Below are 56,006 nucleotides of genomic sequence, written 5' to 3'. Positions count from 1 at the left end.
GATTTTAAACGGTTGACGAGCCAGGAGATCAGCGCCCACTTGGCCCGGGTAGTGGCGGCTGAAGGACTGACCGCCGAGGAGGAAGCCCTCCGTTTGATTGGTCAGGTGACGGACGGGGGAATGCGTGACGCTATTGGCCTTTTGGAACAGGGCCTGGCTTACGCCGAAGGGAAGCTAACCGCCGCCGATGTGCGGGCCGTCCTTGGTTTGGTGGAGAACGAGACTTTGCTGGCTTTGGGCGAAGCCGTCGCGGCTGCCAATCCGGCGGCCGGCTTTCGTTTGATCCAAAAGGCCAGTGCCGAAGGGAAGGATCTGCCTCTTTTTGCGCGGCAGATCGCCGGTTTCTTCCGGGATCTTCTCCTTTTGCTGTGGACAGAGACCGCGGACGCTGTGCCCTTCAGTCCGGCGGAAAAAGAAACCGCCCGGACCATCGCCGATAAACTGGGGCAGGCGAAATTAAAGCGGGGGGTTGGCCTCTTTCTCGAGGCCGGTTCGGCGGCCCGCCGGGGGACGGAGGGGAGCCTGCCGTTGGAGATGGCTTTTTTGCGCCTGTTAACGGAGGAGGAAACCGCACCGGACTCTGCCCTTGACCAGCTTGCACAGAAGGTGGCGGCGTTGGAGCGAAGGTTGGCGCAGCTGGAGGCGGCGCTCGGCAACCGGCCGCCCGCGGCGCGGGGACTGGCCGCCAAAGCGACACCCGCCCCGGCGGTGACCAGAACAGCCCCCGCTCCTGCGGCGGACAAAGCGGCCTTCACGCCTTCGGCGACGAAGGGGTTGGCGGCGACGCCTGCTTCGGCCCCGGCGGCGCCCACCCCGGCGTCCGTTGAATTACAACCCTTTGACCGCTGGGAAGAGGTTTTAGAAGGGGTCAAGCAGCGGAAAAGGACCGTTGAAGCCTTACTCCGGGAAGGAACCCCCATCGGGCGGCGCGGCAATCAACTCTTGATCCGCTTTACCCTCGAATTTCATTGGGAGAAAATAAGGGAGGTGGAGTACACCCGCCTCGTGACCGAAGTTTTACAGGAAGTCACCGGCGAAAAGCTGATCCCCCAATTTATTCTGGGAGAAGCAGGAAATAACCAGGCGGAGGAGAATTCTCCAGATTTACTCCGCAAAACTTTGGAACTTTTCGGTGGGGAAGTCACCGAAATCAAAGAGGAGGACCGATGATGGCAAACATGCAACAGGCTTTAAAGCAGATCCAGAAGATGCAGGCGGAAATGCAACGGGTACAGGAGGAATTGGCGACAAAAACCGTCACGAAAACGGTGGGCGGTGGGGTGGTTGCCGTAGAGATCAGCGGGGCCCTTGAGGTCAAAAAAGTGACGATTGAACCGGAAGCGCTGGAGGATAAGGAGATGCTCGAAGACCTCCTGGTCGCTGCGGTGAACGAGGCGATCAAAGAAGCGCAGGAATTATCCGCGGCGGAAATGGCCAAAGTGACCGGTAATTTGAAGATTCCCGGTTTACCCGGTGGACTTTTCTAGCGGTTAGCGCGCGATGACTCACTATCCAAAACCAATGAGCCGGCTCATCAAAGAGCTGGCCAAATTACCGGGCATTGGGCCCAAAACCGCCCAACGTTTGGCCTTTCACCTGTTTGCGATGCCCCGGGATGAGGTGGTCGGACTGGCGACAGCGATGGTGGAAGCGAAGGAAAGCCTGAAGTACTGTGACGTCTGCGGCCATCTGACCGACGAATCTCCTTGCCAGGTCTGCCAAGACTCCACCCGCGATCGCCACTTGCTTTGTGTGGTGGAGGAACCAAAGGATGTGATTGCCCTCGAAAAAACCCGGGAGTTCAAAGGAGTCTACCATGTTCTCCATGGTGCGCTTTCTCCCCTGGAGGGAATTGGCCCCGAAGAACTGACCATTGCCCAACTGATGCAGCGCCTGCAGACCAGAGAGATTAACGAAGTGATCCTGGCTTGCGACCCTGATATGGAAGGGGAGGCCACCGCTTTATACCTGGCCAAGATCATCAAACCGTTGGGGATCAAGGTTACCCGTTTGGCGCGCGGGTTGCCGATCGGAGGCGACCTGGAGTATATCGATGAAGTGACCTTGGGGAAAGCAATCGAGGGCCGGCAAGAACTTTAATGCGATGCGGTCGAAATAACTTCCTACTGGATGCGCAAGCTCCTGTAGGAGTTTTTCTTACTTTTAAACCTTCGCCTGCGGGGGCCAACGGAAGGAGGAGTTTAAATGGAGAGTAGGAAAGAAACGAGAGGTTTATGGGGGATCGCGCAGTTAACTGTCCGTAGCCTGATCCTGGGGGCGGTCGGTTCAGCGGTCATTACCGCCAGTTCGATGTATATTGCCCTGCGGATGGGTGCTTTACCGTGGCCGACCATTTTTGTGGCCGTGCTTTCCATGACCGTCTTAAAGTTACTGGGCAACACGACTTTAAAGGAGATCAGTATTGCCCAGACGGCCATGTCGGCCGGGGCGATGGTGGCCGGCGGAATGGCCTTTACCCTGCCGGGGCTTTGGATGGTCGGCGCCTGGTCGGGACCGCAGGTTCTGGCCGAACACTGGTGGGAAGTTCTGACGATTGCGTTGGCCGGAATGATCCTCGGGGCTTTGTTGACGTGGTGGTTACGGCCGAAGTATATCGAACAGAGCACTTCACCGTATCCCATTGGGAAGGCGGCGGCGCAGACGTTGATCACCGGCGACCAGGGCGGAAAGAAATCACAGCTGTTATTCGGGGCGATGGGGTTTTCCGCCGTCTTTACCTATCTCCGTGACCGTCTGGGACTGATCCCGGCGGCCCTGTCTTCCCGCTGGTTTACCGCCCGGCAGATGGAGGTGGGGGTCATGATCTCCCCGATGGCTTTAGGGATCGGGTACTTGATTGGCCCCTTGGCGACGGGCGTATGGTTTCTGGGAGCGGTCCTCGCTTATCTCCTGATTGTTCCGGTTGGCCCGGCGGTTGGGCTTTTGGCTTCGCCTGCGGCGGCGGCCGCCTTCAAGAACACCCTTGGTTTGGGCCTGATGGTCGGGACGGGGGTCGGGATTGTGGTTGCCTTTCTCCTCAATTTGGTACAGAATTTATCTAAAAAAGGGAACGCCGCCCAAAGCGGCGGGCAAACGGAAAAGACGGCAGCCCCGGCCAAAGGGGGGATCGGCATCCGGACCTTACAGATCGGTGGTGTTCTGATCGCCTATGGCTTCAGCCTGGTGGCGGGCGTACCACCATTGGCCGCCGTCTTACTGGTCGGAGGCGTTTTTGTGGCGACGGCGATGGCGGCGACGATCACCGGTGAAACCGGGATTAACCCCATGGAGATCTTCGGCATCATTATTCTTTTGGCGATTCGGGCCATGATGCCGGTGTCGACGACCGCCGCGTTTCTGATCGCCGCCTGTGTGGCGATTGCCTGCGGGTATGCCGGTGATATCCTCAATGACTACAAGTCCGGGTTTATTCTAAAGACGAACCCGAAAGCCCAATTCGTCTCGGAGTTGGTGGGCGGACTGGTGGGGACGGTCGTGGCCACTGTGGCAATGTTTGCTTTGATCACCCGTTTCGGCGGGGTTGGCACCGAGTATCTACCGGCGCCGCAGGCCAAAGCTGTCACTCAGATGGTGCACGGACTTGGCGACCCGGTGGTCTTTGGGAGTGCGGTGGCCGTTGGCGCCCTTTTGTACCTGGCGCGGGTCCCCGCGATGACGCTGGGGATCGGGATGTACTTGCCCTTTGCCATATCCTTCACTGTTTTTCTCGGGGGGCTAACGCGGCTGGTTTATGAACGGGTAAAACCGGGGGCGACGACCAACGGTGAGGTGGTGGCTTCCGGCCTTTTCGGCGGGGAAGGTATCGTTGGCGTGACCATCGCTATCGTCAGCATGTTGACCGGAGCGTAGAGGAGGGGGACGTCAAGATGGGTATGGTGATCGGGATCGATGTCGGGGGCAGCACGACGAAGATCGTCGGTCTGCATGACCATAAAGTGTACAGTCCTTTGTTGGTGAAAGCCAACGATCCGGTGGCGTCGATTTACGGCGCTTTTGGCAAGTTTATCAACGCCAACGGACTGACGTTGAACGATATCGAACACGTCATGATTACAGGGGTAGGTTCTTCCTATATTCACCAACCGCTTTATGGGATCCCCACCACCAAGGTGGACGAGTTCCGGGCCATCGGGAAAGGCGGCTTGTTCCTGAGTAAGCTGCCGCGGGCGATTGTGGTGAGTATGGGGACGGGGACGGCCTACATCATGGCCGATGAACAGGGGGAGGTCCATATGGGGGGAACCGGGGTCGGCGGCGGGACCCTCCTGGGGCTCTCCAGTAAAATGTTGAACATCCGGCATTTTGACGATTTGATCGCCATGGCGGAGGGGGGGAATCTGGCGCATATCGATCTGAACATCGGCGATATCACCCAGGACCAGATCGTCGGTTTGCCGCCGGAGACCACTGCTTCCAACTTTGGAAAGATTAGTGACCTGGCCACGAAGGCCGATATCGCGCTGGGCATAATTAACCTGGTCTTCCAGACCATTGGGATGTTGGCGGTTTTTGCCACCCGGATTTACAATACGCGGGACGTGGTCTTAACCGGGAATCTGACCACCGTTCCCCAGTCCCAGGCAATCTTTGAAATGTTGCACCGCATGTATCAGGTGCAGTTCCATACACCGCCCTACGCCGAGTTTGCCACGGCGACGGGGGCGGCCTTATCCTTGCCGACGGCGGGCAATCGCCTCTAAGAGCGGGGGAAGATAGGCGTCGTCCATGACGGGGGTCCCCAGGCGGCGGCCGGCGAAGCTGCCGTGATAGTCGGAGCCACCGGTGACCAGGAGGCCGTGCTTTTGACAAAAACTAAGGTAAAAGGCGGTTTCTTCCGGGGAATGGCTGCCGGCAATGGCTTCCAGGCCTTCGATCCCCCAACTTAAGATGGTCTGTTGGAATGAGGGTCTGCTCATTAACTTGATGTCATCTTCCACATATAGACCGGGGTGGGCGAGGACCGGGACACCGCCCGCCGCCTTGATCGCTTGAATTACCTCTTGCGGCGGGGTGAAGGTAATGGTGATGTAGGCCGGTCTCCCTACCCCAAAATATTTATCAAAATATTCACTGACATCACGGACCAGGCCCATTTCCTTCATGGTGTTAAACATGGGCCAGGCTCCCGCTTCCGGGTGGGCTTTCCAGTAGTTGTAACGATCCCGGTCGATTTTAATCGCCAGTTTTTCCAGAGCGGCGATGGAGTCTTCTTCACTTTGGTCCCAGGCCTTCTGGTTGAAGGTCAGGACCTCGCGGAGTCCAGGATGGGCGGGATCGATGCCGTACCCTAAAATATGCAGGCTGATGTCCGGGGTGTAACTGGCCGACACTTCCACCCCGGGGATGAAGACCAAACCCAATTCGGCGGCCACGGCAGTACCCGCGGCGAGGGACGCGGTGGTGTCGTGATCGGTGATCGACACGGCGGAAAGCCCAAGCTTGACCGCTTCCGTAAGCAGCTGTCGGGGGGAGAGGGTTCCGTCGGAAGCATGGGTATGGAGGTGCAAATCGATAGCCATCCGATTACTCCTTTACTTTTATTGAGTTTAAAGGAACTGCTTTATTTATTGTTAACCCACGTAGAAGGCTTTTTGGTCCCGATAATCTCTGATTAAATATAAACTGCACCGCTTTATTTGTCAAGAAATAGCTTTTGCTTGACGGAAATGGAGGGGGGAGCCATCAAACAGCGACGAGCGGCAGGGACAGGTGACGAGAAGATAGGTAAGAAAGGAGCGATGCAAATGGGAGAGGAGATCAGACAACTGGCCGCCCGTATTAAAGAGATCCGGGAGATCGAAGGGTTATCCTCGGAGCAACTGGCGGCGGATCTTGAGATCACGCCCGAACTCTATTTAAGCTACGAAAGCGGGGAGGAGGATATCCCGGTCGGGATCCTGTACCGGATTGCGCGCCGGTTTAAACTGGAACTCAGCGCGCTGCTGACCGGGGAGGAGCCCCGGCTTCGCAGCTACGCCATTACCCGGAAAGGGCGGGGGGTTTCGGTCGAAAGAAGAAAGGCCTATAAGTACCAGAGTCTGGCCTACAATTACATCGATAAAAAAGCCGAGCCTTTTCTGGTGACGGTCGAGCCCAAACCCGACACGCAGCCGGTCGAACTGAACAGCCATCCGGGACAGGAGTTTAATTACGTCCTTTCCGGGACCCTTCAGGTTTTTATCGATGGTTATGAGGTGGTTTTGTATCCGGGCGATTCGATTTATTTCGATTCCGGGATCGAACACGGCATGAAGGCGCTCAATGGCGAACCGGCCCAGTTTTTGGCGGTGATTATCTAGCCGTTTGGTGCCGGAGCGGAATCTTTGCTTGAGGCCAGGATAGGATAGCGACAATAGAAATGAGGAGAGAAAAGTGCAGGTGACAGTGGATGAAGGAATACGTAACGGGTGAGTATCAATCTTACGAAGAGTTTTTGCACCAGTTTAAACTGGAAGCACCGGCGAATTTTAACTTTGCCTATGATGTGGTTGACCGGATCGCGGCGGAGACCCCGGACCGGGTGGCGCTGGTCTGGTGTAATGAAGAAGGAGAAAGCAAGATCATCAGCTTTGCGGAGATGAAAGAGTACAGTGACCGGGTTGCCTGTTTTTTGAAACGGGTTGGCATTAAAAAGGGCGACAAGGTGATGTTGATCTTAAAACGCCGTTACGAATTCTGGTATACCCTCCTGGGCCTCCATAAAGTGGGGGCGACGGCCGTTCCGGCGACCCACCTGCTGACCGCCCAGGATATTATTTACCGGAACCAAGCGGCGGAGGTGAAAATGATTATCGCCGTGGCCGACCCCCAGGTGCTGGCCCACGTCGAGGAGGCCGCGCCGGCTTCCCCCAGTCTCCAGTGGAAAGTGATGGTGAACGGGGAAGAATCGCGCCCGGGCTGGCTTAATTTTACCCGGGAAGTGGCCGCCTCCGAACCGGTCTTTCCGCGGACGGCGGCGGAGGAAGTGACGCCGGAGGATATTTCCCTGCTCTATTTTACCTCGGGTACGACCGGACACCCGAAGATGGTGGCCCATAACTTCCAATATCCTTTGGGGCATGTGGTGACCGCCAAATATTGGCAGCGGGTGAAAGAGGGCGGCTTGCATCTGACCGTGGCGGAGACCGGCTGGGCGAAGGCGGTCTGGGGGAAGATTTACGGACAATGGATGGCCGGAAGCGCCGTTTTTGTCTATGATTTTGACCGTTTTAACGCCCAGAATTTACTACGGATGCTCGAGAAATATAAGGTAACGACCTTTTGTGCCCCACCGACGGTCTACCGTTACCTGATCAAAGAGGACCTCGGCAGTTATGACTTGTCCGCTTTGGAATACTGTGTAGTGGCCGGGGAGCCGTTGAACCCCGAAGTTTATCACCAGTTTTACAAGATGACCGGCCTAGAACTTCGTGAAGGCTATGGACAGACCGAATTGACCGTGGCGATTGCCACTTTCCCCTGGCTGAAGCCGAAACCCGGTTCGATGGGCAAACCGGCGCCCGGTTACGAGGTGGAGCTTATCGACGACGAGGGGCATCTCTGTGAGGTTGGTGAGGTCGGGCAGATTACGATCCGGACTGACCGCCACAAACCGCTGGGTTTCTTTGCCGGCTACTACCGGGATCCCGAAAAAACCCAGGCTGTTTGGCATGACGGCCGTTATTATACCGGGGATACGGCCTGGCGTGATGAAGACGGTTATTATTGGTTTGTTGGCCGGGTGGATGATGTGATTAAGAGTTCCGGTTACCGGATTGGCCCCTTCGAGGTGGAGAGTGCCCTGATGGAACACCCGGCGGTTTTGGAATGTGCCGTGACCGGTATTCCCGATCCGGACCGGGGGCAAGTGGTCAAGGCGACGGTGGTCCTAGCTCCGGGTTATACCCCCAGCGACCAGTTGGCAAAGGAACTGCAAGAGCACGTCAAGCGCGTGACCGCACCCTACAAATACCCGCGGGTGATTGAGTTCCGTTCGGAGCTGCCCAAGACGATCAGCGGGAAGATCCGGCGGGTTCAAATTAGGGAAGAGCACCAGAACAGGTAGATTTATTAACAAATGTTAAAAATTCCTTTGTGTTTCCTTTAAATTGTTGCAGATTATAACGATCTTTTATACAATTAATGGAGGTAAAGGGATCCGGGACGGCTGTGTACACAGCCGTTCATTACCATTTAACTCTTATTTCATAAAGGAGGTACTTATTTAATGACGGTAAAAGTGGGCATCAACGGGTTTGGTCGTATTGGCCGGCTGGTCTTCCGTGCTGCGGTGAATAACCCACAGGTGGAGATCGTGGGGATTAATGATCCTTTTATCGACCTGGACTATATGGTTTATATGTTAAAGTATGATACCGTGCACGGCCGCTTCCAGGGCGAAGTCAAGACCGAAGGCGACAAGCTGGTGGTCAACGGGAAGAAGATTGCGGTTTATGGCTTTATGGATCCGACGGAGATCCCCTGGAGTGATTGTGGTGCCGAGTATATCGTTGAGTCCACCGGTGTTTTCACCGTGACGGAAAAGGCATCCGGCCACTTCAAAGGTGGAGCGAAAAAAGTGGTCATCAGCGCGCCGTCGAAAGATGCGCCCATGTTTGTGATGGGTGTCAACCACGACAAGTACACCAAGGATATGAATGTGGTCTCCAACGCATCCTGCACCACCAACTGCTTGGCTCCGCTGGCCAAAGTGATCCACGAAAACTTCGGGATCGTTGAAGGGTTAATGACCACCGTGCACGCGACCACCGCGACCCAGAAGACGGTGGACGGCCCCTCCAAGAAAGACTGGCGCGGAGGCCGGGCCGCCAGCGCGAATATTATTCCTTCCTCGACCGGTGCGGCCAAGGCTGTCGGCAAAGTCATTCCCGAACTCAACGGCAAATTGACCGGTATGGCCTTCCGGGTGCCGACCATCAATGTGTCGGTCGTTGATCTGACCTGCCGTTTGGCGAAAGGAGCCACCTACGACGAGATTAAAGCCGCCGTCAAGAAAGCTGCGGAGAACGAGCTCAAAGGGATTATGGCCTACACCGAGGACGATGTGGTCTCCTCCGACTTCATCGGCGATCCCCATACCTGTATCTTTGATGCCAAAGCCGGCATTTCCTTGAACGATAACTTTGTGAAGCTCGTGGCCTGGTACGACAACGAGTGGGGTTATTCCAACAAAGTTCTCGATCTCATCTGCCATATGGCCAAAGTTGACCAAAACTAAGGAGCTTCGACTATACATATCCAGAGAAGGGTGTCCAAAACGGGGACACCCTTTTTTCTTCCCTTATAACTGTTGTAACAGATGCGCGGGAACCGCTTTTCCTTGGGTATGTAAAGAAGAAAACCGGCCACCGCTTCATCCTCTTGGGGGAAGCGGCCAACGGTGATATCTTGCAAATGGGTTTTACGCCGGCGTATCAATGCCGTTTCCGGCCGGAAGGGGAATCTCCGGAGAACTGGTGTCTGTTGCTGGAGGCCCGGGCGAACGGGGGAGGCATTTACCCGGTGATCGTCCTGTGGGTAAATAAAGAAACCTATTTGCCGGTGGCCGGCGAGTTTTATGCCCGCAGCGGGAAACTGCTAAAGAGTATTGTCTATCAGGAATACCGGACCGTCCTGGGCAAGCCGGTGGCGATGAAGGTGACGATCCGTGACGGCACGCAACCGGACCGCTACACGGTGATGGAATATATCAAGCTGGTTGAAAAAAGTCTGCCGCCGCATTATCACTGGCAACTGGCCTTGCCTTTGCCGGAGTCGTTGTTGAACCCGGAAAAGATGATACCGGGGCCGGAATCGACCTGAACGGTCTCCTCTCTTATGGCGAACAATGGAAGACCGGTTTGAGTCTGGCCAAGGTTTGGGGTGACCGGTTGGAAACCCACGTAGAACTGGGTTGGGAAGAACGGGAAGAAAGCCAGGCCCAACAGGTAAATAAACTGTTCCGTGCCCTGCTGGCGGAGGAGACGGGGGCCGGTCCGCCTCCGCTTAAGGCGACGACGGCGCAGGGCAGCCTTAGCTTTTTGGTTTTTACCTCCACAGGCTGCTCGTTCAAGAGTAGCTTTTTCTTGTCCCCATAATTCTGGCGGACCGGTGGCGGGTGACGCGAAGATTTTTTAGTAGGAAATCGAAAAAAAAAAGTCGAATTAAAAAAGTATATAAGGCATATTCCATAATTGCAATAATTTTACCGCCATTAATTAAATTGTTTGGAGGTCGTTGCAGATGAAATCAAAAGTATTTTTCACCGATATGCACGTGTCGAAGGGCCAAAATCTACAACAGAAGCTTTCCCGTCTCATTAAAAGTGCCGGGATCGACCGGATTGAGTTTGACAAAAAGTTTGTGGCGATCAAGGTTCATTTCGGCGAGCCGGGGAATCTGGCCTACTTACGGCCAAATTACGCCAAGACCATTGTGGATCTGGTGAAGGAACGGGGCGGAAAGCCCTTCCTGACCGATTGCAATACTTTATACGTGGGGGGTCGGAAAAACGCCCTGGATCATCTGGATTCGGCCTACCTGAACGGATTTTCGCCCTTTTCCACCGGTTGCCACGTGTTGATCGCGGATGGTTTGAAAGGGACGGATGAAGTCCTGGTGCCGGTGGAGGGTGGCCAACATGTAAAGGAGGCGAAGATCGGCCGCGCGATTATGGATGCGGATATCGTGATCTCGCTGAACCACTTTAAAGGGCATGAACTGACCGGTTTTGGCGGTGCGTTGAAGAATATCGGGATGGGGAGCGGCTCGCGGGCCGGCAAGATGGAGATGCACAGTGCGGGAAAACCCTCGGTCGACCATGAAAAGTGTGTCGGTTGCGGCGTCTGTGCGGAAAACTGTGCCCACGACGCGATTACCATCGTGGACGACAAGGCGACGATTGACCTTGAAGTCTGTACGGGATGCGGGCGCTGTATCGGTGTTTGTGCGGTGGATGCGGTTGAGGCGGCCGGCGACGAGTCCATCGAGATCTTGAACAAGAAAATTGTCGAATACACCTGGGCGGTGTTGCACGGACGCCCCCATTTCCACATCAACCTGGTCATTGACGTGTCGCCCTACTGTGATTGCTATGGGGGAAATGATATCCCCATCGTGCCTGATGTTGGTATGTTTGCTTCTTTTGACCCGGTGGCTTTGGATGTGGCTTGTGCGGACGCGGTGAACAAGCAACCGGTGGTGGCCGGCAGCATGCTTGCCCAAAGCAGCCGCACCCATGGGGATTATTTCACCGATATCTACCCCGAAACCAACTGGCGGGCGGCGATTGACTACGCAGTAAAGATGGGGCTGGGCCAGAAAGAATACGAGTTGATTACGGTATAAAGGAAGAAGCCCTTGGCACACCTTCCGGTGCAGCCAAGGGTTTCTTCTTTTTGGACCAGGAGCGTAAAGCAGGACCGTTGTTCTTGTTCAGTGGGTAACCTGGGCTTCCTCGCCAACCCGCGCCGGCTGTTCCCCCATGGGAAACCGGGCGGCTTCTTTTCGCCGGTAGCCCAACTCCACCCCGGTGATCTCCGCCACCGTCGGGATGAGCGCGCAGAGGTCCCGCCGGTCCACCTCGGACAAGGCTTTTTTCCCCAGCGCAACCGTCCCCAAGACCATCTCGGCGACGCAGGAATTCAAGTAGTTGGTGAGGCTTTGGGCGGCGCGGTCGATATCCAGTTTGTCTTTGAGCCGCCCGCTGTACAAGACCAGTTGGGTCGGGGGCTCAAAGGGACTGGTCTCCACCATTTGGGTATGGATCATCGCCATCACCGCCGCGGTGCCGATGTAAACGGCATCAGCCCCCAGGGCCATGGCCTTGAGGAAATGATCGGGGGAGAGGAGCCCGCCGGCGGCGATGAGGGAAACCTGGTCGCGTACGCCTTTTTCCTCCAGATAATCGGCCGCCCGGACCAGGGCGTACATGGTGGGTAAACCGAAACTGTCGGCGATCAGGGGTTGACCGGCGTGGGTTCCCGCTTCCGCCCCGTCGATGACGATGACATCAACCCCGGCCGCCAGCGCCAACTCGATCTCTTCCTCCAGGTAGTGGGAGGCGGCAAACTTATAGGAGATGGGGACGCCACCGGTTTCTTCCTTTAACCTGGCCACCAAGCGTTTCAGGTCTTCCCCCGATTTCAGTCCGGGGAGGCGGGAGGCGATCACCGCATCCTCCCCTTCTTTCAGACCGAAGATCTGCCGGAACTCTTCATCAATCTTGTCGGCTTTCGTCGTTTGCGGGGCCGACGCCTGGGCCCCTTGGCCCAGCTGGATCTCGACCATGTCGGCCATAGTGTAGAATTCTTTTTTATTCCCGTGGGGCCATTGCCCGCGGTGGTATTGGTAGATATATTTGGCCGCCAACTCGCGCTCTTCCGGTATATAGGCTCCCTCGCCCGTATTGATGGCGGTCCCCGCCGCGGTGGCGGCCTTGGCCAAAGCAAAGCGGGCTTGTTTACTGATGGCACCGCCGTAGGACATCCCGGAGATGATGATCGGGATCGCCAGCTCCAACGGGCGTTTCGCTTTCGGCCCTAGTGTGACTTTCGTCTCGACGCTTTTTTCGTCAACGGTCGGTAAGCGGACCAGATGCACCGGGTTGAACAACAATTCCTGCCAGGGCGAGAAGTGATAGACGGTGCCGAAGGGGCGGCCCAAAGGCTTCCCTTTCTCGGCACGCAGGACAATCTCCATCAGATCGCGGGGGGTTACCTTCATTGTCGTCGAGATGAGCTCCCAAAGATTCTCGACATATGGGTCGCGCATTAAACGGAGAAGCAATTGGTCGGCGATCCTGTCGATCAGGGTACGACTGATTTCTTCGATTAGACCCATACTAATTCGCTCCTTTCCTGCTGCTGGTTTTCTCTGGTCAGTTGGGAGACAAGACCCGGGAAGATGGGAGCAGCCGTGTGGATCTGGACGATCGCCGGTTCCGGACTGTGCAGCGCCGAAGGTAAAACCGTGTCCAGTTCGGCCGAATCATGAACGGTATAACCCTTTCCGCCGCAGGCCCGGGCAAAGGCGGCAAAATCCGGGGTGTGCAGCCGGGTTACTCCATAGTCCAGCGCCATGAGTTCCATGCGGTCCCGCTCCATTGCCAACCAGTCATTTTTAAAGACGATTACCTTACCCATTGAGCGCCAGCCCCCGGAGACCAGGATTTTTTGGCGGGTTCCGTTAAAGAGGCGGTTAAACCAGACGGTATGGTCGCCCACGTCCAAGCAGATTACGGCATCAGCGTCGACGGCGGCTTCGATGGCTTTGATCGCCCGGCCCGGTGGGACCGGCGCGCCTTCGGCTTCGTATTCGGGCGCAATCGTGGCCTGCCAATCGGCTTTCAACTCCTGCAGCCGCCGCTGCCAGCAGGGTTTTTCTCTTTTTTGGAGACCTGCTTGTAAACGGGGGAGCAGGTGGACAAGGTCGCCAACGAGGCCGTAGGCGACCGGGATCCGCCCGCCAATGTTGGCGGGGACGGTGTCGATCTGGACGATGGCGAGCTGGTCGGGCAGGTAAAGTTCGGGCCACCAGGTCGCGCCGGCGATGAGGAGCAGGTCGGCTTCGGCCAGCATCCGGCTGGATGCCTCGCTGCCGCCCGGGCCGAGCCCCCCGAGGACGAGGGGGTGGGCGTCGGGGACGATCCCTTTGGCGGGCATGGTCAGCGTAATTCCGCTCTCCCAGTGGGCGGCGAAGTCCAAGAGCAGCGGGCCCAATCCGCAACACCCGCGTCCGGCCAAAATCGCGGGGCGTTCAGCCTGGTTCAAAAGGGGCAAGACCGCGTCGATCACCTCCGGACTGGATTGGGGCTTGGTGTTGAGATAAGGTTCGGGCGGACGGACCGGCTGGGTGGCGGGGCGGGACCACAGGTAAACCGTTCAGGAGATTGGCGATTCCCGGACCGCTGGTGGCAACACAAACCCCAAGTTCGCCAGTGTATTTGGCGTAAGCTGACGCCATGAAGGCCGCGGTCGCTTCGTGGTTTACACTGTAAAACTGCAGACCAGGATGGGCTTCGAAGGCGGCGAGGAGCGGGAGGATGGCATCCCCCGGCACCCCGTAAACGGCCTTGACACCCCAGGCGGCCAGTTGTGCCGCCACCCACTGGGCAATGGTTTGCGTGGACATATTTGCCTTGCCTCCTACAATGGAAAGTAAATTTTTCCTTCGAAGAAAATTTAGCAAGTTACGCCTCGATCCGGATCGCGTGGGCAACGCAAGGAATGTTGTCGCCCTGCTGAACCGAGGTGGTACTGTGGAGGGAACCGGTCCCGACCAGCAGGATCCGGTGGATTTCCTGGCGTTGGAATCGCTTATACAGGTGCCCATAGGTGACCAGGGCGGATGCGGCACAACCGCTGCCGCCGGCGTGGACATCCTGTTTATCCAGATCGTAAATCATGATCCCGCAGTCGGAGAAGTTGTCACCAAGCTTCAAACCGCTTTCCGCCAGTTCCTCACGGCAAAGTTCAAAGCCGATTTTCCCCAAATCGCCGGTGACAATCAGATCGAAGACGTTGGGATCCCAACCGGTGTCTTCAAAGTGTTGACGGATGGTGTCCGCGGCGGCGGGGGCCATTGCCGCCCCCATGTTTAACGGGTCGGTGGAACCGAGATCGACTACCCGGCCGAAGGTCACGGCGGTAATTTTTGGTCCAGGCCGGTCATAACCGAGCAGCGCGGCTCCGGCCCCGGTTACGGTCCATTGTTGGTACGGGCGGCGTTGGGCCCCGTATTCGGTGGGGAAACGGTATTGCCTTTCCGCCGTGGAATTATGGCTGGAGGTGGCGGTGAGGACCGTTCCGGCAAAGCCGCCGTCCAGGAGCATTGCTCCAAGACCAAGACCGAGGGCGGCGGTGGAACAGGCACCGTAGAGGCCAAGAAATGGGATGTTTAAGGTGGCGGCAGTAAAGTTGGAGGAGATAATCTGGTTTAATAGGTCCCCGGCCAGAAAGAGATCGACTTCCCCCGTTGGGCAGGAAGCATGGTCCAGGGCGAGCTGACAGGCCCGGGTCAAAATTGAACGCTCAGCTTTTTCAAAGGTTTTTTCGTTATTCCGCGGGTCGGTGAGGATTTCATCAAAATCGGCCTGTAAAGGACCCTGCCCTTCGATAGGGCCGGCGACGGTTCCGGTGCTGATTATCACAGGCGGATTGGTAAAATAGTAGGTTTGCTTTCCTGTTTTCTTCCCCATGTTTGTTCCCTCTTACCAATTGGCTTTGTTTTGGGGTTTTTTAGTGAAAAATGGCGTGGATCAGGCCAAAAACAAAGGCGGTCATTACGCCGAAGGTAATCACGGCCCCGGCCAGGGTGAACATCTTGGCGCATACCCCGTAGATTAAGCCTTCTTCCCGGAACTCCAAGGCCGCGGAGACAACCGAGTTGGCAAAACCGGTCACCGGAACGGCGAGACCCGCGCCGGCGTATTTGGCCAGCTTATCAAAGACGCCGAACCCGGTTAAGAGGGAGCCAATCAAGATCATGGTGGCGGTGGCCGGATTGGCGGCTTCTTTGGGCGGTACTCTCATAGTTACGGTGTAGAAGTCGATCAGGGCCTGGCCAATCAGGCAGACGAGGCCGCCGCTGAAAAAAGCGAGCAACGCGTTGCGCAGATAATCCGGTTTGGGTTCGGCCTGTTTCACTTTGTTCTGGTATTTTTGTTGTTTGGGGGTTAACTTTGGTTTTGCCACTTCCTTCACCTCCCTTTTAACTTCTCCAGGGGAGGGGTTTTTATGCCCGGGAAAAGGGACAAAATTAGGAAGAGCAGTGGCGGTCGATAATAGTGGGCGGCCGAAATAACAGGAGGTAAGAAGAAGGTAAATCAGGGAGGGAAGAGGATGGGGATAAAGAGATAAGCAGAAAGGAAAGCAGGGGGAGACGGTGACCCGGGTTTTAGAAGCTTATGTGGGGGAGTATGCCAGCGGCAAAAGTGAGAATGCTATAAACCGCGGATGTCAATTGGCCAGAAGCGGGCGGCGGGTGCGTCTGGTCGATCTGGATCTGGTGGAACCCTTTTACACGTTGCGCCCGCTTAAACGCCGCTTGGAACGGGAGGGGCTCGAGGTTTTGGCCTGGGAGACCAGTGAACTGGTGGGGCTCGGCGAGGCGGCGATTCCTTTAAAAAAAGAGATGAAGACGGCCCTGAACTTTGCGGGCGATGTTATTATCGATGTCGGTTACGGTGTTGACGGCCGTAAACAGCTCAACCTGATTACCGACGGCTTTGTCCCGGGGGCGGACGGTCCGCGCCTCCGTTTGTTGATGGTCGTGAACACAACCCGTCCGTTGACCTCCTCGGTCCCTTTGATCGTGGCTTATGTTCAAGAGTTTGGGGCGGTGGATGGCTTGATCAACAACACGCATCTGGGGGCGGAAACAACGGTGGAACTGATCCAGGAAGGAGCCGTGATGGTGACGGAGGCCGCCCGCCGGCTCGGCCTGCCGGTGGTGGCCACAGCCGCCCTGCGGCCGTACGCCCGCCGGATCGGGGCGTATGACCGGATGGGTAATCCGGTACGGCCTTTGGACCGCTATATGGGAGAAGCCTTTTGGTGAAGGGAAGGGTCACTGGGAAGACGGTCCGCGTCACGGTTCCGTCTTGCGGTTCCAACCATTTTACCCAGGAAAGGTGGGCAGGATGATGACGAAAACAGAATTAACCGGGGAATTTGAGGGCCTGCTCCAGAAGGAGCAACGGAGTTTTATGACCGGGAACGAAGTGGTGGCTTGGGCCGCGCTGGTGGCGGGGGCCGATTTTATGTATGGTTATCCGATCACGCCCCAAAACGAGATTATGCATTATTGGTCCCGCCTTGCCCCCCATTTTGGGCGGGGATTTCTCCAGACGGAGGACGAAATGTCGGCCGGTTTTGCGATGCTGGGCGGTGCCTTGGTCGGAAAGAAGACCTTTTGTGCCACGGCCGGGCCGGGCAATATTCTGATGCAGGAACCGATCGCCATGGCGGAGATGATGCGCATTCCGGGGGTCTGGATTATCCAGCAGCGGGGGGGGTCCCTCCACGGCGACCGTCATCTATTCCCAGCAGGAATTGCGCCTCACCACCGCCGGGGGTAATGGCGAAGGCCTGCGCATCGTTTATTCCACCGCTTCCCACCAGGAACTGTTCGAGTATACAATCAAGGCGTTTAACCGGGCTTGGCAGTATCGTTTCCCCACTTTTGTCCTGGGCGACGGGTACCAGGCAAAAATGCGGGAGGCGGTTACCATGTTCCGGCCGGAAGCGAAAGGGTGGACGCTGGTTCCTTCCGAACCGCTGGTCCGGCGACCAGGGATTCCGGCTTTGGACCGGGAGCCGGTCCATCTGCGGAACACGTTTAATATTGAAGAAGAGTTGTACGAACGCTTAGCGGATCATTTGGCCGCTTATGAACGGTTGACGCCGGAGGTCGTCGAGTGGGAGGTGGAGGTGGATCCGGAAACAGAAGTTTTGTTGGTGGCCCACGGGATTGTGGCCCGGGCGGCGAAACAGGCCCGGAAGATGCTGAACGAGCAAGGATACAAGGCCGGCTATTTCCGCCCGATCACCGTCCGGCCTTTTCCAGGTGCGGCGTTACGCCAAGCGGCCGGCGCCAATCCTAGCCTTCGTCTCCTGGTGGTGGAGTCGGCCTACGGACAGTTGCTGTCGCTGGTTAAAGCGGAGCTTTATGGGCTCACCAACCCGATCGATGCTTTATTAAAACCGGGGGTTGGGGTGACGGCGGAAGAGATCGTGGCGGCCGTCGTCAAGCAAACCCCGAAGGAGGCTGCTCATGGTGGATGAGAAAACAACGGTGGACCGGGAACCGGCCAAAAACCCGGCGATGCCCCTTTCCTGGCGGAAAGAGACCAAGCCCCACCGCTTTTGTCCCGGGTGCGGCCATGCCATTGCCCTTAAAGCTTTGGGCGAGGTCGTTGATGAACTGGGGATTCTGGACCGGGTCCTGTACGGTTGCGATATCGGTTGCTCCCTTTTAAGCTGGGACTTTTTCAACTTTGACAGTGTCCAGACCCACCACGGGCGGACCATACCGCTGGTGGTCGGCGCGAAGCGCGCTAGGCCGGAAACGATCGGGATCGCCTATATGGGCGACGGCGGGGGTTATGCCATCGGCGCCCAGCATTTGGTCAACGCCGCCCAGCGGGGGGACCGGATCACCGTCATTTTGGCCAACAATACTTTGTATGCCATGACCGGGGGGCAGTTGGCGCCGACCACCTTACCGGGGCAGAAGACCGGAACCACTCCGTACGGGCGGGATATAAAAAAGACCGGTCCCCCGCTGCAAGGGCCGGAACTGGTGGCGGCCATCGCGGCGGACGGTGCTTACGTGGCCCGGGGAACGGTCGGGGATTACCCGCAACTGAAGCAGTTTTTGAAGAAAGCCCTCCGCAACCAGATGGCGGGGCGGGGCTTCTCCTTTGTGGAGGTTTTGTCGACTTGCCCCACCAACTGGCGGACCGATGCCAAACAGACTTGGGCCTTTCTCCAGGGGGAGATGGCCCGCTACTTTAAAGTAGGCGAGTTTAGGGTCCCGGAACCGGCGACCGGAGGGGAGGAGCAGAATGGCTGAGAGAAATGTACTGAAGATTATTATTACCGGGGAAGGGGGCCAGGGGGTACAGACGATCGGTGAGCTACTAGCCGAAGCGGCTTTCCAAGCGGGGAAGCAGGCCTTATATATCCCCAACTTCGGTGTGGAGCAACGGGGCGGGGTCTCCGTGGCTTATGTCCAGATTGCCGACGAGGCGATCGGGGCGCCCAAATTTGCCAAAGCCGATCTGCTTACGGTGTTGAGCAAGCGCTCCGCCGAACGGACCAAAGGTTACCTCCGGCCGGGGACGATCTATCTTTATGAGGAGTCGGCGCTGGAACCACCGGTGATCGCCGACCGGGCCGTCGGGATTCAGGGCTACGAGACGATTGCCCCCGAAGGGTTCGCCAAGATGGTGGGGGACGAGGCGGGACCAGCACCAACGCCACCCGCGGACCAGGCGATCCGCCCCATTGGGATCCGGGCGGCGGCGACCGCCAAGGCGGAGTTAACCCCAAAGGTGTTCAATATTATTATCTTGGGGGCAATCACAAAGCTGATTGCAGTGATACCACCGGTGCGGGTCAAGGAGGCAATCGCCAAAAAATTTGGGACCAAATTCCGGGAAAACCCGGAGTTGGCGGCGTTGAACTTCAAGGCGTTTGAAAAAGGGTTGACGATGATCGGGCCGCGCGAAACGGAAGCGTTCTAGTTTCGCAGGCAACCGCGGGATTTTAGTCATTCGAAAGGACGGAACGCTGAAGTGAGCAATGAAAACAACCTTCAAATACAGGCGGAAGACTCCACCGCCGGCGGTGAGCAGCCGTTGACCGGGGAACGGTGGACGACCGCCCGGGGTTCGTGGACGATTTTCCCCCAGTTGTGTAAAGGCTGCGGCCTCTGTATTGAACGGTGCCCGACCGGGGTGATCCGGTGGGCGGACGAGTTGGGGGCTTACGGAACGAACCGCGTGACTGTTGACGCCGATGGGTGTATTACCTGCAAACTTTGTGCCATCTACTGCCCGGATGCGGCAATCAGTGTGGTCGAAGACTAACGGTTCTCGCCCGGGAGTTTCCCGACGGCCTGCTCGATCCGGTGGAGGGCTTCCTCGAGGCGCGGACGGGGGCAGGCCAGATTGAGCCGTTGGAAACCTTCCCCGCCGGGGCCGAAATCACTCCCGTTGTTCAAACCGACTTTGGCATCGTGAATGAAGAAAGACTTTAGCATGTTGGGAGGCAGGGGTAAACGGCGGCAGTCGAGCCAAACCAGGTAGGTTCCCTCCGGCGGTACCGGTTTAATGGCAGGCAGCCGGGCGGCGAAAAAGGCCATTAGGAAATCGAGGTTTCCCTGGAGATAGCTGATCAGTGCCTCCAACCAGGTTTCACCCTGCTGGTAAGCGGCGGTAAAGGCCGTAATACCCAGCGTGTTATGGATATGCATTCCCAGGGCGGACTGGACTTGCTGAAAACGTCTCCGCTTTTCCGGATCGGGGATGACCGTCACCGCCGTGGTCAGCCCGGGCAGGTTGAAGGTCTTACTCGGGGCAAAACAGGTGATGGTGTGCTGCGCCAACTCCGGGAGCGCCGCCACGGGAAGATGGTGATAGTTGGGATAAACCAAGTCGGCGTGGATTTCGTCGGAAACGATCAGGATCTGGTGGCGCCGGCAGAACTCACCAAGCCGCTCCAGTTCCTCCCGGGTCCACACCCGTCCGACCGGGTTATGGGGGCTGCACAGGATCATCATTTTCACTTGGGGATTGACCACCGTTTCCAGGTGGTCAAAGTCCATGGTATAGCGGCCGTTCTCTTCCTTTAACGGATTAAGCACCAGTTGCCGCCGGTTATTTTCGACGACGCGAAAGAAAGGACCGTAAACGGGGGGTTGAATAATCACGCCCTCGCCCGGCTGGGTGAAGGCAAGGACCGCGAGGGCCAACGCCGGAACAACCCCGGGGGTAACCACCAACCATTCCGGCTCAATGGTCCACTGATGCCGTTTGACCACCCATTCGCAGAAGGCCTGGTAAAATTGGGGTGGGGGGAAGGTATAGCCATAGACCGGATGCTTGATCCGTTCCATGAGGGCCTTAGTTACGCACGGAGGAACGGCGAAATCCATATCCGCCACCCATAGGGGGAGCAAATCTTCACTGCCGAAAACTTCGGCCCGGCGGTCCCATTTCACGCTGCCGGTCTGTTCACGGTTGATGATCTGGTCAAAATTGTAGGGCATGGGTTAACCTCCTCAAAAATTGGTTGCGGCCGTCTTTTTTTCAGCCGGAGCCCGCGGTCTTTCCGGATAAAGATAGAATCGGCCGGGTTGGGCCAGAACTAAAGGGTCCCTTTCCGCAGGGACTCTTTTTTTCATCCATTTATGTTATGGACCCCGGCTCGCCAATAGGCGACCGCCCGGAGTAGAGCCGATCAAGAAAGAGTATATCCTGATGAAGATCATAAGTAATATAATTAACTTAATATCTTTCACCCGGTGATCTGGAGGGAAATCTTTCCACGGGAAGAGGAGACCCCGGAAAGATCACGAAGTAAATCAAGAGTATTTCGTGCGGTAAGGGGGTCTTGCCATGAGCCCAGATCATCCGGAAGTAATTGCCGGAAAGATCATCGACAATATCGGCCGGGTTTTGGTGGGGAAAAAACAAGCGGCGGAGCTTTGTTTGGTCGCCCTGGGCTGTGGGGGGCATCTGCTCCTTGAGGATGTGCCCGGGGTAGGCAAAACCATGCTTGCCCGGTCCTTGGCTTGTTCTTTGGGGTTGTCCTTCAACCGGATTCAGTGTACGCCCGACCTGTTGCCTTCGGATATCACGGGGGTTTCGGTTTTTAGTCCGCAAGCGGGGACCTTTACCTTCCGCCCGGGACCGGTGATGGCCAATATTGTCTTGGTTGATGAGGTGAACCGGGCCACCCCCCGTACCCAGTCGGGCCTCCTGGAGGTCATGGCGGAACGGCAGGTTACGGTGGACGGTCAGACATATCCGTTGCCCGAACCCTTTATGGTGGTGGCGACCGAAAACCCCATCGAATTCGAGGGGACGTTTCCCCTGCCCGAAGCACAGTTGGACCGGTTTTTAATGCGCATTTCCCTCGGCTACCCGGCCCCCGACGAAGAGGCCGCGATCTTGTCCCGCCTGGAAAAGGAACATCCGATCAAGACATTGCAACCGGTCGTTTCACCGGAAGAGGTCAACCGGTTTCTTCAAGCGGCACGGGATGTCTTTGTCGAGGAGAGCCTGCGTGACTACATTGTCGAGCTGGTCGGCCGGACCCGTCACCATCCGGCGTTGGCAGTAGGGGCCAGCCCGCGGGGGAGTATCGCCCTCTTCCAAGCCGCCCGTGTGCTTGCGGTGCTACGGGGACGGAACTATGTTCTCCCGGAAGATATAAAATATCTGGCCCCCTTCGTTTTGGCCCACCGTTTGATCTTGACGGCGGAAGCGCAGGCCCGGGGGGAAAAAGGCTTCCAGATCATGCAGGAGATCATCAGTGCGACCCCGGTCCCCACGGAGGAAGCGTTGAATGCGTAGGCGGGTCCGGGTTTTAAGTCTTGCAGTTCTTTTCCTGACGGCGCTAAGCTTTGCGCCGGCGGTTACGCTTTATATGGCGGTTGGCCTGTTGTTGGTGACCCGGTGGGGGCGGAAAAGAGTAGCCCAAAACCTTCGTGTCGTCAGAGACGTCACCAAAGGGCAGGGTTTTCCCGGTGATACCTTGCGGATCCGGATCCGGGTGGCCAACCCGACCTTGTTCCCGCTGCCCTGGTGCCGGGCGGATCATTCGTTTTCCGCCTTGAGCGCCGACCGCAACAGTCATCTCTTCCCACTTCCGGCCAGGGGGCAAGCCCAGTTTGATCTGCAGGTCACCGGGGAGCGGCGGGGGATCTATTTTCTGCCGCCCAGCCGGTTGTCGTTCGGTGACCACTGGGGGTTGACCGAACAAAGCCTTGTCGTGGCCGGGGAGGAGAAAATAATCGTCTTTCCCCCGGTCCGTCCCCTGAAGGAATTTCCTTTCTCCCGCCGGTCCCCACTGGGACCTTATCGTTGGCATTACGGGTTATACGAAGACCCGACGCGCCTCCAAGGCTGCCGGGAGTACCTGCCGGGGGACAGTTTCAAGAAGATCCACTGGCCGAATGTGGCCCGGACCGGTACTTTACAGGTGAAGGAGTGGGAAACAACCCTCACTGCCGATTACGGCATCTTTTTGAATCTGCGGGAAGAAGACTTACCGACCGGCGCCTGGTACTATCTGACCGAGTTTTTGGTTGAACTGGCCGCGTCCTTATGTCATTTCCTGGCGGGGCAGAACGAGACCGTGGCCTTCTTTTGTAACGGAAAGCCTTTTGGGGCCGCTGAAGGACTATTTCGGTTACCGCCGAAACGGGGGAAGCACCAAGCTCCGCAAATCCTCTCTTACCTGGCGGGGGTTTCGCCCGGCAAAGGCCAGGCGGTGGAGGTGTTTTTCCGCGAGGCCCGGCGTTTACCCGCCCGCTCCGTGCTGTTGTTTTTAACCCCGGTGATCACCCCGGTGATGGTGGAAAAAGCGGCCCATTTACGCCGGAACGGCTTCCAACCGGTTTTTTTATGGCCTTATTACCGTGACGGTACGGTTCCGGCCGCGGATCTGAAAAAGGCCAATCTGAAGTGGTATATTGTGCGCAAAGGGAGGGAGCGGGATGAATTCACCTTTACCGGAGGGAGATAAGGGCGCTTCCCCGTGGTTACAGTTCTTGACCGCCCTCTTTTGTTGGTTGTTTATGATTCTGCTCACCCTCACCATCCCGCTGGGTTTATACCGGCGCCGCCCGGTTGTTACTGCGGTCCTGTTGCTGTTTCTCGCGGCCGGCGGGAGTTTCCATGGCGGGCGGCGGTCAGCGCGGAACTTTCCGGTGTTATGGCAAATGATCTATGTTTTTCTTTTCCAGTGGGGGGTGGCTGTCCTTTGGGTCATCGCCAACCGGGAGGAGGTTGGGAAGCTCTTCCTCATGCCCGGACGGATTGTTACCCGGTACCCCCAATGGTGGATCCCGGCAGTCATGACCTGGTTTGTGGCCCGTGGTTTTGGCGGGATGATCCACCGGTTGCAACGGCGCCCCCGTTGCCCAACACGGGACTGGCGTAACCAGTGGTCTGACGACAAGGTGGACCTGACCGATTGGAACCAAAATTGGCGAAGTCTGCAGGTATCCACCTGCGGCCTGTTGGGGGCCGGGGTGTTTGTCCTGGCCGTCGCGCCCGCCCCGGTCGAAGTGGAACTGCCCTGGCCTTTGGATCCGGGCCGCCTTCTGCTCTGGCTCTTAAGTTGCACGGGCCTGGCTCTGTTGACGGCGGGCAATTACTGTTATCAACGGGCTTGTTGGGACGGGGAAGGACTGGCGGTCACTGCTTCACTGCCCCGCGAATGGCGGGGGCAGGCGGGGAGGATCCTTTTGTTTTTGTCGCTCCCGGCTTGGTTGTTCCCAGGGAATTTCCGCGCCGTGGGGTGGCGCGCCGTCCGCTGGGTACTTGCACGGACAGGGAGTTTCCGACCATTAAAGCTGCCCGAAGTTGGGGAAGAGGTGCCGCCCCCGTCTCTCTTCCTGCCGGAGCCCTTGGTTGTCTCTACCGGGACGCCCAGTATGTTGGAGAAAATTCTGATCTGGTTTTATTTTATGGCCCTTATCTGTTTGGGGCTGTTCTTCACCGGTGTTTTGCTGGTTTTTATCGGCTATCTGATACACCGGTCGCTGGCGGGCCAACTTGACAGTATCCGGGGTTTGCCCAAGTTACTTGTCCGGTTTTACCTTTTCGTGCGGCGTCTTTGGCCAAGGCGGCCAAAAACCGGTTTTCCGCGCCGGACCGGCGGTTCAACCTTGGAAGAAAAGGTCCCTGTCGGCGTCCGGCCGCGGAGGAAGGTTCATTCCTGGGGCAAAGGTCCCCGGGCTTTGGTTCGCCGGGGGTATTACCGTCTGCTGAGGAAAGCTCGCCAGCGGGGGCTGGCCTGGCGGGCCAGCCAGACTCCGGCGGAGATTGGACAGGCCCTGGCGGCAATGCTCCCGGAGGAAAGGGAAGCCGTCCAGGGGGTGACCGCCGGTTATCAGGAGGCGCGTTACGGACCGTTAGAACCGCCCAAAGAAGACCTGCGGCGCTTTGAGTACTGGCGGCGGGCTTTGGAAGACCGTCTCGAGCGGCGATCAAGAAATTAACCAATCTTAGCAGGAATTCCCTTTTTAAGCTGCGAACCTAATAAAAGGAATTGGAACCGGTGTTGCCGGCAGCTTCTCCCTTACGGGGGAGGTTTTTTAACGGAGACTGTGAAGGAGGAGATTTGATTGCGACTGCTAACGACAATAATCCTGGCGATCGGTTTGGTTGTTTCCCTGGCTACGACGGCCCTCGGGGCTTGGGAGAATACGGTTTGGCTGGGAACCGATATCGCCCAGAACGGGCGGGAAATGGGGTACCGGCACCTGGATGATGTGACGACAAAGATCGTCTCCAGCCAAGTCCAGGGCGTGTTCCGGTCGGAGATTCAGATTGGGAGTACGCTGGTGGATTTTGAGAACAATACGGGTTTATATGCGGCCGTCGGGGCCAGCGTCAATGGCCGTCTTGACTTTCTGTTTGGGGCCGGGTTTATCTACAGCAGCTATTATTCGCCGTTTTTATTAAGTGGCGGCGTTAAATGTTTGGTCCCCTCCAAGTTGGTCGTTTATGAAGTGGAAGCTTTTTATCAGATTTTACCGCCCCTCTTGATCCATTTGGGTTACAGCAGCGAGGGTAATGCGCTCTTCTTGGGTTTGGGGTTGTCCTATAACTAACCGGTGATGGTGGTCTTTACCTTAAATGGCAACGGTTAAGGGGTTAATTACCTCCCCATTGTTATGTTATCATCATGATGAGTTTTGGTAAGCTTTTTGTCGCAAAGCAACCGCCGGTTACCCGGGCCTGATCTGACTCGGGGCGTGGTAACAATGGGAGGTGACGAAGATGACCTTTTTGTCTTTAATTAACCCCAAACAAAGACAATGGCTGGCTTTATTCACCTTATTATGCTGGGTTATACCGTTTCTCGGCGTAATGGGTTTTATGATCTTTGTTCCTTCCCCGGTGCCGGACCAAGCAGACCGGGGGAAAACGGTAACGGAGCAAAAGGCGGAAACGAAGGTGGCCGCTTTCGACCAAAAAAACGAAGCGGAACAAGGAGCCGCTTCGGCGGAAGCGTCGGCGGTGAAGGCGGCGGAGACGGAGCGCCGCCAAGAAGCGGCGGCACCCCCACCGGTTCCCCCGGAACAGCTGAAGCCGGCGACGAATGTGGCCGAAGCGGCTAAGCCCGGAGCGAACAACCAAGCCGACGGGATTGACCTTGATCTTCTTGCCCGGGTGATTTACGCCGAGGCCCGGGGGGAACCCTTTGAAGGGCAAGTGGCCGTGGGCGCGGTCTTGATCAACCGGCTGCGCAACCCCAGATTCCCCAATGATCTGTGGAGCATTGTTTTTAAAAAAGGGGAATTTTGTACGGTCCGGGACGGGCAGATCTGGCTGAGGCCGAACGCCACTGCTTACCGTGCCGCCCGCCTGGCGAAAGCCGGTTGGGATCCTACCAACGGGGCATTGTATTTCTACAACCCAAGTAAGACTACGTCCAAATGGATTTGGTCGCGAACCGTCACCGCCCGGATTGGGCGCCATGTTTTCGCGGCTTAACGGGGCCAAAGAAAAGGGAGGTTGACGGTTCCCCGCTATTTATGATACTATTATCTAAGTAAATAAGCGAGAGTGGCGGAATTGGCAGACGCGCTAGACTTAGGATCTAGTGGGCAACCGTAGGGGTTCAAGTCCCCTCTCTCGCACCAAAAATCAACGGCGTAAAGCCGTTTTTCTTCTATTGAGCCGATTTTTATGCAATTCCTTAACTTGACACATCATCACTGGGCAGTTAAAATTTAAGCATGGTTATAATGGGGAAAAAGAGCCGATAAAACCGGAAGGTTTTATCGGCTCCTCATTGCCATGGCGTTTTATTCTTGGTAATTTTGGTTAATTATGGTTAAACTAAACGAGTAAATGTTAATTTAGAGACGGAAGGTAAGGTGGAAAATCATGCAATCAACCATTGAACAACTGGAAAACAACCGCGTATTACTGAAGCTGGAGGCCGATCCGCAGGAAGTGGCTGATGCTTTTGATCAAGCTTATAAAAAAGTGGTCCAGCGAGTATCGGTACCGGGTTTCCGCAAAGGGAAGGTCCCCCGGTTTATCCTGGAAAAGCAATTCGGCAAAGAAGTTTTGTACCAGGATGCCGTTGAGATCCTGGTTACTAAAAGTTATTACGAGGCGATCCTCCAACATAAGCTAGAACCAATTGAAAATCCAAAGATTGATTTCGAAGACCAGATTGAAGAGGGCAAACCCTTTAAGTTCCAGGCGGAAGTGGAAGTTCTGCCCGAAGTTAAACTTGGTGCTTATAAAGAGCTTAATGTCAAGAAGGAACAGCCGGTCGTCACCGACGATGAAGTGGAACAAGAGTTAAAAGCGCTTCAGGAACGCCATGCGGAACTGGTGGCGACCGAAAAGCAAACTTTGGAGAAGGGCGATTTCGCCGTTATCGATTTTGAAGGATATTTAAACGAAAAAGCATTCCCCGGCGGGGCCGCCCAAGGATATACTATAGAAGTAGGATCTGGCCGGTTAATCCCCGGGTTTGAGGAAGGCCTGATCGGGATGGCTCCGGGCGAAGAGCGTAATCTGAACCTTACCTTCCCCGAAGACTACCACCAGCAGGAACTGGCGGGACGGGAAGTGGTCTTCAAGGTTAAACTGCACGAAATAAAAAGGAAAGAACTGCCGGCTCTTGATGATGAGTTTGCGAAGGAACACGGGGACTTCGCCACCCTGGATGATTTCAAAGCACACCTGCGGAAGCGGATTCAAGAGTATAAAGAGGAGGCCGCCAACCGCAAGTTCGAAGAAGAAGTGATTAAGCAGGTAGTGGCGGGCAGTACCGTCCCCTTGACGGATACCCTGATTAACCGGGAATTGGAACACTTAATTCACCATATGGAGCATGATCTCGAAGCGCGAGGGTTAAAATTAGAGGAGTATTTAACCCGTACCGAGCAGACCATGGAACAGTTGCGCGATCAGCTGCGGCCCCAAGCCGAGGAGCGGGTGAAGACCGATCTGGTGCTGACGGCGGTGGCGCAGGCAGAAGGAATTACCGTTAGTGAGGACGAACTTAAAGATCGAGTCGGTTATTTGCTCCAGTTTTATCCACCGGAGTTCCGCAAAGATATTCTGAAGGGGAAAAACCCCAGTTTTATTGAAAACGTCCGTTCGTCTCTTGAACGGGAAAAGACAATCAAACTTCTCGTCGGGTTCGCCGCCCCGGAACAAGAAGCGGTGACGGCGGTCAAGGATGACGAAGACGAAAGAGAGGAAGAGGTGAAAGAAGAATGAATTTAGTGCCGATGGTCGTTGAACAAACCAACCGCGGGGAACGGGCTTATGATATTTTTTCCCGCCTGCTTAAGGAGCGGATCATCTTTATTGGCGGTCCGATCGACGACACGATGGCCAATTTGGTCGTGGCGCAGCTTATATACCTGGAGAGTGAAGATCCGGATAAAGATATTTCCGTGTATATTAATAGCCCCGGCGGCGTAATCTATTCTGGATTGGCGATCTACGACGCCATGCAGTATGTTAAACCGCAAGTCTCCACGATCTGTGTAGGTTTTGCCGCCAGTATGGCTGCCCTGTTATTGAGTGCGGGGGCGAAGGGCAAGCGCTACGCGTTGCCCAACTCCAGGGTGATGATTCACCAGCCGTTGGGTGGGGCCGAAGGGCAGGCCGCGGATATTGAGATTCAAGCCCGCGAAATCCTGCGCTTGCGCGAAATCACCAACGGGATTATTGCGCGCCACACCGGAAAGCCCATCGAAAAGGTCGCCCAAGACGTGGACCGCAATTACTGGATGAGCGCCGAAGAGGCTAAGGCATACGGTATTGTCGATGAGATCATTGATAAAAGGAAAATAAAGTAGTTGCCCACCTCAGTAAGCTGGGGCAAGTATGATTGTGCTTTACTCATCCATTCTGGCATACCCGTCAGTGGTAGGCTTTCAATTCCATAAGAAAGAGGTGGTGAGATGTTTAAGTTCGGGGATGACAAAGGGCAGTTAAAATGTTCTTTCTGCGGCAAAGCACAGGAACAGGTGAAGAAACTGATCGCCGGACCGGGTGTGTATATCTGCGATGAATGTATCGAACTCTGCAATGAAATTATCGATGAAGAACTGACCGACGATACCTCCTTCGATTTGGAAACCATCCCGAAGCCGATGGAGATTAAGGCCATTCTTGACCAGTACGTGATCGGGCAGGAAGAAGCCAAGAAAATCCTTTCCGTTGCCGTTTACAACCACTATAAAAGGATTAACGCCGAAGGGATGTTTGACGATGTCGAGCTCCAGAAGAGCAACATCCTGATTATGGGACCGACCGGTAGCGGAAAGACCCTCCTTGCTCAGACGTTGGCCAAGATCCTTAATGTCCCGTTCGCGATTGCTGATGCCACCTCGCTTACGGAAGCCGGTTATGTGGGAGAAGATGTTGAAAATATACTATTAAAACTGATCCAGGCGGCCGACTATGATGTGGAGAAGGCAGAGAAGGGGATTGTCTACATCGACGAAGTGGATAAGATCGCCCGCAAGACGGAGAACCCTTCGATTACGCGGGATGTTTCCGGGGAAGGTGTTCAGCAGGCCCTGCTGAAGATCTTGGAAGGAACGATCGCTTCGGTTCCGCCCCAGGGGGGAAGGAAACACCCGCACCAGGAGTTCATTCAGATCGATACCACCAATATCCTCTTTATCTGCGGTGGCGCCTTTGACGGTCTGGAAAAGATCATCGAGAACCGGGTCGGGAAAAAGACGATGGGCTTTGGGGCCGAGATCAAGTCGAAACAGGAGAAGCCCATTGGTGATCTTTTGCGGCAGGTGATGCCGGAGGATCTACTCAAGTACGGGATGATTCCGGAGTTTATTGGCCGTCTGCCGATCGTTGTTTCCCTGGATGCGTTGGATGAAGCCGCGTTGATCCGGATTCTGACCGAGCCCAAAAACGCCCTGATTAAACAGTATAAGAAGATGTTGGAGTTGGATGGGGTCGAGTTGGAATTTACCCCCGACGCCATGGAGGCGATTGCCGCCCTGACGATGAAACGGAACGCCGGGGCCCGGGGCTTAAGGGCCATCATCGAGAAGCTGCTCTTGGATGTGATGTACGAGGTCCCCTCCCGGAGCGATGTGAAAAAATGCGTGATCACCAAAGAAATGGTGGAAGGGAAACAGGAGCTCCTTCTTTCCACCAGCGCGGAACCGCGTAAGAAAAAAAAGGAAGAATCGGCTTAAAACCCGCCAAGCGGCGGGTTTATTTTTTTGGAAAAAACTCATGAAATTTACACCACTGGGGATAATATACGGTAAGTTGGGAACGTTCTGGGGAGGGAAAGTAAGCGATGAATTACGCAGGAAGCATTTTAGGTTTGATCAACCTTTTTTTCGCCATTGTGATTGGCTTATATTTTTGGAACCTTTTGCGCGCACAACAAGGCACGAAGATTGCCGTCGACCGGGAAGCCAAAAAGGAGCTGGAGAAGCTGCATCGTTTGCGTGCGATCTCCCTGACGGAACCCCTTGCCGAAAAAACACGACCAACCAAGTTTGATGAGATTATCGGCCAAGAGGACGGGCTGAAGGCCTTACGGGCGGCCCTGTGCGGGCCCAACCCGCAACATCTGTTGATCTACGGTCCGCCGGGGGTGGGCAAGACCGCAGCCGCCCGTGTGGTGCTTGAAGAAGCAAAGCAAAACCCCTTGTCGCCGCTGAAGCCGAACGCGAAGTTTATTGAGGTGGACGCGACGACGGCACGCTTTGATGAACGGGGGATCGCCGATCCGCTGATCGGTTCGGTCCACGATCCGATCTACCAAGGGGCGGGCCCGATGGGCATGGCCGGGATTCCCCAGCCGAAACCGGGCGCTGTGACGAAAGCCCACGGCGGGATCCTTTTCATCGACGAGATCGGTGAACTCCATCCCTACCAGATGAACAAGCTGTTGAAAGTGTTGGAAGACCGGAAGGTCTTTTTTGAAAGCGCCTATTACAGTTCGGAAGACCATAACATACCTTCCCATATTCATGATATTTTCCAGAATGGTCTGCCGGCGGATTTTCGCTTGATCGGGGCGACCACCCGCCAGCCGCATGAGATCCCGGCGGCGCTCCGCTCCCGTTGCGTGGAGGTTTTCTTCCGCGCCCTCACCCCGGAGGAGATTCAACAGATTGCACTGAACGCAATCGGTAAGATCGGGTTTGAGCTGGAAGAGGGCTGTCTTGAGATTATCGGCAAATACGCCCATAACGGACGGGACAGTGTCAATATGGTCCAGCTTGCTGCGGGTGTGGCCTTGACTGAAGGGCGGAAGCTGATCCAGCGTAAGGATCTGGAGTGGGTGGTCAACAGCGGGCAGTATACGCCGCGGCCGCACAAGAAAGTTCCGCCCAAACCCCAAGTGGGTTGCGCCAATGGACTGGCGGTCTACGGCCCGAACCAGGGGATGCTGGTGGCATTGGAAGCAACAGCTATTCCGGTAGCGGAAGGTCCGGGCCGGGTGATTGCCACCGGGGTCATCGAGGAAGAAGAGATGGGCGAGCACGGACGGACGATCCGGCGACGGAGTACCGCCAAGGAGTCAGTGGAAAATGTCTTAACGATCTTGAAAAAACATTTCAATCTTGATTGTACCAAGTATGACCTGCATATAAATTTCCCGGGGGGGATCCCGCTGGATGGCCCGTCGGCCGGAATTGCGCTGGTCACGGTCGTCTATTCGGCCCTGACCGGTAAGCCCGTGGATAATTTGGTGGCGATGACCGGAGAGGTCTCGATCTTGGGTACGGTCTTGCCGGTTGGCGGGATCGTCCCGAAGATCAAAGCGGCGAAGGAAGCCGGTGCCAAGCGGGTATTGATCCCGGCCGAGAATTGGCAGGATTCCTTTGCGGATGAGACCGGGATTGAAATCATTCCCGTGCGCCGGATTGAAGAGGTTATTCAGTGGGCGTTCCGGCCGGAACCGGTGGCCGAAAAAGAGGCGGTTGACCATGATGCGCCGCAGGAGAAATACATACCGGTTCAGAGCGGAAACCAGGGCGGAAAGGAAGAATTGGTTGTCGCGGCCGGCGGTTGAGGAAGCACGGCCCCCCCCTTTGAGCGGGGTCAGCTCCTGTGGTATACTGACCGTAAAGGGGGGAAGTGTCGGATGACGGTTTTACGGCCAAAGCCCCGGATTGCCTGGGCCTTAGGGGGCGGCGGGGTCCGCGGTTTCGCCCATCTTGGGGTCTTAAAGGTCCTCCAGGAAGAGGGAATCCCGGTGGATGCCCTGGCCGGGACGAGTATGGGGGCGGTGATGGCGGCGCTCTTTGCCGCCGAGACCGATCTGAAATATTTGGCCGCGTTGGCGACCCGGATCGCGTGGGAAGACTTTGTTGACCTTCGTTTTCCCCGTTACGGACTGGTTGAGGGGAAGCGGCTGATCCCGTTAATCCGGTTGCTAACCAAGCGTAAAAGACTGGAGGAATTGGCGATTCCGGTCCGGATCGTTGCCACCGACCTGCTCACCGGCGAGGAGGTTGTCTTTACGCAGGGTCCCCTCGATCTGGCGATCCGGGCCTCGATCTCGATTCCCGGGGTCTTTACTCCGGTACCTTACGGTGAGCGTCTCTTGGTCGACGGCGGCCTGGTGGCGGGCGTTCCGGTTAAAGCCGCGGCGGCGATGGGGATGGATCTGGTCTTCGCCGTTTACGTTCCCGGCAAATTGGTTTCGGAACCGCCCCGGAGCGTTTTCGACATTCTTTACCGTAGTTCGGAGATTATGATGCACCAGTTGGACGGGATCCAGTTGCAGCAGGCCGATTTTATCCTGGCCCCGGAGGTGGGGGACGTTGGTACGCTCCAGTTTTCGCGGGTGGAGGAGTGTATTAAAAAGGGGGAAGCGGCCGCCCGGAAGGCCTTGCCGGCACTGCACCGGATCATCGCGGAGTATCAAACCGACTGGGGAAAAGCCGCCGGGGACCGGATTTGACGGAGGGGCTTACGACCATGGAACGTCTATGGAAAAATTTGATCATCATTCTGATTATTACTTTGTGTGTGGTCCAGATCTTACTTTTGGTCCCGTCCTTCCGGGCCACTTTTTGTGTGGTGGAAAGGTTGGAGGGGAAGCCGGTGTACCGGCTTTATTAAAAAATGGCAAGATTGCCCGCTGCCGTCTTGCGTAAAGCGGGGAAATATGCTAGATTGTAATTTAAAAAGGCAAGACGGTAGTGTGGCAGCTTACATAGGGGAATTGCGTAGTTTGCAGGCACTCCGTGGGGTGCTTTTTTTATTACCGGAGGGGTGGTACACGCAATGATCGGAAACAGTAAAGAGGTGGCGGCGGCCGCCTTGAAAATGGCAATCAGCCGTTCGCGGGAAGAAGAACGGGCCTTTAAGGAGATGCTCCGGGCCGAGGAGATCCAGGCCGCCGCGGTTGATTTTGGCGGAGAAATGATGCAGTCAGTAAAGACCATAATTGAGCGGGCGGTGGTCGCCGCCAAACGGGAGTTTTTGGTGGGAGATACCCACGCGGAAGAGGGTGCCGTGGCCGGAGCGACCCACGAAGCTTTGCAGCAGATTATCCCGAAAGCTTTCGGTTTGAATCTGGGCGGGAAGATCGGCCTGGCCCGCCGGGGAGACCATTTAAGTGTGGCGGTGTTCTGTGCCGTCGGCCTCTTGCACCTCAATGAGGTCGCGGTGGGCCTTGGCCACCGGGCGATTAAATAAGATACAGATGATTAGAACAAGGTGCAAAGGCTGGGAAGCTTTTAGAAGCGCGCAAATGAGGAAAAGGAACCGGCCTGTGGGAGGAAGAGAGGAGGAGAGAGGTGGAGACGGTCAAAGCGTTTCGCGGGGCAACGACGGTTGACGCCAATACCCGGGAGGAGATTCTCGCGGCGACGCGGGAGTTGCTGACGGAGCTGATCGGGCGGAATAAAATCGACCCCCGGCGGGTGATCAGTGTTATTTTCACAGCGACCCCCGATCTGAATGCCGCTTTCCCGGCGGAAGCCGCCCGGCAGCTAGGCTATAACGACTGGGCATTACTGGATAGTGTCGAGATGGCGGTACCGGGGGCCCTACCCCGGTGCATCCGGGTTTTGCTCCATGCTTATCACGGTGATGCCAACCAGGAGGTGCACCATGTTTATTTACGAGCCGCTAAAGGCCTCCGTCCCGACCGGGTCCCGGCCGGCGACTAGGTTTTGTCTGGTGCGCCACGGAACCACCGATTGGAACCGGGAGAACCGGATTCAAGGGGTCACGGATACGCCCTTGAATGAACAAGGGCGGGCGGAGATTGGCCGGTTGGCAGTGGCGATGAAGGACGAAGGCTGGGAGGTGGTGGTGGCCAGCGATCTGCAGCGGGCGGCGGAGAGCGGTGAGATTATCGGCCGGGAGCTCATGATTCCGGTTTTTTTCCACAAAGGGCTTCGTGAACGGAGTTTTGGCCCGCTGGAAGGCTTGACCTTTGAGGAGGTTAAGGCAGAATTCCCGGAAGGCAGCGACCACCTTGCCTTACCGGGGCTCGAGTCGCGCCGGGCGATCGAGGAGCGGGCGGCGGCGACGATGGCAATGCTGGCGACGGTTTTTGCCGGACGCCGGGTTATCGTCGTCACCCACGGGGGTTTTATCCGGGCTTTCTTCCGGGCGGGATGGGGCCTGGAGCGGAAGGCCCCCGCCAATGCGGAACGGGTGGTCGTGGTCTGGGACGGAACATGGCAACTGGTGGAGGGAGGTAGGAGCAATGACGGTTGAAAATCTGATCCGCCGGGAGATCCTGGGGATTACCCCTTATGTTCCCGGCAAGCCCATTGAGGAAGTGCAGAGAGAATTAGGGCTGACGGAAGTGATCAAACTGGCTTCCAATGAGAATCCCATTGGGCCTTCGCCCCGTGCGATCCAGGCGGCCACGGCGGCTTTGGCCGAAACCCATCTTTACCCCGATGGCAACTGTTACCTGTTGAAAGCAGCCTTGGCGGCCGAACTCGGGGTCAAGCCCGAGGAGATTATTGTGGGGAACGGTTGCGACGAGGTGATTAAACTGGTGGCCGAGGCCTTTTTCCGTCCGGGCGACGAGGTGATCGTGGCCGACCCGACCTTTGGCGAGTACGCCTACGCCACGCAGTTGATGGGGGCCCGGTTGGTCAAGGTCAAAGGGGAAGGGCTGGGGCATGATTTGGCGAAGATGGCGGCGGCCGTGACCCCGCGGACCAAAGCGATCTTTCTCTGTAATCCGAACAACCCGACCGGGACGATGAATACCCGGGCCGAAATGGAGGCCTTCATCGCCCGGATTCCACCGGAGGTGCTCATCATCATCGACCAGGCCTATTATGAATACGTGGCCGATCCGGATTATCCCAATGGAATCGAGTTCAAAGGCGACGGCCGGGTGCTGACCCTCCGGACCTTTTCCAAGATTTACGGTCTGGCCGGTTTTCGGGTGGGCTACGGGGTGGGGGATGCGGAACTGATCGCGTTTCTGAACCGGGTCCGGGAACCGTTTAATGTGAACCGCATCGGCCAGGCGGCAGCGGTGGCGGCGCTGGCCGACCGGGAACATGTGGCCCGCAGTTTGGAAGTGAACCGGCGGGGGATGGCGCAGATCGTTCGGGGTTTGACCGCCCTTGGCCTCGCCTACACCCCCAGTGTGACCAATTTTATCCTCTTTGCTACGCCGTACCCGGCCGTACGGGTCTTTGCGGAGATGATGAAAAAAGGGGTGATCGTCAGACCGGCCAACATCTTTGGTTTACCGCAGCATATCAGGGTGACGATCGGAACGGAAGAACAAAACGAAAGGTTCTTAGATGTCCTGGCGGCGGTTTTGGCCGGGCTTAAGGAATCGTCTTAAAAAGAATCCTTGTGTTTATTATGCTTTATCCTTCAAGCGATGGTCGGTTATCCTCGCGAAGGATGTACCGCGAGTGATGGGAAGTATTTTTTCGGCAGGACGGTAGAAAGGTAGGAAAGGATGGGTGTACAATGATTATTATCATGTCCCGTAATGCGTCTGCGGAGCAGGTGGCCCGGGTTCAGGAACAACTGCGCAATGCCGGTTTCGGGGTCCATCTGTCGCAGGGTGTGGAAAGGACGGTCATCGGTGCCATCGGGGACCGCAGTCCGGAGCTGATGTCAACGGTAGCGGCGATGGCGGGCGTGGAACGGGTTGTCCCGGTTCTCAAACCATTTAAGCTTGCCAGTAAAGACTTCAAGCCTGAATCCACCCGGGTGAAGGTGGGGGAGGCGGTTTTTGGCGGGGAGGAAGCGGTACTGATTGCCGGTCCCTGTGCCATCGAGAACGAGGAGCAACTCATGTCCACGGCGGAGCAGATTAAAGCGGCCGGGGGGAAGATCATCCGGGGCGGGGCTTTTAAACCACGGACTTCGCCCTATTCCTTCCAGGGCTTAAAGGCCGAAGGACTGAAGCTCATCCAGAAGGTGGCGCAAGCCACCGGTTTAGCCGTGGTCTCGGAGGTCGTTTCCCCTTATGAAGTGGAACTGGTCGCCCAGTATGTGCAGATGCTCCAGATTGGCGCCCGCAACATGCAAAATTTTGCCCTCCTGCAGGAGGTGGGCCGGACTAAGCTGCCGGTGCTGCTGAAAAGAGGGATGGCGGCCACGATCGAAGAATGGTTGATGGCTGCCGAGTATATCATGAAAGAAGGAAATTACCAGGTGGTCCTCTGTGAGCGGGGGATCCGGACCTTTGAAACGGCCACCCGCAACACCATGGATGTCGGGGCCATCGCCCTGGTTAAAGAGTGGAGTCATCTGCCCGTCATTGCCGACCCCAGCCACGCTTCCGGCCGCCGCGATCTGGTGATCCCCCTGGCGCGGGCCGCGTTGGCGGCGGGCGCCGACGGTTTAATGGTGGAAGTGCACCCCAAACCGGAGACCGCCCTTTCCGACGGACCCCAGTCGTTGGATTTTGTCCAGTTCCAAACCTTGGTCAAAGAGATCGGCCCAGTTTTGGCCGCAATGGGGCGACACCTATGAAGCGGCAGCGGATTGCTCTGATCGGATTGGGCTTGATCGGCGGTTCGCTGGGGCTTGCCCTCTGCCGGCAACCGCGGAAGCCGTGGGTGGTTGGTTATGACCCGGTGGCGGACACTTGCCGGGAAGCCCTCGCCCGCCAGGTGGTGCATGAAATTGCGGACAGTCCGGCCGCGGCGGCGCAAGGCGCGGATTTGGTCGTCTTGGCCGTACCGGTGGGAAAAATGGAGGAAGTGGTTCGTGCGGTGGCGCCGGTCCTCACCCCGGGGACGATCCTGACCGATGTGGCCAGTACAAAAGGGCAGTTGGCCCGGGCTTTGCCGCCGTTGTTGCCGGAGGGGGTCTATTATGTCGGCGGCCACCCGATGGCCGGGAGCGAACAATCGGGGCTGGCTGCTGCCGATCCCTTTCTCTTTCAGAATGCCGTTTATCTTTTGACGCCGGCCCCGGGGACACCCCCCGCGGTGCTGGCCACCTTGGAAGAGTTCATCCGGATGGTGGGCGGGCTTCCCCTCTTGCTAACCCCGGAAGAACATGATTTAATGGTGGCGGTGGTCAGCCATTTGCCCCACTTAATGGCGGCTGCCCTGGTCAATGTGGCGGTCGATTTCAATGAGCGGTATCCGGGCACCCTGGCGCTGGCGGCCGGCGGTTTCCATGATACGACCCGGGTGGCGATGGGTTCCCCGGCTTTGTGGCGGGAGATCTTAGCGTCCAACCGGCACTCGCTTTTGCCGGTCCTGCGGGCGCTTATGACGGAGGTGGAGAACCTTACCGCCGCGCTCTCCGCCGGCGAGCTGACGACACTGGAAGCCCGGCTGAAGCGGGCGGCGACGGCGCGAAAGGAGCTCCCGGCCCGCCGGAAGGGTTTTTTGACCCTTCTCCATGAGCTGGTGGTGGTGATCGAAGACCGGCCGGGGGCGATTGCGGAGGTAATTGGCATCATCAAAACGATTAATATTAAAGACATTGAAATCCTCCGCGTCCGGGAGGGGGAAGGCGGCACCCTCCGCCTGGCCTTTGAGAACGAGGAGGCGCTGGCCGAAGCGGTCCGGCTCCTCCGCAGCCACGGTTTCCAGACGCAAGTGCGAGGGGGGCAGGGCCAATGAAAGTTTATGTCGGACCGGCTTCCCGCCTCCAGGGAAAAGTGCGGGTTCCGCCGTCCAAGAATTACACCTCACGGTACATATGGGTTTCCGCTTTGACGGAGGGGGAATCAATCATTTATGATCCGGCCACCAATGACGACGCCGGTGCCCTGCTTAACTGTTGCCGGCGTTTGGGGGCGAAAGTGCAAGCGAGCGAAGGAAGGTTAAAGATCTGTGGTTTTGGGCGTAACCCCCACCCGCCCGGGGTTTTGGATCCGGGCAACGGGGGACTGATTCTCCGCCTACTCTTACCAATCGGCTTGTTGTTGCCGGAGGTCCAGTATGTCACCTCTTACCCGGAATCGCTGGGCAAAAGGCCCCAAGGACACCTCTTGACGGCCCTCCGTGCCTTGGGGGCGGAGGTTGAGGATGATAACGGGCATCTCCCCATTACGATTAGAGGCGGGCGGCCGATCACCCGGCGGACCGTGGCGGTTTCCGGCCGGATCAGTTCCCAGTTTGCCACCGCTTTGCTGATGATCGCCCCCCTCCTGGGCGGACTCGACCTCCGGATCACCGAAGGGCTCGTCTCCCGGCCACCCCTGGCTACAACGCTACAAGTAATGGCGGAGGCCGGGGTTACCCCGCTGGCGGACTGGGAAAAACTACGGTTCACGGTGCCGGCCGCCAGCTACCAGGCGGGCGTGTACCATGTACCCGGGGATTACCCGGCGGCTTCGGCCATCATGGCGGCGGCCGCCCTTGTTCCTTCGAGCGTCACCTTGTACCCGCTGAGCCCCGCCGATCAGCAAGGAGAGAAGCAGGTTATCCCCTATCTCCGGCAACTGGGGGTCGAGGTTAAGACGGAAGGGCAGGAAGTAACGATCCGGGGAGGCAGTCCCTTACGCGCCGTTGATTTCAACGGCGAAGAGGCGATTGATGCGGTGTTGTCCATGGCGGCCGTGGCTTGTTGCGCGGCGGGGACCACCACCTTTTCCCGGGTGGCGAATCTCCGCTGGAAAGAATCGGACCGGATTGGCGATTTGGCCAGGGGCCTGCGCCAACTTGGGGTGGCGATCACGGAAACCGCCGACGGCTTTGTAATTACCGGAAACCCGCATGGTTACGAAGGAGGAATTGAGCTCGACGGCTGTCAGGACCACCGGTTGATTATGACTTATGCGGTCTTGGCGTTGCGGACCCAAAAAGGATTGGTGATCAGCGGGGCCGAACATGTCAGTAAATCGTTTCCCGGCTTTTTTGCGGCCCTCGAGGCGCTTGGCGCCACGGTCGAGGTTGAGTGAGGAAAGTTAAGGAAAATAAAAGCGGCAGGAGACAACAACGGATGGCCTTTGATCTGCATACCCATACGTTATACTCGGACGGGGTTTCCACCCCGGAAGAATTGGTGAAAAGGGCAAAGGAAAAGGGGTTGACCGGCGTGGCCCTGACCGACCATGATACGGTTGACGGACTACCCGCCTTTCTCGCGGCAGGCCGCGCGTATGGTCTGGTCTGCATCCCGGGGGTGGAGCTCTCGACCGAGCTGGAAGGGGTAGAATTTCATATCCTTGGTTACCAGGTGGATCACACCCATACGGGCTTGCGCGAGCGGTTAAAACAGGTGCTGGCCGCCCGTCGCGAGCGGGCCCGGAGGATGTTGGAGCTTTTGGCCCGGCACGGCATGGAACTGGAGTGGGAAGAGATCGTCGGGGATAAGCCCAACGCTTTTGTTGGACGTTTTCAAATTTACCAAGCGTTGAAGGCCAAAAAATTGATTGGTCCCGATGAGGACCGGAAGGTTTTCAACTATCTGCTGGGAACACAAGGCGTCGCTTACATTCCCCACCGGGAATTGTCAACCCTGGAAGCGATTGCGTTGATCCGGGCGGCCGGGGGGTGGCCGGTCCTGGCCCACCCGGGCCGTTTGGGGAATGACCGTTTGCTCCCAACTTTAGTCGACCACGGTTTGGCCGGCCTGGAAGTATACTATCCCGAGCATTCACCGGCGGTGACCGCGAAGTATCTGACGCTGGCCCGGAAATTTGGGTTGTTTGTGACCGGCGGTTCGGATTACCACGGTATCCCGCAGGAACGGGACCTGGGTGATGGCCAGATCGATGAGCAGGAGGCATATTTACCGTTTTTATGGCAATAATGTAAATAGTAATAAACTTATACCATATCTTACTAGGAGGATCACTTTGGATAAGCAGAAGAAGTGGCTGCAGATTCTTGTTTGGTTGATAAAAGGTGTGATCACGCTGGAAGAGGGGCTTTTTCTTCTGGGACAAAAAATGAAGATCGTACGGCTTTTGGCTTTGTTTTCCCTCAAGAAATCGCAATACAATAACATATAGACAAATAAATTAAGGCCAAAGCCAAAAAACGAGGAAAACCCCTTTACTTTGTGTTTGTTTTTAGTTATAATAAAGCATGGTTGTTCAAGGGCGAATAGCTCAGCTGGGAGAGCACTTGCCTTACAAGCAAGGGGTCACAGGTTCGAGCCCTGTTTCGCCCACCATCATCCTGGAGCTGTAGTGTAGCCGGTTAACATGCCAGCCTGTCACGCTGGAGATCGCGGGTTCGAGTCCCGTCAGCTCCGCCAAAAACGATCCGCTCGGCGAAGAGCGGTTTTTTTATGTCCGTGAACATTTGAACCGACGGTCCGGTTGGTGTTTAAGCCCAGGATTCGCCGGCCCAGCCGGCCGCGGTCAAGCTTTGCCCATATACCATCTGGACGTAATGATTGTTCCGGACGATCCGGGCGTAGTTGGTTTCGACTTTCTTGACATAGGGGGCGCCGATCTGCATTAAACGTTCGCGGGTACGGTTGGGTCCGGCGTTGTAACCCGCCAGGGCCAGCACAATATTGCCGTTGAACCGGCGCAAGAGATACACCAGGTATTTGGCACCGGCTTGCAGAGTGTCCCGCCAGTGGTAAAAGTCGCCTTCCTTCATCATCATTTTGAAAGTTCCGTAGCGGACTTGGACCAAGCCGCGTTCGCCGACGCGCCCGACGGCATGCGGGTAAAAGCTGGATTCGGTTTCCGCGATCGCCACCAGTAAAAAGGGATTAAGCTTATTTTGGTAGGCGCAGTGGAGAATGGCGTAGGTGACTTCGGTGGCCTGCTGGGCGCTGATTCTACTCCGCTTTTGGATGTGGTCCTTGATCTTTTGTGCTTCGTAGAAGACCTCGTGCACCACTTCCAGTTCATCCGTCAGTCGGGTCAGGGCGCTTTCGATTGCTTCCATCCGTTCCGTCAAACTATGTAATTTCTTTTCCGTGTTAATTATATAGGAAGCGAAGCAACCAAGGGCGACGAAGATGGTCAGGCAAAACGACAGCATGGTTTGGAACAGTTGCTTCTGCAACTCATTTTTTTCCTCGATCATTTTCATCATCACAACTTTTCCTCCTTTTCTTTGCGCAAGGGAACTCTTTGTTATTGGGTGTCTAAATTGTAGACAATGATTATGCCTGCATAACGCAAGGGAAATATCTGGTAATAATATAATTGCCAACAACTTACCTTTTTATACCAAAAAACCGCCCGGTAACGGAAAATAAGTTTGCAAAATTATGTTTTGTGGTATAATAGAAATACTTTGGAGGCGATTGTGCTGGTGAGTATGATGTGGAAAAGATTATACCCTGCTCTACACCTGAAAAAACTGGCGGACTTAAAGCCGGATTACCTGAAAAAGCGCGGTTTAAAGGGGTTACTGCTCGACCTGGATAATACCTTGGTGGAATGGGGAGAGGTTCATGTTACTCCGGAAACCGTGGCCTGGGTTCAGGAGATGAAAAACGCCGGCCTAAAACTGTGCATCATCTCCAATGCCTTGGAAGACCGGGTAAAGATCGTCGGGGAGAAGTTGGGAATACCATGGGTTGCCCGGGCGGTCAAACCACGGAAATCACCGTTTAAAAAAGCGCTGGCCTTGCTTGGGACCACCCCCGGAGAGACGGCCACGGTGGGGGATCAACTTTTCACCGACGTCTGGGGCGGTAACCGCATGGCTTTATTTACGATCTGGACGCACCCAATCAGTAAGCGCGAGTTGTTGTTTACGAAAATGGTCCGGCGTTTGGAAAGGTTGGTTGCTAAACACTTAAAGAAAAAGGGGATCATTAGTGAGTAACAAAAAATGTCCCGGCTGTGGTGTTATTCTGCAAACAGAGGCTCCGGACCAGCCCGGGTTTTACATACCGCCGGAGAAACCGGAGAAAGCCGGAACCGTCTTTTGCCAGCGTTGTTTCCGCCTGCGCCACTACGGTCAATTCAAAAACGCAGTCGATGACGGGGCTGCGATCGACCGGGAGATCCAAAGCGCCCTCCAGCAGAGCGATCTTATTTTATTGGTGACCGATGTTTTTGACCCGGAAGGGTCGATGCCCGTGGCTTGGGCCCGGCTGTTTGCCTTGCCTGTGCTGATTGTGGTTAATAAGGCGGATCTTTTGCCGGAGCGGACACCCTGGGCCGAGATGACCGCCTGGTTCCGGGCTTTATGGGCCCGGCGTTTTCCCGGTGTTGAACTGCTGGGAGTCAAAGTGGTCTCGGCGCGGCACCGCGAGCCCGAACAGTTGGCTAGGCTCACCGCCTTGAAAAAGGAACTGGCCGGGAAAAAAGTGACGGTTTTGGGGGCGGCCAACGTGGGGAAGACCTCCCTGCTCACCTCGTTGTTGGCCACGGAGGACCAAAAGAAAGCGGAATTGCCCACCATTTCCCGGTTCCCCGGGACGACGCTGGGAATGTCCACCTGGACGCTCGCTTCTTACGGTGTAATCCTTTACGATACGCCCGGCTTGCTGCCGGGGGGCAGGATGGGCGATCTGTTTGCGCCGGAGACGGCCGGCCGGCTTTTGCCGGATAAGAAATTGCAGGTCAAACTCTGGAACTTACTGCCCGACGGAGCCGTTTTACTTGGTGGGCTGGCAGGGGTTTGGAACCAGTCGCCGGTCGCCCGGACCCTGGTCTTTTTTGCGGGGGAGAAAACCCCCCTCCACCGGAGCCGGGGAGAAAAGGCGGAAGCATTGCTGAAGGAAGGCCCTGACTGGTTACGGGTTTATCACCCGCTGGAACGGCCGGCCCGGTTTGAGGAGAAGTTCTTTACGGTCCAGCCGGGGGAGGATCTTTACATCTCCGGCTGTGGTTGGGCTGCGGTGAAAAGGGAAGCCGCCCGTTTAAGACTACTGGTCCCGCCCGGGGTGGAGGTGGGAACGCGACCGAGTTTGATTGGACGCCGCGAAGGTTAGTGCTCGTCTTCGTGATCTTCCAACCCGGAAAGGAGCTGCTGCAGTTCTGCTTCCCACCAGGCCTGGTGGTCTTCCAGGACAGAAGTCCGGACGAGAGAGGTCGTTCGGCAGCAGGTACAAGTCAGGACGACTCTTTCCCCCCGGCGGGTCAGGATGTAATGGGACGTTTCCATCTGACAGCGGGGACAGGTATAAATTTGACTTAGATTTGTTTCCAAGCAAGCCACCTCCACGCCATATTATTGCCATGACCAGTTTAAAAATAAACTGTGTAATGGGAGTTTTCTTCTGGAGGAGAAAGCCATGCTCACGGAAGAGGCTTTATACTGGATTGCTTTACATAAGGCCCCGGGGATTGGGCCGAAGCGTTTTTACCGCCTGCTGGCGGTCTTTGGGACCGCCCGGGCGGCGTGGGAAGCGGAGCCCGGAGCGCTCACCGAAGTGCTCGGGCGTAAAGTCGCGGCTGATCTGGTTGCTTTCCGCCGGACCTGTACACCGGCGGCCGAAGGAGAAAGGGTGGAAAAAGCTGGATGCCGGGTTTTATTGGCCTGTGACCCTGCTTACCCGCCCTTGCTGAAACAGACGAGCGATCCGCCTCCGGTGTTGTACTATAAAGGGGAGTTCCGGCCTTCCGATCAACTGGCGGTGGCGATCGTCGGTTCCCGCCGGGCAACGCCGCGCGGAATAAATACCGCCCGTGAACTGGCGGCCGGCCTTGCCGCCCGGGGCGTGACGATCGTGAGCGGCTTGGCCCGGGGGATTGATTCCGCCGCCCACCGCGGGGCTTTGCAGGTGGAAGGGGGACGGACGATTGCCGTTTTGGGATCGGGGCTCGACCGGGTTTACCCGCCGGAAAATGCCGGTTTGATGCAGGCCATCGCGGAACGGGCGGTGGTCTGTTCCGAGTTTCCGTTAGGCACGCCCCCTTATGCCGCCAACTTCCCCGCCCGGAACCGGGTGATCAGCGGTCTCAGTTTGGCGGTGACGGTGGTGGAAGCCACCGCCGACAGCGGTTCTTTGATCACGGCCGATTTTGCTTTGGAACAGGGCCGGGACGTTTTTGCCGTTCCGGGTCCGATTGAGCGGGAAGGTAGTAAAGGGCCCCATCGTCTAATCAAACAGGGGGCTTTTTTGGTAGAAGGGCCCAACGACATTTTAGCCGCCTTGAACCTACCGTTGTTGGCCGTCGACGCGCCTACTGCCCCCCAAGCCGGCCCGGACTTGGCCTTGTCTCCGGTGGAACAGAAGATCTGGGAGCTGTTGGCGGGGGGCGAAACCCATATTGATGATTTGGTGCGCGCCAGCGGCCTGCCGGTCGCCACGGTAAATTCCGCTTTAGTGATGATGGAGATGAAACAGGTTGTTTCCCAAGTGGCGGCAAAAACCTACCGCCGTAACCACTAAAATAAACCATGGAGAAAAGGAAAGAATAGAATACACTTAAGTATAGATCGAGAGAACGAGGGTAATAAGGAGGTGCCTTAATGGCCGAAAAACTGGTAATCGTGGAATCACCGGCGAAAGCAAAAACCATCAGTAAGATACTAGGCCGCAGTTATCAGGTCAAGGCCTCCAACGGACATATTCTTGATCTGCCCCGGAGTCAATTCGCCGTGGATATTAAGAATAATTTTAAACCGAAATATATAACGATTAGAGGCCGGGGGAAGATCATCAAAGAACTCAAGGATTCGGTGAAAAAGGTGGACCGGGTCTATCTGGCGACCGACCCGGACCGGGAGGGGGAAGCGATCTCGTGGCATCTGGCCCAGACTCTTGAACTCAACCCCGATTCCGCCTGCCGGATCGAATTCCATGAGATTACGAAAAGAGCGATCACGGCGGCGCTGGAAAACCCGCGGCCAATCGATCTCAACCGGGTCAATGCCCAACAGGCCAGAAGGGTTCTGGACCGCCTTTTTGGATACAAGCTCAGCCCGCTTTTATGGGCAAAAGTGCGGCGCGGCCTGTCGGCGGGACGCGTGCAATCCGTTGCTTTGCGCCTGATCTGCCAGCGGGAAGCGGAGATCGACGCTTTTCAGCAGGAAGAGTACTGGAGTATCACCGCCGATTTTGTCCCCGCCGGCCGGGAGCAGGACTTATTCTCAGCAAAGCTCATTCAGGTTAACGGTGAGAAAGCCACCATTCCCAACGAGGAAACGGCAAACGAACTAAAACGACGGATTGAAGCGGCCTCCTTCCGGGTTATCGATGTGAAAAAGCGGGAACGCAAGCGTCATCCGGCCCCGCCTTTTATCACCAGTACGCTGCAGCAAGAGGCCTCCCGCAAACTCGGGTTCAGTGCCCGGAAGACCATGTCCGTGGCGCAACAATTATATGAAGGATTGGAGATTGGCGACGAAGGCAGTGTTGGTCTGATTACCTATATCCGTACCGATTCCGTGCGCGTCGCCCAAGAAGCGCAGGAAGAATGCCGTGCCGTGATTGCGGCTGAATACGGCAAGGAGTATTTGCCGGCCAAACCGCCCGTTTATAAAACAAAATCCACCATGGCCCAGGGGGCCCATGAGGCGATCCGCCCAACAGTGGTTAGCCGCCGGCCTCAGGATGTGAAGGCTTTTTTAACCCGGGACCAGTTCCGTCTCTACCAGCTGATTTGGGACCGGTTTGTGGCCAGCCAGATGGAGGCGGCCGTTTTGGATGTGATGACGGTTGACCTGGAGGGGGACGCGTTTCTTTTCCGGGCCAACGGCAGTAAAGTTAAGTTTCCCGGCTTTTTAGTCCTTTACCAAGAGGATCAGGACGATAAGAACGAGGAAGAAGAGGGTTATCTGCCCGATCTCCAAGTGGATACGGCCCTGGCGCTGCAGGCGGTCCGGCCCGAGCAGCATTTTACCCAACCGCCAGCCCGTTACAGTGAAGCGATGCTAGTGAAAACGCTGGAAGAAAACGGGATTGGCCGTCCCAGCACTTACGCGACGATCATTGAGACGCTCCGGAAACGGAACTACGTGGAGATGGAGAATAAAAGATTTAAACCGACCGAGCTGGGCTTGGTCGTTGACCGGCTCTTACGAGAGAACTTCCCCCGGGTGGTGGACCTGGATTTTACCGCCCGCATGGAGGAGAAGTTGGACCAGGTGGAGGAGGGGACGGTTGATTGGGTCTCGACGGTCCGTGACTTTTACGAGCCCTTCTCGGCCGAACTCAAAAAGGCCGAAGAGACGGTGGAACGGGTCAAGTTGGCCGACGAAGTCAGCGAGGTCCAGTGCGAGTACTGTGGGCGGATGATGGTCTACAAGTACGGCCGTTACGGCCGTTTTCTGGCCTGTCCCGGTTATCCCGAATGTAAGAACATCAAGTCGATCCAGAAAGAGACCGGTGTGGCCTGCCCCGAATGTAAAAAGGGGCAGATCGTCGAGCGTCATTCGAAGAAAGGACGGAAGTTCTTCGGCTGCAACCAGTATCCGGAATGCAAGTTTACCAGTTGGTATCCACCGGCCAAAACGCCTTGTCCCGAGTGTGGCAGTTTGTGTGTCGTGAAGAAGAGCAAAACCAAAGGGGAGTATATTGCCTGCACCCGGCAGGACTGCTCCTACGAACAGACGGTGACCACCAGGAAGAAGGAAAATCAGGGAGGAACCGCCGATGTCTAAACCAATCTGGGTGGTCGGCGGGGGCTTGGCGGGAACGGAGGCCGCCTGGCAGGTGGCCAGCGCCGGTTACGATGTGGTCCTTTACGAAATGCGGCCCGCGCGGATGACCCCGGCCCACACCACCGCCTTCCTGGCGGAACTGGTCTGCAGTAATTCCTTAAAGGCAAATAATCTGGAGAACGCGGCGGGACTTTTGAAGGAAGAACTCCGGCGGTTGGGCTCGTTATTAATGGCCGTGGCCGACGAGACAAAAGTACCGGCCGGGGGAGCCCTGGCCGTGGACCGGCACCGGTTCGCGGCGGGTGTCACCGCCCGTCTTGAAGAACACCCCCGGATTAAGGTGGTCCGGGAGGAGATCTCCACCATCCCCTCCGACCAGCCGGCGGTTGTGGCCACCGGTCCCCTTACCTCTCCATCTCTCTCTGCTTGGCTGCAAAAGCTTTTCGGTGAAGAATATTTCTACTTTTTTGATGCGGTGGCCCCGATTGTGACGCGGGAGTCCCTTGATTTCACCCGCATCTTTGCCGCCTCCCGTTACGGCCGGGGTGAGGCGGAGTATTTAAACTGTCCCATGAACGAAGAAGAGTACACTTTGTTCTGGGAAAACCTGACCACGGCCGAAGTTCACCAGTCCCATTTGGGAGACGAGGAAAAACGGTACTTTGAAGGTTGCATGCCGGTGGAGGTGTTGGCGGCCCGGGGGAAGGATACCCTGCGTTTTGGACCGCTGAAACCGGTTGGTTTGATCGATCCGGCCACCGGGCGACGGCCTTATGCCGTGGTGCAACTGCGCCCCGAGAACCGGGAAAAAACCCTCTACAATATGGTCGGCTTCCAAACCAATCTGCGCTGGGGGGAACAGCGGCGCGTTTTCCGGCTAATCCCCGGTCTGGCCGAGGCGGAGTTTGTCCGTTACGGGGTGATGCACCGGAACTCCTTTATCAATGCGCCAAGGCTGCTCACGGCCGCGTTGCAATGGAAAGGGGGATGGCCCCTCTTTTTGGCGGGCCAGTTAATCGGGGTGGAGGGCTACGTGGAGTCGATCGCCGCCGGTTTGGTGGCGGGGAAGAACATCGTCCGCTTTTTGGAAGGAAAACCGCCCCTGATTTTTCCGCGCGAGACGGCGGTTGGGGCCCTTTTCTACCATATTATCAACGCCGAAATTCGACATTTTCAGCCGATGAGTATTAATTTCGGGTTATTTCCGCCATTAAACGTGAAAATCAAAGAAAAATTGAGGAAAAACCGCGCTCTTGCCGAACGGGCTTTGGGTGCGCTCGAAAATTATCTCCGAAACGAGGGGAAATAACCGGAAAATATATTGAAAAAGCAAAAATTCGGCAGGAATATTGTTTGTAAAATCAACGCTATTGTGTTATTATTGTTAATATGGTAGTGAGGTGAGCTCTTCTGTTTCTCGAGAATTCTCTGAATAATTATCTTAATTACATCAAGCTAAAAAACTACTCGGCTCATACTCTGCTCAACTACCGCATTGACCTGGTCCAGTTTGTCGAGTTTATGCGCGGTAAAAAGCTCAGTACCTGGGCGCAGGTGGGGGTGAACGAGGTCCGGGCTTATCTTGCCTACCTATCCGGGCTGGGACTGGCCCGCACCACGATTGCGCGGAAGATTGCTTCTTTGCGCTCTTTCTTTAAATACCTGACTTTACAGGGTGTGGTCGACCAAAACCCATTGCACAATTTACGCACGCCCAAATGCCCGAAGAAATTACCGGAGTTTTTGTATGTGCGCGAGATCAATGAACTCTTGCGGTTTGATGATAATACGCCCAAAGGACTGCGGGACCGGGCGATCTTGGAAGTCCTCTACGGGACCGGGATCCGGGTCAGCGAGCTGACCGGGCTTAACCTGGGCGATCTTGACCTGGAACGCGGTTGCCTCCGGGTTTACGGGAAAGGTGCGAAAGAAAGGCTGACCTTTTTAGGAAGACAAGGGTGTAAAGCCCTGGCGGACTATCTACAAAAAGGGCGGCCTTTCTATTTAGCGCAGGGTGCGACCCCTGACGAGCGGGCGGTATTTTTGAATAAAGACGGCACCCGGCTTTCCGCCCGGAGTGTCCGGCGGCTAATAGATGCCTATGTGCGCCGGGCGGCGCTGGAGAAGAAGGTAAGCCCCCATACGCTAAGGCACTCTTTTGCCACCCATCTGTTGGAGGGCGGGGCCGACCTCCGGACCGTCCAGGAGCTTCTGGGGCACGTCAATATTTCGACCACCCAGATTTATACCCATCTCAGCCGCGACCAAGTGAAAAAAGCTTATAACCAAGCCCATCCCCGGGCGTAGAGGTATGCCCGTTTGGGGTGGAGATCCGATGCATGCTTGGCCTTTAAAAAAGTCAGACTATTAAGGGAAGGGTTACTCTTTGCGGATTTACACAATTCATAGCCAAAAAGCCTACGCTGCATAATAAATCAAGGGCAAGGGGGGGGGGAGGATGTTTAAAGCCACAACGGTTCTAGCCGTTCACGACGGAAAACGGGTCGCGATGGCCGGCGACGGTCAGGTCACCATGGGCGACACGGTGGTTAAGCACGGGGCGAAAAAGATCCGCCGTTTGTACCAGGATCGGGTGCTAGCCGGCTTTGCCGGAGCAGTGGCCGACGCGTTTACCCTTTTTTCCCTCTTCGAAAGCCAGCTGGAGGCTTATGACGGGCAACTGGTGCGCGCGGCGGTGGAGACGGCGAAAGAATGGCGGACCGACCGGCGCCTGCGCCAGTTGGAAGCATTGTTGTTGGTGGCCGATCCGAAAAACCTCTTACTGATCAGCGGATCCGGTGAGGTGATCGAACCCGATGACGGAATTGCGGCCATTGGTTCGGGCGGACCTTACGCCTTGGCCGCAGCCCGTGCGTTAAAAGCCCATTCCACTTTGACGGTGGGGGAGATTGCCGTTGAAGCCATGAAGATCGCGGCCGGGATCTGTGTTTACACCAACGAACAGATCTGCCTTGAGGAACTTGGAGGGATAGAATGAACGATTTAACGCCTCAACAAATCGTTGCTGAACTTGACCGCTACATTATCGGCCAGCACCGGGCCAAGAAAGCGGTGGCGGTCGCCCTCCGTAACCGGCAGCGACGCCGGAGTCTGCCCCCGGAACTCCGGGATGAGATCCGGCCGAAAAATATTCTGATGATTGGCCCGACTGGGGTCGGGAAGACGGAGATTGCCCGGCGCCTCGCCCGCTTGGTCAATGCACCCTTCCTTAAGGTGGAAGCGACGAAGTTTACCGAGGTCGGCTATGTCGGGCGGGACGTGGAGTCGATCATCAAAGATTTGGCCGAGATCGCCGTCCGGATGGTCAAGGAGGAAAAAACCGCGGCTCTGCGGGAGAAAGCACGGGCCAATGCCGAGCGCCGGCTTTTACGGATTCTCGCCGGGCTGGAAAAGCCCAAGCAAGCCAAGGGTCCTTTCGACCTTTTTGGGGTTTTTGCCCCCGAAAAAACCCAATCCGCCCCTGACCCGGAAGAGCAGGGAAGGCTCGAAATGCTTCGCGAACGCTACTACCGGGGCGAACTGGAAGACGAGATGGTGCAGATCGAGGTGGTCGAAACCCCGCCGGTTCCTTCCGGCATGGTCGGTATTGGCGGTTTGGATGAAATTGGCCAAGGGCTGCAAGAATTTTTCTCCGCGATGCTGCCGAAGAAAGTGAGCCTGCGCCAGGTGACCGTGGCCGAAGCCCGGGAGATCCTGACCCAGCAGGAGACCGAAAAGCTGATCGACTGGGATGATGTCTACCGGGAAGCCGTCACCCGCGTGGAAGAGTCGGGGATCGTCTTTATTGACGAGATCGATAAGATCGTCGGCGGTTATGGTGAAAACGGGCCCGACGTTTCCCGGGAAGGGGTACAGCGGGATATTCTCCCCATTGTCGAGGGGACGACCGTTTGGACAAAATACGGACCGGTGAAGACCGACTATATTCTCTTCATCGCGGCGGGGGCTTTTCATGTTAGTAAACCATCCGAACTTATTCCCGAGTTCCAAGGGCGTTTTCCAATCCGGGTCGAACTGGAGTCGTTGACGGTTGAGGATTTCGAACGGATTCTGGTGGAACCGGAAAATGCGCTTTTACGGCAAGAAAAAGCACTTTTAGAAAGTGAAGGTTTACAGCTGGAATTTACCAAAGAGGCCATCAGAACCATGGCCGAGCTTGCCTACCAGTTGAACAAGGAAAACGAAAATATTGGGGCACGCCGGTTATACACCATTTTGGAACAGGTCTTAGAGGATATCTCTTTCCGGGCTGTTGAGTACAAGGGCCAAACGGTCCGGATTGATGAAAACTTCGTGCGCGAACGGCTGGATCCAATTCTGAAGACTACCGATTTAAGTCGTTATATTTTGTAAATTAAGATGAAGGAGAGTAGGAAATGGGAAAACTTGAAGACATTCGTCGGATGAGAGCACTAGTGGAGAAAAAAGAAGCAACCGAAGATTTGACGACAGCAGCGCGTAGTTTGAGTGAGATCCTCCAGAGCAATGTTTACATGGTGGATAATGGCGGGGAGATTGTTGCCTTCCACTGCAGTAAAGGGGAAGATTGTACCAAGCAGATCGCGCCGGTCAAGTTAAATCCCCAGTTTCAACAGAGGTTGGCCTTTATCTTCCAACCGGCTATCGACCTTCCTCTGGAAGTGTGCCTCTTCAGTGAGGAAAACTGTCATCCCCAGGATGTTCTGATGACGGTCTACCCGCTCCAGTTTGAGGGGGAACGGGTTGGAAACCTGATCTTGACCAGACGGGAAAAGTTTAAGGAGGATGAACTTTTATTGGCGGAGACGGCCGCACTGGTGGCCGGGGTTTTACTCAAAGCAAGGAGTGCGGGGCAAGCCGATGCGGATCTGCAGTTGAAGACCAATGTCAAGATCGCCCTTGATTCCCTCTCCTATTCGGAACTGGAGGCGATGGTCAACGTCTTTAAGGAGCTGGGCGGGGAAGAAGGTTTCCTGGTGGCCAGCAAGATTGCGGACCGGATTGGGATTACCCGTTCGGTGATCGTCAATGCCATGCGCAAACTGGAGAGTGCCGGGGTGGTTGAGTCCCGTTCCCTGGGGATGAAAGGGACCTACATGAAAGTGAACAATCCCTATTTCCTTGAAGAGTTGAACAAGCGCAGCAAAATGTAGAATGATATACTGCTTACCTGTGGCTGGGTACGCACCAATAAAAGCTAAAAACTGTTGACTTTTTCAACAGTTTTTTTTATCTTAGATTATAGTTAACTAAATTGAAATAAAGGAAAAAGCTTTTATTGGTTATAATTGTTCTCTGTTTGGCGGAAGAATTCCACTCAAAATCGGGAAATAGGGCTAAACTTTATGCTAAAAGTTCCGATAAATCATGTAGAGGATGGTCAGACTTGTGCAGGAAGGGTGAGGTGGTTGGTTACCAACAAAACGATCGAACAACTAACCTCCGTTTTGTCGTGGGCGGCGGAAAGGCAAAAGATCCTCAACCATAATATCGCCAACGCGGATACGCCCCATTACCGCAGGCGAGATCTGGACTTTGCCCAGGTTTTAGCGGAAAAGAAGAACCGCATTCCGTTGCGGCGGACTCACCCTCGACATTTGGCCGGCTCAACGCACCAAACCCAGTTTACCGATACGGACTGGGGTGTTGTCCGGGTGGACCAAAACGGGGTCGATATCGAAGTCGAGATGGTTACGGCGACGCAGAACGCCATGTATATTCAGAGTCTGACCCAGGAGTTGAACAGCCAGTTTCGCCGGTTGCGGATGGCGATCGGAGGGAGGAGTTAACGGATGAGAATGTTCCACGCGATGGATGTTAATGCTTCCGCATTAGGGGCGCAACGGTTACGTTTGGATTTAATTGCGGCCAACATCGCCAATGCCAATACCACCCGTACGCCGGAAGGGGGGCCCTACCGGCGGAAGGTACCGGTTTTTGCAGAGAACCTGCAGATGGCGGAAGGGAAGGTCGGCCTCAGTGGGGTCCGGGTTGTGGCCATTGCTGATGACCAAGCGCCATTCCGTTCCGTTTATGACCCATCCCATCCCGACGCCAATGCCGACGGTTACGTTTTATATCCGAACGTTAATATCGTCAACGAGATGGTTAACCTGATAGAAGCGGGACGGGCTTACGAAGCGAATGTAACCGCTTTTAACCTGTCGAAAGAGGTGTTTAAAGCCGCGCTTAGTATCGGGAGAAGCTAGGGAAACCCTACAGAGGGATTTTAAATTTGACCCACGGAGGGAAAGACCAGGTGTGTGAGGTGCCAACGGATTGGCAATTTCATACCCATACTTAAACCGTGGGTATTTTCTCTTTTTTTTGGTAAATTGTTCTTATTTGGGAGGTGAAGACGTGAGAATTGGCGAAAACATTACATTAACGTTAAAACCGGAAACGAGCGGCGGTCAAAAGAAAGCCGAAGGAAGCGGCGAGTTTCAGGAGTTGCTGAAGGGATTTATTAATGAAGTAAACAAGCTTCAATTGGAAGCGGAAGAGATAGATCGGAAGTTGGCGGCGGGGACTTTGGAAAATATCCATGAGGCGACGATCGCTGCGGAAAAAGCAGCCCTTGCCCTTGAGCTTACGGTGGAGATTCGCAACAAAGTTGTCGAGGCGTATCAAGAGATTATGCGGATGCCTATTTAACGGATAGGAGAAATGTGAAGGATAATGGGTGAGTTAATTCAACAAATACGCCAAATATGGGAAAGCATGGACAAACGCAAGCGCCTTATCTTCGCCGGAGGCATGTTGTTCTTGCTTCTCCTGCTTATTTTGGTGATCACTTTAAACAAACCGGAGTATGAGTTGTTATACGGTAATTTGCAACAGACGGAACAGGATGAAATTATCGGGCGCCTCCGGGAGATGGGCATTCCCTACCGGAAGGAATACAACGCGTTGTATGTGGCCAATGCGTCAGAGGTGCGGGCGGAACTGATGAAGGCGGGGATCCCGAAGGGCGGGATCATCGGTTGGGAGATCTTTGACCGCAGCAGCCTCGGGGCGACCACTTTTCTGAATACCGTAAACTACCAACGGGCGTTACAAGACGAGATCCGGCGTACGTTGCGCCAAATCGAAGGTGTTATTGATGCGGCGGTGATCGTCACCTTGCCAGAGCCGGCTCCGGTCTTTGAAGATGAAAAGAAGGAGCCGACCGTTTCTATTACCCTCAATTTGCGGCAGCCCAATATCTTGAGTAAGAGCCAAGTCCAGGCGATCGTAAACTTTGTGGCGGGCTGTGTGGCCGGGATGCGGCCGGAACAGGTTACGATCATCGATAATTTTGCCAATGATTTAACCGCCGCGCTCCGCACAAACTCGGCTTTGGACGGCTCACTGCTCGAACAACAGATGGCGTACAAAAAGCGAATGGAGCAGGAGTACAAACAGCGGATCGAGTCGGTTTTGGGCCGGGTTTACGGCTTGAATAATGTGGCTGCCACCGTCAATGTTACGCTGAACTTTGATTATCAGGAAATTCGAAAAGAAATTTACGGCGACCGGGGTGTGCCCCGTAGTGAACAGGAGATCTTCGAAACCTATACCGGAACTGGAATCATGCCCTACGGAATTCCGGGGACCGATTCGAATATTACCCAATACCGCCTAGGTGGGACGGAACAGGAAAGTACATACGAGCGCAGTGAACGGATTGTCAATACGGAGATTAACAAAATTGAAGAACATCTTTTGAAACAAGGGCCAATCATCGAACGGATTTCGGCGAGCGTGGTGATCGGTCACCGTTTATCCGTGGCGGAAGTGGCCCAGATCGAGGAGACGGTTGCTGCCACGGTGGGGGCGCTGCCCGCCCGGGGTGACCAGATCACGGTTTTCAGCCGGGAATTCTTTACGCAAGAACCGGATGCGATTACAACGCCGAAAGAGCGGCAAGCTTCCCTCTGGCCGGTGTTGGCTGTTGCCGGTGTCGGCGCGGCGTTGCTAGGTTGGTATTTGGTGATCCGCATGCAGAGAAGAAGAAGACAGGAACAACAGGCCATCGATCTGGTGGTGGACGATACCGCCGGCGAAGCGGCCGCGGCAGAAGAATTGAGTCCGGAAGACAAGAAGCGGCGTGAACGCGAAGAATTTATTCTGGAAATGGCGCGTACCGAGCCACAGAACATGGTAGCGATCTTACGGACTTGGATGTCAGAGGATTAGAGGGGGAAATGTCTTGAGTACGCAGTTAACTGGTCGGCAAAAATGCGCTGTGGTCTTAATTTCGCTCGGCTCCGAGTTGTCTTCCCGTGTCCTGAAGCATTTTCGGGAGGATGAGATCGAGGATTTGACGTTGGAGATTGCCGGGCTCCGCCGGATTGAGCCGGAAGTTAAGAACGAGGTTTTGAACGAGTTTTACGAACTTTGTTTGGCGCAAAACTACATTTCCGTTGGCGGGATTGATTACGCCAAGGAAATGCTGGAGAAAGCCTTAGGACCGACCAGAGCCCAAGATATTTTGAATAAACTGACCTCCTCCCTGCAGGTGCGTCCCTTTGATTTTGCCCGGAAAACCGATCCCAGCCAGCTGGCGAACTTTATTCAGAACGAGCACCCCCAGACCATTGCTTTGGTGCTTTCCTACTTGAATCCGGAACAGGCGGGGATGATCCTGTCGTCTCTTGCTCCGGCTGATCAGGTTGAAGTGGCGAAGAGAATTGCGACAATGGACCGGGCTACTCCGGAGGTGCTCAAAGAAGTCGAACACGTCCTTGAAAAGCGTTTGTCCTCTTTTGTGATGCAAGACTTCACACTGGCTGGTGGAATTGATGCGGCGGTTGCCATCTTGAACCGGGTGGACCGGGGGACGGAAAAAACAATCATGGAAGCGCTGGAGGAAGACAATCCGGAGCTGGCCGAAGAGATTAAGAAACGGATGTTTGTCTTTGAAGACATTGTCACGCTGGATGACCGTTCCATTCAACGTGTGCTTAAAGATGTTGACATGCGCGACTTGGCGTTGGCCCTGAAGACGGCCAGTCAAGAGGTGACCAACCGGATCTTTAAGAACATTTCATCCCGGGCCCGCGAGATGATTAAAGAAGACATGAGTCTGATGGGACCGGTCCGTCTCCGTGACGTGGAAGAAGCGCAACAGAAGATCGTCAACTGCATCAGACAGCTTGATGAAAGTGGCGAGATTGTGATTGCCCGGGGCGGAGAGGATGAGATCATTGTTTAAGTCGAATATAATTAGGGCTTACTGAAAAACGCAAGCAGGAACAGAAAAGAAGAACTTTGACAACCGAAAAGGCGACCGCCAAAAATGGGTAAAAAGAAGCCGGAGCTTTCGTTCTAAGTTCATTACCAAGAATTGTAGATGGATCACAGTTTCG

The 56,006-nt window shown here is 55.9% G+C and carries 58 protein-coding genes, 3 tRNA genes and 1 pseudogene (1 of these 62 running past the window's edge); 53 read left to right on the top strand and 9 right to left on the bottom strand.

Features of this window, described 5'->3' with window-relative positions; all coding sequences use genetic code 11:
* From dnaX to coaW, 5 genes are all read left to right on the top strand, one after another.
* Nucleotides 1–1,170 carry the 3' portion of a DNA polymerase III subunit gamma/tau gene (gene dnaX / locus G5B42_RS01705; protein ID WP_181338722.1) on the top strand. Its footprint begins 525 nt before the window's first position, so 1,170 of the gene's 1,695 nt are visible here — the last part of the coding sequence; the start codon falls outside the window, past its left edge; its stop codon occupies nt 1,168–1,170.
* Nucleotides 1,167–1,487: a YbaB/EbfC family nucleoid-associated protein gene (locus tag G5B42_RS01700; RefSeq protein ID WP_181338721.1), complete on the top strand. Its 321-nt coding sequence runs from the start codon at nt 1,167–1,169 to the stop codon at nt 1,485–1,487. Before dnaX ends, G5B42_RS01700 begins: the two co-directional genes overlap by 4 nt.
* 13 nt (nt 1,488–1,500) lie before the next feature.
* The gene (recR, locus tag G5B42_RS01695; protein ID WP_181338720.1) at nt 1,501–2,100 is read left to right on the top strand and encodes a recombination mediator RecR; all 600 of its coding nucleotides are present in this window, start codon (nt 1,501–1,503) and stop codon (nt 2,098–2,100) included.
* 105 nt (nt 2,101–2,205) lie between these two features.
* The gene (locus G5B42_RS01690) at nt 2,206–3,870 is read left to right on the top strand and encodes an OPT/YSL family transporter (protein WP_181338719.1); all 1,665 of its coding nucleotides are present in this window, start codon (nt 2,206–2,208) and stop codon (nt 3,868–3,870) included.
* 17 nt (nt 3,871–3,887) lie between these two features.
* Entirely contained in the window at nt 3,888–4,721 is an 834-nt protein-coding gene (gene coaW, locus G5B42_RS01685; RefSeq protein WP_181338718.1) for a type II pantothenate kinase, read from the top strand.
* On the opposite strand, the gene G5B42_RS01680 is transcribed toward coaW, so the two are convergent.
* Nucleotides 4,689–5,540 (bottom strand): PHP domain-containing protein, encoded by an 852-nt coding sequence (locus tag G5B42_RS01680; protein WP_181338717.1) that lies wholly within the window; start codon nt 5,538–5,540, stop codon nt 4,689–4,691. The genes coaW and G5B42_RS01680 overlap by 33 nt on opposite strands.
* A gap of 225 nt (nt 5,541–5,765) precedes the next feature.
* Here G5B42_RS01680 and G5B42_RS01675 point away from each other — a divergent pair, with 225 nt between their 5' ends.
* The 6 genes from G5B42_RS01675 to G5B42_RS01650 all read left to right on the top strand — a co-directional run bounded on the left by G5B42_RS01675 (nt 5,766) and on the right by G5B42_RS01650 (nt 11,346).
* The gene (locus G5B42_RS01675) at nt 5,766–6,320 is read left to right on the top strand and encodes a helix-turn-helix domain-containing protein (protein ID WP_181338716.1); all 555 of its coding nucleotides are present in this window, start codon (nt 5,766–5,768) and stop codon (nt 6,318–6,320) included.
* Between the two features lie 89 nt (nt 6,321–6,409).
* Complete coding sequence (locus G5B42_RS01670) at nt 6,410–8,065, top strand: AMP-binding protein (RefSeq protein ID WP_181338715.1); 1,656 nt, start codon at nt 6,410–6,412, stop codon at nt 8,063–8,065.
* 162 nt (nt 8,066–8,227) lie between these two features.
* Nucleotides 8,228–9,238: a type I glyceraldehyde-3-phosphate dehydrogenase gene (gene gap, locus G5B42_RS01665; RefSeq protein WP_181338714.1), complete on the top strand. Its 1,011-nt coding sequence runs from the start codon at nt 8,228–8,230 to the stop codon at nt 9,236–9,238.
* A gap of 143 nt (nt 9,239–9,381) precedes the next feature.
* Nucleotides 9,382–9,822, top strand: coding sequence for an outer membrane lipoprotein-sorting protein (locus G5B42_RS01660; protein ID WP_231133141.1), 441 nt, complete (start codon nt 9,382–9,384; stop codon nt 9,820–9,822).
* A 38-nt stretch (nt 9,823–9,860) separates the two neighbouring features.
* Nucleotides 9,861–10,097 (top strand): hypothetical protein, encoded by a 237-nt coding sequence (locus G5B42_RS01655; protein ID WP_181338712.1) that lies wholly within the window; start codon nt 9,861–9,863, stop codon nt 10,095–10,097.
* Nucleotides 10,098–10,242: 145 nt separating this feature from the next.
* Nucleotides 10,243–11,346: a DUF362 domain-containing protein gene (locus G5B42_RS01650; protein ID WP_231133140.1), complete on the top strand. Its 1,104-nt coding sequence runs from the start codon at nt 10,243–10,245 to the stop codon at nt 11,344–11,346.
* Nucleotides 11,347–11,433: 87 nt separating this feature from the next.
* Here G5B42_RS01650 and G5B42_RS01645 read toward each other — a convergent pair whose 3' ends face one another.
* The 5 genes from G5B42_RS01645 to spoVAC are packed head-to-tail and all read right to left on the bottom strand — an operon-like array spanning nt 11,434 to nt 15,701.
* Nucleotides 11,434–12,840 carry an FMN-binding glutamate synthase family protein gene (locus G5B42_RS01645; protein ID WP_181338711.1) on the bottom strand — a complete coding sequence of 469 codons (1,407 nt, stop codon included), beginning with the start codon at nt 12,838–12,840 and terminating at the stop codon, nt 11,434–11,436.
* Nucleotides 12,831–13,793 carry a thiamine pyrophosphate-dependent enzyme gene (locus G5B42_RS01640; RefSeq protein ID WP_181338710.1) on the bottom strand — a complete coding sequence of 321 codons (963 nt, stop codon included), beginning with the start codon at nt 13,791–13,793 and terminating at the stop codon, nt 12,831–12,833. Before G5B42_RS01640 ends, G5B42_RS01645 begins: the two co-directional genes overlap by 10 nt.
* Entirely contained in the window at nt 13,756–14,130 is a 375-nt protein-coding gene (locus G5B42_RS01635) for a thiamine pyrophosphate-binding protein (RefSeq protein ID WP_181338709.1), read from the bottom strand. The genes G5B42_RS01640 and G5B42_RS01635 overlap by 38 nt, the downstream gene beginning before the upstream one ends.
* A 58-nt stretch (nt 14,131–14,188) precedes the next feature.
* On the bottom strand, nt 14,189–15,196 hold the full coding sequence (spoVAD, locus tag G5B42_RS01630; RefSeq protein WP_181338708.1) for a stage V sporulation protein AD: 1,008 nt from the start codon (nt 15,194–15,196) through the stop codon (nt 14,189–14,191).
* Nucleotides 15,197–15,236: 40 nt separating this feature from the next.
* Nucleotides 15,237–15,701, bottom strand: coding sequence for a stage V sporulation protein AC (gene spoVAC, locus G5B42_RS01625; RefSeq protein WP_407926893.1), 465 nt, complete (start codon nt 15,699–15,701; stop codon nt 15,237–15,239).
* Between the two features lie 181 nt (nt 15,702–15,882).
* Between spoVAC and G5B42_RS01620 the strand changes: the two genes are divergently transcribed.
* From G5B42_RS01620 to G5B42_RS01600, 5 genes and pseudogenes are all read left to right on the top strand, one after another.
* Nucleotides 15,883–16,557: a hypothetical protein gene (locus G5B42_RS01620; protein ID WP_181338706.1), complete on the top strand. Its 675-nt coding sequence runs from the start codon at nt 15,883–15,885 to the stop codon at nt 16,555–16,557.
* 85 nt (nt 16,558–16,642) lie between these two features.
* A pseudogene (locus G5B42_RS12065) lies at nt 16,643–17,783 on the top strand (ferredoxin oxidoreductase).
* Entirely contained in the window at nt 17,773–18,573 is an 801-nt protein-coding gene (locus G5B42_RS01610) for a thiamine pyrophosphate-dependent enzyme (protein ID WP_181338705.1), read from the top strand. Before G5B42_RS12065 ends, G5B42_RS01610 begins: the two are co-directional and overlap by 11 nt.
* Nucleotides 18,566–19,246: a 2-oxoacid:acceptor oxidoreductase family protein gene (locus tag G5B42_RS01605; protein WP_181338704.1), complete on the top strand. Its 681-nt coding sequence runs from the start codon at nt 18,566–18,568 to the stop codon at nt 19,244–19,246. The genes G5B42_RS01610 and G5B42_RS01605 overlap by 8 nt, the downstream gene beginning before the upstream one ends.
* A gap of 51 nt (nt 19,247–19,297) precedes the next feature.
* Entirely contained in the window at nt 19,298–19,591 is a 294-nt protein-coding gene (locus G5B42_RS01600) for a 4Fe-4S dicluster domain-containing protein (protein WP_331274012.1), read from the top strand.
* Here the strand turns inward: G5B42_RS01600 and G5B42_RS01595 are convergent.
* Nucleotides 19,588–20,772 (bottom strand): MalY/PatB family protein, encoded by a 1,185-nt coding sequence (locus G5B42_RS01595; protein WP_181338703.1) that lies wholly within the window; start codon nt 20,770–20,772, stop codon nt 19,588–19,590. The genes G5B42_RS01600 and G5B42_RS01595 overlap by 4 nt on opposite strands.
* Before the next feature lie 349 nt (nt 20,773–21,121).
* Between G5B42_RS01595 and G5B42_RS01590 the strand changes: the two genes are divergently transcribed.
* The 23 genes from G5B42_RS01590 (at nt 21,122) to G5B42_RS01480 (ending at nt 40,387) form a co-directional block, all read left to right on the top strand.
* Nucleotides 21,122–22,081, top strand: a complete 960-nt coding sequence (locus tag G5B42_RS01590; RefSeq protein WP_181338702.1) for an AAA family ATPase — start codon at nt 21,122–21,124, stop codon at nt 22,079–22,081.
* Nucleotides 22,074–23,255, top strand: a complete 1,182-nt coding sequence (locus tag G5B42_RS01585) for a DUF58 domain-containing protein (RefSeq protein WP_181338701.1) — start codon at nt 22,074–22,076, stop codon at nt 23,253–23,255. The genes G5B42_RS01590 and G5B42_RS01585 overlap by 8 nt, the downstream gene beginning before the upstream one ends.
* Nucleotides 23,227–24,735, top strand: a complete 1,509-nt coding sequence (locus G5B42_RS01580) for a DUF4129 domain-containing protein (RefSeq protein WP_181338700.1) — start codon at nt 23,227–23,229, stop codon at nt 24,733–24,735. The genes G5B42_RS01585 and G5B42_RS01580 overlap by 29 nt, the downstream gene beginning before the upstream one ends.
* Before the next feature lie 126 nt (nt 24,736–24,861).
* Entirely contained in the window at nt 24,862–25,350 is a 489-nt protein-coding gene (locus G5B42_RS01575; RefSeq protein ID WP_181338699.1) for a hypothetical protein, read from the top strand.
* A gap of 169 nt (nt 25,351–25,519) precedes the next feature.
* Nucleotides 25,520–26,236 carry a cell wall hydrolase gene (locus tag G5B42_RS01570; protein ID WP_231133139.1) on the top strand — a complete coding sequence of 239 codons (717 nt, stop codon included), beginning with the start codon at nt 25,520–25,522 and terminating at the stop codon, nt 26,234–26,236.
* 66 nt (nt 26,237–26,302) lie between these two features.
* Nucleotides 26,303–26,385: transfer RNA gene (locus G5B42_RS01565), tRNA-Leu, on the top strand.
* A gap of 247 nt (nt 26,386–26,632) precedes the next feature.
* Complete coding sequence (gene tig, locus G5B42_RS01560) at nt 26,633–27,988, top strand: trigger factor (RefSeq protein WP_181338698.1); 1,356 nt, start codon at nt 26,633–26,635, stop codon at nt 27,986–27,988.
* On the top strand, nt 27,985–28,575 hold the full coding sequence (clpP, locus tag G5B42_RS01555) for an ATP-dependent Clp endopeptidase proteolytic subunit ClpP (protein ID WP_181338697.1): 591 nt from the start codon (nt 27,985–27,987) through the stop codon (nt 28,573–28,575). The genes tig and clpP overlap by 4 nt, the downstream gene beginning before the upstream one ends.
* Nucleotides 28,576–28,680: 105 nt before the next feature.
* Nucleotides 28,681–29,946, top strand: coding sequence for an ATP-dependent Clp protease ATP-binding subunit ClpX (gene clpX, locus G5B42_RS01550; protein ID WP_181338696.1), 1,266 nt, complete (start codon nt 28,681–28,683; stop codon nt 29,944–29,946).
* Between the two features lie 107 nt (nt 29,947–30,053).
* Nucleotides 30,054–31,784, top strand: a complete 1,731-nt coding sequence (lonB, locus tag G5B42_RS01545) for an ATP-dependent protease LonB (protein ID WP_181338695.1) — start codon at nt 30,054–30,056, stop codon at nt 31,782–31,784.
* Nucleotides 31,785–31,856: 72 nt separating this feature from the next.
* On the top strand, nt 31,857–32,678 hold the full coding sequence (locus tag G5B42_RS01540; protein ID WP_181338694.1) for a patatin-like phospholipase family protein: 822 nt from the start codon (nt 31,857–31,859) through the stop codon (nt 32,676–32,678).
* A gap of 17 nt (nt 32,679–32,695) precedes the next feature.
* Entirely contained in the window at nt 32,696–32,839 is a 144-nt protein-coding gene (locus tag G5B42_RS01535) for a hypothetical protein (protein ID WP_181338693.1), read from the top strand.
* Between the two features lie 165 nt (nt 32,840–33,004).
* Nucleotides 33,005–33,418 carry a HutP family protein gene (locus G5B42_RS01530; RefSeq protein ID WP_181338692.1) on the top strand — a complete coding sequence of 138 codons (414 nt, stop codon included), beginning with the start codon at nt 33,005–33,007 and terminating at the stop codon, nt 33,416–33,418.
* Nucleotides 33,419–33,519: 101 nt separating this feature from the next.
* Nucleotides 33,520–33,894 (top strand): chorismate mutase, encoded by a 375-nt coding sequence (gene aroH, locus G5B42_RS01525; RefSeq protein ID WP_181338691.1) that lies wholly within the window; start codon nt 33,520–33,522, stop codon nt 33,892–33,894.
* Nucleotides 33,836–34,450 carry a histidine phosphatase family protein gene (locus G5B42_RS01520; RefSeq protein WP_181338690.1) on the top strand — a complete coding sequence of 205 codons (615 nt, stop codon included), beginning with the start codon at nt 33,836–33,838 and terminating at the stop codon, nt 34,448–34,450. The genes aroH and G5B42_RS01520 overlap by 59 nt, the downstream gene beginning before the upstream one ends.
* Nucleotides 34,440–35,549, top strand: a complete 1,110-nt coding sequence (gene hisC / locus G5B42_RS01515) for a histidinol-phosphate transaminase (RefSeq protein ID WP_181338689.1) — start codon at nt 34,440–34,442, stop codon at nt 35,547–35,549. The genes G5B42_RS01520 and hisC overlap by 11 nt, the downstream gene beginning before the upstream one ends.
* A gap of 131 nt (nt 35,550–35,680) precedes the next feature.
* A complete protein-coding gene (gene aroF / locus G5B42_RS01510) occupies nt 35,681–36,694 on the top strand; it encodes a 3-deoxy-7-phosphoheptulonate synthase (protein ID WP_181338688.1) in 1,014 nt (337 codons plus the stop codon).
* Nucleotides 36,691–37,800 carry a prephenate dehydrogenase gene (locus tag G5B42_RS01505; protein ID WP_181338687.1) on the top strand — a complete coding sequence of 370 codons (1,110 nt, stop codon included), beginning with the start codon at nt 36,691–36,693 and terminating at the stop codon, nt 37,798–37,800. Before aroF ends, G5B42_RS01505 begins: the two co-directional genes overlap by 4 nt.
* Nucleotides 37,797–39,083 (top strand): 3-phosphoshikimate 1-carboxyvinyltransferase, encoded by a 1,287-nt coding sequence (aroA, locus tag G5B42_RS01500; RefSeq protein ID WP_181338686.1) that lies wholly within the window; start codon nt 37,797–37,799, stop codon nt 39,081–39,083. The genes G5B42_RS01505 and aroA overlap by 4 nt, the downstream gene beginning before the upstream one ends.
* Nucleotides 39,080–39,937 (top strand): PHP domain-containing protein, encoded by an 858-nt coding sequence (locus tag G5B42_RS01495; protein WP_331274011.1) that lies wholly within the window; start codon nt 39,080–39,082, stop codon nt 39,935–39,937. The genes aroA and G5B42_RS01495 overlap by 4 nt, the downstream gene beginning before the upstream one ends.
* A gap of 46 nt (nt 39,938–39,983) precedes the next feature.
* Complete coding sequence (locus G5B42_RS01490; protein WP_181338684.1) at nt 39,984–40,139, top strand: hypothetical protein; 156 nt, start codon at nt 39,984–39,986, stop codon at nt 40,137–40,139.
* A gap of 88 nt (nt 40,140–40,227) precedes the next feature.
* A tRNA-Val gene (locus G5B42_RS01485) sits at nt 40,228–40,303 on the top strand.
* 7 nt (nt 40,304–40,310) lie between these two features.
* Nucleotides 40,311–40,387 (top strand) — tRNA-Asp (locus G5B42_RS01480).
* 71 nt (nt 40,388–40,458) lie between these two features.
* On the opposite strand, the gene G5B42_RS01475 is transcribed toward G5B42_RS01480, so the two are convergent.
* Nucleotides 40,459–41,184 (bottom strand): lytic transglycosylase domain-containing protein, encoded by a 726-nt coding sequence (locus tag G5B42_RS01475; RefSeq protein WP_231133155.1) that lies wholly within the window; start codon nt 41,182–41,184, stop codon nt 40,459–40,461.
* 183 nt (nt 41,185–41,367) lie between these two features.
* Between G5B42_RS01475 and G5B42_RS01470 the strand changes: the two genes are divergently transcribed.
* Together G5B42_RS01470 and G5B42_RS01465 are read left to right on the top strand one after the other, a co-directional pair.
* Nucleotides 41,368–41,925, top strand: a complete 558-nt coding sequence (locus G5B42_RS01470) for a YqeG family HAD IIIA-type phosphatase (RefSeq protein ID WP_231133138.1) — start codon at nt 41,368–41,370, stop codon at nt 41,923–41,925.
* The gene (locus tag G5B42_RS01465) at nt 41,918–43,039 is read left to right on the top strand and encodes a GTPase (RefSeq protein WP_181338681.1); all 1,122 of its coding nucleotides are present in this window, start codon (nt 41,918–41,920) and stop codon (nt 43,037–43,039) included. Before G5B42_RS01470 ends, G5B42_RS01465 begins: the two co-directional genes overlap by 8 nt.
* Here the strand turns inward: G5B42_RS01465 and G5B42_RS01460 are convergent.
* Complete coding sequence (locus tag G5B42_RS01460; RefSeq protein WP_181338680.1) at nt 43,036–43,257, bottom strand: hypothetical protein; 222 nt, start codon at nt 43,255–43,257, stop codon at nt 43,036–43,038. The genes G5B42_RS01465 and G5B42_RS01460 overlap by 4 nt on opposite strands.
* An 85-nt stretch (nt 43,258–43,342) precedes the next feature.
* Between G5B42_RS01460 and dprA the strand changes: the two genes are divergently transcribed.
* The 12 genes from dprA (at nt 43,343) to fliG (ending at nt 55,852) form a co-directional block, all read left to right on the top strand.
* Nucleotides 43,343–44,443, top strand: coding sequence for a DNA-processing protein DprA (gene dprA, locus G5B42_RS01455; protein ID WP_181338679.1), 1,101 nt, complete (start codon nt 43,343–43,345; stop codon nt 44,441–44,443).
* A gap of 80 nt (nt 44,444–44,523) precedes the next feature.
* A complete protein-coding gene (gene topA / locus G5B42_RS01450; RefSeq protein ID WP_181338678.1) occupies nt 44,524–46,656 on the top strand; it encodes a type I DNA topoisomerase in 2,133 nt (710 codons plus the stop codon).
* Nucleotides 46,649–47,965, top strand: coding sequence for a methylenetetrahydrofolate--tRNA-(uracil(54)-C(5))-methyltransferase (FADH(2)-oxidizing) TrmFO (trmFO, locus tag G5B42_RS01445; RefSeq protein ID WP_181338677.1), 1,317 nt, complete (start codon nt 46,649–46,651; stop codon nt 47,963–47,965). The genes topA and trmFO overlap by 8 nt, the downstream gene beginning before the upstream one ends.
* A 101-nt stretch (nt 47,966–48,066) precedes the next feature.
* On the top strand, nt 48,067–48,963 hold the full coding sequence (gene xerC, locus G5B42_RS01440; protein ID WP_181338811.1) for a tyrosine recombinase XerC: 897 nt from the start codon (nt 48,067–48,069) through the stop codon (nt 48,961–48,963).
* Nucleotides 48,964–49,114: 151 nt separating this feature from the next.
* Nucleotides 49,115–49,654: an ATP-dependent protease subunit HslV gene (gene hslV / locus G5B42_RS01435; RefSeq protein ID WP_181338676.1), complete on the top strand. Its 540-nt coding sequence runs from the start codon at nt 49,115–49,117 to the stop codon at nt 49,652–49,654.
* A complete protein-coding gene (hslU, locus tag G5B42_RS01430) occupies nt 49,651–51,030 on the top strand; it encodes an ATP-dependent protease ATPase subunit HslU (RefSeq protein WP_181338675.1) in 1,380 nt (459 codons plus the stop codon). The genes hslV and hslU overlap by 4 nt, the downstream gene beginning before the upstream one ends.
* A 23-nt stretch (nt 51,031–51,053) precedes the next feature.
* On the top strand, nt 51,054–51,809 hold the full coding sequence (locus tag G5B42_RS01425; RefSeq protein WP_181338674.1) for a GTP-sensing pleiotropic transcriptional regulator CodY: 756 nt from the start codon (nt 51,054–51,056) through the stop codon (nt 51,807–51,809).
* A gap of 255 nt (nt 51,810–52,064) precedes the next feature.
* On the top strand, nt 52,065–52,445 hold the full coding sequence (gene flgB / locus G5B42_RS01420; protein WP_181338673.1) for a flagellar basal body rod protein FlgB: 381 nt from the start codon (nt 52,065–52,067) through the stop codon (nt 52,443–52,445).
* A 3-nt stretch (nt 52,446–52,448) separates the two neighbouring features.
* Nucleotides 52,449–52,865 (top strand): flagellar basal body rod protein FlgC, encoded by a 417-nt coding sequence (flgC, locus tag G5B42_RS01415; RefSeq protein WP_181338672.1) that lies wholly within the window; start codon nt 52,449–52,451, stop codon nt 52,863–52,865.
* 151 nt (nt 52,866–53,016) lie between these two features.
* Nucleotides 53,017–53,310, top strand: a complete 294-nt coding sequence (fliE, locus tag G5B42_RS01410; RefSeq protein ID WP_331274010.1) for a flagellar hook-basal body complex protein FliE — start codon at nt 53,017–53,019, stop codon at nt 53,308–53,310.
* A gap of 24 nt (nt 53,311–53,334) precedes the next feature.
* Nucleotides 53,335–54,834 carry a flagellar basal-body MS-ring/collar protein FliF gene (gene fliF, locus G5B42_RS01405; protein ID WP_181338671.1) on the top strand — a complete coding sequence of 500 codons (1,500 nt, stop codon included), beginning with the start codon at nt 53,335–53,337 and terminating at the stop codon, nt 54,832–54,834.
* Between the two features lie 13 nt (nt 54,835–54,847).
* Nucleotides 54,848–55,852 (top strand): flagellar motor switch protein FliG, encoded by a 1,005-nt coding sequence (fliG, locus tag G5B42_RS01400; protein WP_181338670.1) that lies wholly within the window; start codon nt 54,848–54,850, stop codon nt 55,850–55,852.
* Nucleotides 55,853–56,006: the final 154 nt, after the last annotated feature.

The sequence above is a fragment of the Capillibacterium thermochitinicola genome (genome assembly GCF_013664685.1).
GTDB lineage: Bacteria > Bacillota > UBA4882 > UBA10575 > UBA10575 > Capillibacterium > Capillibacterium thermochitinicola.
Note: the sequence above shows the minus strand (reverse complement) of the source record. Positions and strands in the feature narration are given on the sequence as shown.

What these genes read in the sequence shown, in the direction of transcription:
- G5B42_RS01580 (WP_181338700.1), top strand. Translation starts at nt 23,227, where the DNA reads ATGAATTCACCTTTACCGGAGGGAGATAAGGGCGCTTCCCCGTGGTTA.
- coaW (WP_181338718.1), top strand. Translation starts at nt 3,888, where the DNA reads ATGGGTATGGTGATCGGGATCGATGTCGGGGGCAGCACGACGAAGATC.
- recR (WP_181338720.1), top strand. Translation starts at nt 1,501, where the DNA reads ATGACTCACTATCCAAAACCAATGAGCCGGCTCATCAAAGAGCTGGCC.
- trmFO (WP_181338677.1), top strand. Translation starts at nt 46,649, where the DNA reads ATGTCTAAACCAATCTGGGTGGTCGGCGGGGGCTTGGCGGGAACGGAG.
- hslV (WP_181338676.1), top strand. Translation starts at nt 49,115, where the DNA reads ATGTTTAAAGCCACAACGGTTCTAGCCGTTCACGACGGAAAACGGGTC.
- G5B42_RS01680 (WP_181338717.1), bottom strand. Translation starts at nt 5,540, where the DNA reads ATGGCTATCGATTTGCACCTCCATACCCATGCTTCCGACGGAACCCTC.
- lonB (WP_181338695.1), top strand. Translation starts at nt 30,054, where the DNA reads ATGAATTACGCAGGAAGCATTTTAGGTTTGATCAACCTTTTTTTCGCC.
- G5B42_RS01520 (WP_181338690.1), top strand. Translation starts at nt 33,836, where the DNA reads ATGTTTATTTACGAGCCGCTAAAGGCCTCCGTCCCGACCGGGTCCCGG.
- G5B42_RS01540 (WP_181338694.1), top strand. Translation starts at nt 31,857, where the DNA reads ATGACGGTTTTACGGCCAAAGCCCCGGATTGCCTGGGCCTTAGGGGGC.
- G5B42_RS01700 (WP_181338721.1), top strand. Translation starts at nt 1,167, where the DNA reads ATGATGGCAAACATGCAACAGGCTTTAAAGCAGATCCAGAAGATGCAG.
- aroA (WP_181338686.1), top strand. Translation starts at nt 37,797, where the DNA reads ATGAAAGTTTATGTCGGACCGGCTTCCCGCCTCCAGGGAAAAGTGCGG.
- tig (WP_181338698.1), top strand. Translation starts at nt 26,633, where the DNA reads ATGCAATCAACCATTGAACAACTGGAAAACAACCGCGTATTACTGAAG.
- hslU (WP_181338675.1), top strand. Translation starts at nt 49,651, where the DNA reads ATGAACGATTTAACGCCTCAACAAATCGTTGCTGAACTTGACCGCTAC.
- G5B42_RS01425 (WP_181338674.1), top strand. Translation starts at nt 51,054, where the DNA reads ATGGGAAAACTTGAAGACATTCGTCGGATGAGAGCACTAGTGGAGAAA.
- G5B42_RS01610 (WP_181338705.1), top strand. Translation starts at nt 17,773, where the DNA reads ATGGTGGATGAGAAAACAACGGTGGACCGGGAACCGGCCAAAAACCCG.
- clpX (WP_181338696.1), top strand. Translation starts at nt 28,681, where the DNA reads ATGTTTAAGTTCGGGGATGACAAAGGGCAGTTAAAATGTTCTTTCTGC.
- G5B42_RS01570 (WP_231133139.1), top strand. Translation starts at nt 25,520, where the DNA reads ATGACCTTTTTGTCTTTAATTAACCCCAAACAAAGACAATGGCTGGCT.
- G5B42_RS01475 (WP_231133155.1), bottom strand. Translation starts at nt 41,184, where the DNA reads ATGATGAAAATGATCGAGGAAAAAAATGAGTTGCAGAAGCAACTGTTC.
- G5B42_RS01585 (WP_181338701.1), top strand. Translation starts at nt 22,074, where the DNA reads ATGCGTAGGCGGGTCCGGGTTTTAAGTCTTGCAGTTCTTTTCCTGACG.
- G5B42_RS01535 (WP_181338693.1), top strand. Translation starts at nt 32,696, where the DNA reads ATGGAACGTCTATGGAAAAATTTGATCATCATTCTGATTATTACTTTG.
- fliF (WP_181338671.1), top strand. Translation starts at nt 53,335, where the DNA reads ATGGGTGAGTTAATTCAACAAATACGCCAAATATGGGAAAGCATGGAC.
- G5B42_RS01505 (WP_181338687.1), top strand. Translation starts at nt 36,691, where the DNA reads ATGAAGCGGCAGCGGATTGCTCTGATCGGATTGGGCTTGATCGGCGGT.
- clpP (WP_181338697.1), top strand. Translation starts at nt 27,985, where the DNA reads ATGAATTTAGTGCCGATGGTCGTTGAACAAACCAACCGCGGGGAACGG.
- G5B42_RS01595 (WP_181338703.1), bottom strand. Translation starts at nt 20,772, where the DNA reads ATGCCCTACAATTTTGACCAGATCATCAACCGTGAACAGACCGGCAGC.
- spoVAD (WP_181338708.1), bottom strand. Translation starts at nt 15,196, where the DNA reads ATGGGGAAGAAAACAGGAAAGCAAACCTACTATTTTACCAATCCGCCT.
- G5B42_RS01670 (WP_181338715.1), top strand. Translation starts at nt 6,410, where the DNA reads ATGAAGGAATACGTAACGGGTGAGTATCAATCTTACGAAGAGTTTTTG.
- hisC (WP_181338689.1), top strand. Translation starts at nt 34,440, where the DNA reads ATGACGGTTGAAAATCTGATCCGCCGGGAGATCCTGGGGATTACCCCT.
- G5B42_RS01675 (WP_181338716.1), top strand. Translation starts at nt 5,766, where the DNA reads ATGGGAGAGGAGATCAGACAACTGGCCGCCCGTATTAAAGAGATCCGG.
- dprA (WP_181338679.1), top strand. Translation starts at nt 43,343, where the DNA reads ATGCTCACGGAAGAGGCTTTATACTGGATTGCTTTACATAAGGCCCCG.
- aroF (WP_181338688.1), top strand. Translation starts at nt 35,681, where the DNA reads ATGATTATTATCATGTCCCGTAATGCGTCTGCGGAGCAGGTGGCCCGG.
- gap (WP_181338714.1), top strand. Translation starts at nt 8,228, where the DNA reads ATGACGGTAAAAGTGGGCATCAACGGGTTTGGTCGTATTGGCCGGCTG.
- G5B42_RS01650 (WP_231133140.1), top strand. Translation starts at nt 10,243, where the DNA reads ATGAAATCAAAAGTATTTTTCACCGATATGCACGTGTCGAAGGGCCAA.
- G5B42_RS01605 (WP_181338704.1), top strand. Translation starts at nt 18,566, where the DNA reads ATGGCTGAGAGAAATGTACTGAAGATTATTATTACCGGGGAAGGGGGC.
- G5B42_RS01645 (WP_181338711.1), bottom strand. Translation starts at nt 12,840, where the DNA reads ATGGGTCTAATCGAAGAAATCAGTCGTACCCTGATCGACAGGATCGCC.
- G5B42_RS01590 (WP_181338702.1), top strand. Translation starts at nt 21,122, where the DNA reads ATGAGCCCAGATCATCCGGAAGTAATTGCCGGAAAGATCATCGACAAT.
- G5B42_RS01635 (WP_181338709.1), bottom strand. Translation starts at nt 14,130, where the DNA reads ATGTCCACGCAAACCATTGCCCAGTGGGTGGCGGCACAACTGGCCGCC.
- G5B42_RS01530 (WP_181338692.1), top strand. Translation starts at nt 33,005, where the DNA reads ATGATCGGAAACAGTAAAGAGGTGGCGGCGGCCGCCTTGAAAATGGCA.
- flgC (WP_181338672.1), top strand. Translation starts at nt 52,449, where the DNA reads ATGAGAATGTTCCACGCGATGGATGTTAATGCTTCCGCATTAGGGGCG.
- G5B42_RS01690 (WP_181338719.1), top strand. Translation starts at nt 2,206, where the DNA reads ATGGAGAGTAGGAAAGAAACGAGAGGTTTATGGGGGATCGCGCAGTTA.
- topA (WP_181338678.1), top strand. Translation starts at nt 44,524, where the DNA reads ATGGCCGAAAAACTGGTAATCGTGGAATCACCGGCGAAAGCAAAAACC.